This window comes from Streptomyces sp. NPDC003720 (assembly GCF_042875075.1).
Taxonomy (GTDB): Bacteria; Actinomycetota; Actinomycetes; order Streptomycetales; family Streptomycetaceae; genus Streptomyces.
This window is the reverse complement of record NZ_JBIANZ010000014.1, coordinates 57,418-114,639: the sequence shown is the minus strand read 5'-3', so window position 1 is coordinate 114,639 and position 57,222 is coordinate 57,418. Positions and strand designations below refer to the sequence as shown.

Sequence of the window (57,222 nt, the reverse complement as noted above, 5' to 3'; positions counted from 1 at the left end):
ACATCGGGGTCCCGCCGTGCGTGATCTCGCTGGTGATGACCCTCAAGCTGGTGCCGGAGAGCAAGGAGACGAGCGGGGGCCGGCCGAGCTGGCTCAGCGGCGTGCTGCTGACCGGCGGCATGATCGCCGTCGTGCACGGCCTGCTCAGCGGCATCGCCCACCCCTGGAGCGGGTTCAAGGTGCTCGGCCCCCTGGTCGGCGGCGTCCTCGCCCTCGCCGTCTTCGCGCTGCTGCAGCTGCGCAGCGCGACGCCGCTCATCCCGCTGCAGTTCTTCACCAGCCGCACCCGGCTCACCGGGTACGCGGGGCAGGCGTTCATGGCGGTCTCCACCTCGGCGATGTTCTTCCTCGTGGTGCTCTTCATGCAGCAGACCGCGCACTACTCGCCGCTGAAGAGCGGTCTGGCCTGGCTGCCGTACACCGTGCTGTTCATCCCCGGCCTGGTGCTCTCCACGAAGCTGATGTCGGTGGCCGGGTCGCGCGTCCTGCTGTCGGTGGGGCTGCTCGTCATCGGGGTCGGGATCTTCCTGTTCAGCCTGCTCGGCAGTGACGGCGACTTCCTCACCGGACTGCTGCCCGGAATGGGGCTCGCCGCGTTCGGATCCGGCCTCGCGGCCCCCGCGCTCCAGCTGTCCGCGCTCGACGGCGTCTCCCCGGAGAACGCGGGCCTCGGCTCGGGTGTGCTGACGTCACTGCAGCAGCTCAGCCAGTCGCTGGGTCTGTCGGTGATCATCACGATCGGGCTGAGCCACGCCCGTTCGCTCGCCGGTTCGGGCACGGCGGCCGCGAAGGCGGCCGAGGAGGGCCGGTCCCTCTCCTTCGTGATCGCCGGCGCGGTGCTCGTGGTGGGCGCGGTCATCTGCTACGTGATCACCAACCACACGATCAAGCCCGCCGCCGAGGCCGAGGGAGGCGCGACGGTGCCGAGCGCCGCCTAGGCCGTGTCCGCGAAGTCGCGTCTGCGTCGCGGCGTCCGGCACGCACTCTCGCCGCACCGGCCGAAAGCCCGAGTACACCCAGTACGAGGGCATCCGGCCGGCACTCCCCCAGCCTTCGGCCGGGGGGACCCCCAGAGCACGCACCGGACGCCGCGACGCCCGCCCTGCGGGCGAACGACGCGACTTTGCGGACACGACCTAGCTCCTCGCCCGCCGTGCGCAGTACCCGACGAGAGGGAGTCAACCCATGCGAAAGGCGCTCCACCAGCTCGCCGGGATGACGGCCGAGGAGCGTGCCGCGTTCCTCGGCCGTGCGCGGACGGCGGGTCCGGCCGGCACGGCCCCGGGCCCCGAGCCCGCGGCCGTGGACCCCGAGCCCGCGCCCTGGCCCGCCGGGCCGGGCCAGGCCCATCAGCTGTTCCTCGACCGGCTCTGGCCGGGGGACGGCGCTCCGTACGTGGTGCCCTTCGCGCTCCGGCTGACCGGGCCGCTGTCGGTGCCCGCGCTGCGGCGGGCCCTCCAGGACGTCACCGACCGGCACGAGGTGCTGTCCTGCCGTTTCCGGTTCGAGGACGGCAGGGCGATGGCCGTCCCCGGGTCGCCGCCCGAGCTGTCGGTCGTGACGGTGCCGGGCGCGACGGAGGACGACCGGCGGCGGGCCGCGCTCGCGTACGCCCGGGAACGGGCCCGGCTGCGGTTCGACCTGGAGAACGGCCCGGTGGTCCGCAGCGAGCTGATCGCGCTGGCGCCGCGGGACCACCTGCTGCTGTGGATCGTGCACCACATCGCCGCCGACGGCTGGTCGGTCGGGGTGCTCATGGAGGAACTGAGCGCGGCCTACCGGGCCCGGGCGGCCGGCCGGGAGCCCGCGCCGGCGCCGCTGACCGTGCGGTTCGCGGACTTCGCCGCCTGGCAGTGGCGCCGCCTCGAAGAGGCCGACGACCGGATCGAGGCGTGCCGGGCCCGGCTGGCCGGAGCCGCGCCGGCGTTCGTCCCGGCTGATCACGAGCGCCCCGCGGTGCAGACCTTCAACGGCCGCAGCATCCCGTTCCAGCTGCCCCCGGCGGTCGCCGCGGACCTGCGGGCCCTGGCCAGGCGGCGCGGTGGCACGCTGTTCCCGGTCATGCTGGCGGCCCTGCACGTGCTCGTCGCCCGGTACAGCGGGCTGGACGACGCGGTCCTCGGAGCGGTGGTGTCCGGGCGCGTGCGGCCGGGTACGGAGGCGCTGATCGGCCCGTTCGCCAACACGCTGCCGATACGGATCGACGCCTCCGGCGGACCGCGGTTCGGCGAGCTCGTCGACCGGGTCCAGGAGGCCATCCTGGCCGGAATGGCGGACCAGGACCTGCCGTTCGGATCGCTCGTCCAAAGGCTCGGCGGCGCCCGTGACACCAGCCGCAATCCGCTCTATCAGGTGCTGTTCAGCATGGGCAGCCTGCCGCTCGGCGACGCCGAGATACCCGTCACCCCCGAACTGGCCCTGCGCCCGGTGGCGTTCTCCAACGACACCGCGCGGCTGGATCTCGAACTCACCGTGGAGCAGTCGGGCGACGCCCTGGGCGGACGGCTCGACCACAACACCGATCTCTACGACGGGCCGACGGCCGAGCGGCTGCTCGAGCAGTACGGCACCCTGCTGGCCGGCATCGCGGCGGAGCCCGACCTGCCGATCGGCCGGTACTCGCTGGAACCCGAGGCCGCGCGGCTGACGGCGTTGCGGGCGGCCGCCGTGCCGGCGCGGCCGGCGATCGCGGCCACGTTCGGCGAGCTGTTCGCCCGCCAGGTCGCCCTGCGGCCGCACGCGCCCGCGGTGCGCTGCGACGGCGCCGCGCTCAGCTTCGCGGAGCTCGACGCGGCGTCGGACGCCGTCGCAGCGGCGGTCCGGGAGCGGGTGTCCGGCACCGAACCGGTCGTGGCCGTCGGCACGGGCCGGTCGATCGAGCTGCTGCCGGCCGTGCTCGGCGTCTGGAAGGCCGGCGGCGTGTACCTGCCGTTGGAGCTGGAGTACCCGGCGGAGCGGCTCGCCTTTCTGCTGGCCGACAGCGGCGCGCAGCTGATGCTGACCGCGGGGGCCGAACTGCCCGACCTCAGCGGTGCGGCGCCTTCGTCGCTGGACGTGCGCGGGCTCCCGTCCCGCACGTTCTCCCGGCACGAGGCGCCCGAGGACCCGGACCGGCTCGCCTACATCATGTACACGTCCGGTTCGACGGGACGCCCCAAGGGCGTCGCGGTCACGCACGGCAGCCTCGGGAACTTCCTCGCCGCGATGGCCGGCCTCGGCGTGATGGGCGCGGACGACGTGACCCTCGCGCTCGCCAGCCTCCCGTTCGACGGCTCGGTGATCGAGCTGTTCCTGCCGCCGGCCGTCGGCGCGACGGTGACCGTGTGCCAGCGCGCGGACGCCCGGGACGCGCAGCGGCTGGCGGCTCTCCTGCGGGGCGTGACCGTGCAGCACGGCACCCCGTCCACGTGGCGGATGCTGCTCGACGCCGGCGCCGACCTGTCGGGGCTGCGCTGCGCGCTGTCCGGGGGAGAGGCGCTGCCCCCCGAACTCGCCGACGAACTGCGCGCGGCCACGGGGCAGGTGTGGAATTTGTACGGTCCCGCGGAGACGACGGTCTACTCGCTGGTCCAGCGCTGGGACGGCGCCGCGGTACCGCTGATCGGCCCGCCGATCGCCGGGACGACCGTGCACGTCCTCGACGACGAGCTCCGACCGGTGCCGCCCGGTGTGCTGGGCGAGCTGTGCATCGGGGGCGCCGGCCTCGCCCGCGGCTACGTCAACGCGCCGGAGCTGACCGCCGAGCGTTTCGTACGGCATCCGGTGACCGGCGAGCGGCTGTACCGCACCGGCGACCTCTTCCGGCGGCACGCCGACGGATCGCTCACCTGCCACGGGCGCAAGGACCACCAGCTGAAGATCCGCGGCCACCGGGTCGAGCCGGACGAGATAGCGGTGGCGCTGGAGCGCGACGACCGGGTGCGCGAGGCCGTCGTCCTCGGCAGGGAGTTCGCCGGCGGCGACCGGCGGATCGTGGCGTTCGTCCGGCTCGCGGACGGCGTGACGACCAGTGAGTCCGAGCTGAAGGACGCGGTGCGGGCCTGGCTGCCCTCGTACATGGTGCCCGCCCGGATCGTCGCCGTGCCGGAGTTCCCCCACAACTCCAGCGGCAAGGTGGACCGGCGCGCACTGGCGCAGCGGGACCTGGCGGACACCGGTCTCGCCGAGGGCGCCGACGACGGGCCGGTCACCCCGACCCAGGAATGGCTTGCGGCGCTCTGGGCCGAACTGCTGGACCGCGAACGGGTCGGAGTCCACGAGGACTTCTTCGGCGCCGGGGGACACTCCCTCCTCGCGGTCACCATGCTGCACCGGGTCGCCACCGGCCGCGGCGCCACCGTCGGCCTCGGCGCCTTCCTCACCGCTCCGACCGTCGAAGCGCTGGCCGCGCTGATCGACGCCGACGACGCCACCGGCGAACTCGAACGCCAGGTCGACGCGATGAGCGACGACGAGGTGGCGACGCTGCTCGCAGAACTCGAACAGTCCGAACCGACCCAGGAGAGTCACACCACCATGGCGATCTCTCGCGAAGACGAGGCCTACCAGCGGTTCCTGCTCGTGGCGCACGGCCACACCCTGTTCAACGCCGTCGTCGCCGGCCTGGAGCTGGACGTGTTCGGGTACCTGTCCGCGCACCCGCGGGCCACGCTCGACGAACTCGCGGACCAGGCCGGCATCGCACCGCACAAGATGCGCATCCTGCTCGCCTCGCTGTGCGCGATCGACCTCCTGACCCGGACCGACGGCCGGTACGGCAACGCGCCGGTCGCGGAGCGGCTGCTCGCGCCGCGCGGCCCGGAGAGCTGGCGCAACATCTTCCTCTCCCGGCACCGCACCGACTACGCCGGAATGGCCCACACGACCCAGGCGCTGCGGTCGGGCACCAACGACGGGCTGAAGGTGCACGAGGGGGAGGGCGGATCGGTCTACGAACGGCTCGGCGCGGACCCGGAGACCGAGGCGATCCTGCACCAGTCGATCGCCGCCTTCGCCCACCAGGAGATGCACGGCCTGCTGCGGACCGCCGGCCTCGAGGGCACCGGCCACCTGCTCGACGTCGGCGGGGGCAGCGGCGCCAAGGCGGCCGCCATCGCCGGGCACCACCCGGGGATCACGGTCACGGTGTTCGACCTGCCGTCGGTGACGGAACTCGCCGCGCGCAAACTGCCGGCCGGCCTGGACGGCCGTGTGCGCTTCGCGCCGGGCGACATGTTCACCGACCCGTTCCCGTCCGGCATGGACGCCATCCTGTTCAGCAGCGTGCTCGACGTCTTCGACGCCCAGCGCGTGGAGACGCTGCTCGCCAAGGCCTACGACGCGCTCGGCCCCGGCGGCCGCGTGCTGATCTACTCCTGCAACACGGCGGCGGACGAGGCGGGCGGAGTCATCGCCACGTCGCTGTCCCTGTTCCTGAACGTGATCGCGACGGGCGAGGGGATGGCGTACCCGGTCGCCGACTACGAGCGGATGCTGCGCAAGGCCGGCTTCGACCGGGTCGGGGCCGTCGGGGGACTGCCCATGGAGCATGCCATGATCACGGCATTCAAGGACTGAACGACGTCACCGCATCCCCCCGGCCTCAGGTCTCGCGGGTGCGGGTGGCGTAGGAGGCGAGCTGGTCGGACAGCCGCGCCAGGGCGTCGCGGAGCTCGGCCGGGTGGTGCACGGTGAAGGGGCAGCCGAGCCCCGCCAGATAGCCGGCCATGGTGTCCAGCCGCTCGGCGCGGGTGTCCAGCAGGATCCCCTCGGCGGTCTGGACGAGGGTCGCCGCGGCCGGTGGGATGCGGCGGGCGGCCTGTTCCAGGGTGGTGTGCAGGAGCACCCGGACCTGGTGCCTGCCGGCGACCTCGCCGAGGGACGCGGTGACCTGCGCGGCCGGGTCGAACCCGGGCGGCGGCGCCGCGGCTTGCGGGTCCGCGGCCGGCTGGAGGGCGTGGATGCGGTCGATGCGGAACACCCGGATCGCGGCGCTGCGCGAGTCCAGACCCGTCACGTACCAGCGACCCGAGTGGAAGACCAGGCCGTACGGGTCCAGGTCGCGGTCGGAGGTCTCGCCGCGCCACGAGCGGTAGGTGATGCTGACCCGGTGACGATCGCGTGCCGCGGCGGCGAGACGCAGAGCGATCCGGGAGTCGGGCGCGGACACGGGCTCGGGGTGGGTGCCGTAGGCGAGCGTGTCGCGGAGGGCGGCGACCCGGTCCGCGACAGCGGCGGGCAGCACTCGGCTGATCTTGGCGAGGGCGCTCTGCGTGGGGCCCTCGGGCCGGCCGGGACAGCCGGCCAGCAGTCCCAGGATGACCGCGCCGGCCTCCCCGTCGGTGAGCGTCAGCGGCGGGAGCCGGAAGGCCGGCGGCAGCCAGTAGCCGCCGTAGCGGCCGCGATCGGCGGTGACCGGGATGCCGAGATCGGTGAGGTGGGCGGCGTAGCGGCGCACCGTCCGCTCGTCCACGCCGAGCCGCTGCGCCAGGTCGCGGCCGCTGATGCCGGGCCGGTCCTGCAGCAGCTCCAGCATGGCCAGGACACGCGTCGTGGGTCGCTCCTTCGGCACGGCTCTCTCTTCCCTCGCCGCCTATCCGGACGGATTCCGACCGGATTCAAGGCTACCTTCGGTCCGTCGGAAAGCGTGGCGAAGCGAGGAGATCGTAGATGTCGACATACGTGCTGGTTCCCGGGTTCTTCTTCGGCCCGTGGGTCTGGGAGGAGGTCGGCAGGCTGCTGGAGGACGCGGGCCACCAGGTCAGGGTCGTGTCGCTGACCGGGCAGGGCGAGCGGTCCGGCGAGGCGACGCCCGAGGTCGGCGTCAGCACCCATGTCGCCGACATCGTCGGCGCGATCGGCGACCTGGACGACGTGGTGCTGGTCCTGCACAGCGGCGCGACGACCGCGGGCACCGCGGCCGCCGACCTGATGCCGGAGCGGCTGCGGCGGATCGTCTACGTCGACACGGCCCCGTTCCCGGACGGCATGGCGCAGATCGAGTTCCTCCCGCCCGACGTACAGGCGGAGCAGCGGCGGCAGATCGAGACGGAGGGGCAGGGGTGGCTGCTGCCGGCCCGGCCGTTCGACGAGGACGACCAGCAGGGCGACCCGGTCGCCCTGGCCGAACTCTCCGCGCGGGACCTCGCGCTGATGCGCCGGCACGCGTCGGCGCAGCCCGCCGCCATGGTGCTGGGGCCCGCGCGCAGGCCCGCCGAGATCCCGGACACCCCGCGCACCCTGATCGCCTGCACCTTCCCGGTCGAGCAGGTGCAGGCCATGGTGGCGGCGGGCGTCCCGGCCTTCGCGATGCTGTCAGGTCCGGGCTGGACCATGACCGGGCTGCCCACCGGGCACTGGCCGATGCTGTCGCGGCCCAAGGAGCTGGCCGAGCTGCTGGCCGGGGTCTGACAGTCGCCCGGCCGCGGGCTCAGCCCGCCGTGGAGCTGAGCTTGAGCCCGGCCTCGCCCTCCCCGGCGGGGGGAAGCTGGATCGCCTTGGTCTCGCAGAAGGAGGCGAGCCCCCAGGAGCCGAGTTCGCGGCCGTTGCCCGAGCTCTTGTAACCGCCGAACGGCGCGCGCATGTTGAACGGGGCGCCGTTGACGTCCACCCGGCCGGTGCGCAGCCGCGCGGCGACCGCGACGGCGTGCTCGACGTCCTCGGACCACACCGCACCGGACAGTCCGTAGTCGGTGTCGTCGGCGATCCGGACCGCGTCGTCCTCGTCCCGGTACGGCAGCACCACCACGACCGGGCCGAAGACCTCCTCGACCACCGCCCGCGCCCGCGGCGGCAGGTCGGCGAGCACCGCCGGGGTCAGATAGCTGCCGCCGCCGGCCCCGGCGGGCACCTCGCCGCCCTTGACCAGGGTCGCGCCGCCGGCGATCGCGTCGTCCAGGATGCCGCGCACCCGCTCGACGGCGTCGTGGTGGATCAGCGGCCCGATCTGGGTGGCCGGGTCCCAGGGGTCGCCCACACGCAGGGCCCCGGCCGTCTCCGCCGCGATCGCCACGGCCTCGTCGTACCGGTGGGCCGGGACCAGCAGACGGCTCCAGGCGAAGCAGACCTGGCCGGTGTTGAAGTTCGCCTGTTCCACGGTCGCGGTCACCGCGGCGCGGAGGTCGGCGCCGGGCAGCACGATCGAGGCGCTCTTGCCGCCCAGCTCCAGGTTGACCCGCGCGGCCCGGGGCGCGGCCAGCTCGGACACCCGGCGTCCCGCGCGGATCGAGCCGGTCAGCGAGACGACGGCGATGTCCGGGTGGGCGGCCAGCGCCTCGCCGGCCTGCGGACCGGTCCCGCACACCAGATTGAAGACACCGGGCGGCAGATCGGTCCGCGCGATCAGCTCGGCCAGCAGGTAACTGCTCAGCGGGGCCAGCTCACTGGGCTTCAGCACCACGGTGCAGCCGGCCGCCAGCGCCGCCGGGATCTTCTGCAGGTTCAACGCCACCGGCGCGTTCCACGGGGTGATGCACCCGGTGGCCCCGGCCGCCTCGGAGCGGACCAGGGAGTTGCCGATCCGCTGCTCCCAGGCGTGCTCGCGGGCGGACTCGACGCAGGAGCGCAGCGCCCCGACGCCGAAGGAGACCTGGGCGTGCCGGGCCAGGGTCACCGGCATCCCGGTCTCCGCCGTCAGCACGCCGGCCACCGTGTCGGCGTGCTCGTCGAGCAGTTCGGCGAGCCGGTCGAGGTACCGCAGGCGTTCCTCGAGCGGTGTCCTCGACCAGGCGGGGAACGCCCGGGCGGCGGCGGCGACGGCGGCGTCCACATCGGCCCGGCCGCCGGCGGGCACCTCCGCGAGGGTGAGACCGGTCGCCGGATCGACGACCGGGAGGGCGTGGTCGGACTTCGTGGCGCGCCAGTCGCCGTCGATCCACTGGACCGAGCGTGACCGACGGGCCGCGGCGGGAATCGCGGCGCTCGTATGCTCCATGGGCGCAGCATCGGCCGCGCCGGTTATCAGCCGGTGACGTAACCCTGGGGTAACTGCGATTCCTACAGTCGGACCTTGTTGTCCGCCGTCACGTTCGAGGAGTCGCGATGACGACCACTGTCCCGGGGGACAGCACGATCCGCACGCCGGGCGGCGACGCCGCGGCCGCCGGCGAGCCGGCCGAACTGCCGCCGCTGGTACCGGATCCGGACGCCGCCGGTGAACCGTTCCCGCTGACGCCCACCCAGCAGGCGCTGTGGGTCGGCCGGGCGGACGCCGTGGAGCTGGGCAACGTCGGATGCTACGGATACTTCGAGTGGGAGCGGGCCGAACTGGACCTGCCCCGGTACCGCCGTGCCTGGGAGCGGCTGGTCGAGCACCACCCCGGACTGCGCACGGTGGTGCGACCGGACGGCACCCAGTTCGTGCTCGAGCGGCCCGGCCCGGTGCCGATCACGGTCGACGACCTGCGCGGTGACCCGGAGGCGGCCCGGCGCCTGGAGGAGAGCCGCGCCGAAGGCGGCCACCGCCGACTCGATCCCGGGACCTGGCCGATGTTCGACCTCCGGGTGGTGCTGCTGTCCGACCGGGTGCGCGTGCAGCTCGGCGTCGACCTGCAGTTGATGGACGCGAGCAGCCTCTTCCTCAATCTCTTCCCCGACCTGATCGCGCTGTACGAGGACCCCGACCGGGCGCTCGCCCCCCAGCGGCTCGCGTTCCGGGACTTCGCCCTGTGGCTGGACCGGGACGTGCGCGGGAGCAAGCGGTGGCAGGCCGACTGGAGTTACTGGCAGGAGCGCATCGACGGCCTGCCGCCCGCGCCCGACCTGCCCGCGGCGCGGTACACCGGAGAGGGACCCGGCCGGTTCGAGCGGTGCACGGTCCGCTACCCCGCGGAGGAGTTCGCGGTGCTGCGCCGGCGGGCCCTCGCCCACCGGCTCACCGAGACCGAACTGCTCGTCGGCGTGTTCGCCGAGGTGATCCGCGGCTGGACCTCCGACCCGGCGTTCACCCTCAACGTGCCGATCTTCCAGCGCTTCGACGTGCCCGGCATCGAGGACGTGATCGGCGACTACACCAACGCCGTCCTGCTCGGGGTCCGTCCGGCGGGGCGGACCGTGGCCGAGCGGATCACCGGCCTGGCCGGCCGGCTGCGCGACGACATCCGGCACGCGAGCGTGAACGGCGTGGACGTGCTGCGCGAACTGGCCCGGCGCCGCGGCCTCGCCGCCGCGTCCATGCCGGTCGTGGTCACCAGCCTGCTCGGGCTGCCGCTCGCCCGGTCCATCAGCGAGTTCGGCGCCGAGGTGCACTCGATCACCCAGACACCGCAGGTGTCGCTGGACTTCCAGATCCGTGAGGAGGACGGCGAGCTCCGGCTGGTGTGGGACTACCGGTCCGGCGCCTTCGCACCCGGTCTCGTCGAGGACGCGTTCGAGGCGTTCCGCGGCCTGATCGGGCGGCTGCTCGCGGACGAGCCGGGGCACGGCGTCTGGAACGCCCCGCACGTCGACATGCGCGGCAGGCGCGACCGGGCGGTCTGGAACGAGGTCAACGACACCGCCGAGCCCGTGCCCGCCGTGCTGCTGCAGGAGGGGTTCTTCGCCCAGGCGCGGCGGACGCCCGACGCGGAAGCCGTCGTGGCGCGCGACCGGCGGCTGACCTACGCGGAACTGGCCGAGCACGCCCACCGCATCGGCAACACGCTGCGCGAGAAGGGCGTCCGGCCCGGGGACCTGGTCGGCGTGGTGATGGAGAAGGGCTGGGAGCAGTACGCCGCCGTCTACGGCGTCCTGGCCGCCGGCGGCGCCTACCTGCCGCTCGACGCGGCGGCGCCGCGGGCGCGGATCGCCCGGCTGCTCGACTCGGCGCGGGTGGGTATCGTCCTCACCCAGTCCCGTCTGGCGGACTCGCTCGCCCCGCGGGCAGGGACGACCGTGCTGTGCGTCGACACCGACTTCGCGACCGCGTCCAGCGAGCCGCTCACCGCCGCCCAGGGGCCGGACGACCCCGCCTACGTCATCTACACGTCGGGATCCACCGGGGAGCCGAAGGGCGTCGTGGTCGCGCACCGCGGTGTGGCGAACCTGGTGCGGGACGTGCGGCAGCGGTTCGAGGTCACCTCGGCGGACCGCCTCCTGGCGATCTCCGGGCTGCACTTCGACGCGTCGGTCTACGACGTCTTCGGGCCGCTGGCCTGCGGGGGCGCGGTCGTCATCCCGCCGCCGTTCCAGCGCGCCGAACCGGACGTCTGGGTCGATCTGGTGCGCGACGAGCGGGTGACGATCTGGAACTCCGTGCCGGTGCTGATGGAACTGCTGGTCGGCGAGGCGGAGACCCGGACCGACCGGACGCTCGGCACCCTCCGGCTGGCGGTGCTGTCCGGTGACTGGATACCGCTGAACCTGCCCGACCGGGCGCGCGCCCAGGCGTCCGGGCTGCGGGTCGTCGGATCGGGCGGTCCCACCGAGACCATCTGCTGGTCGCTGTTCCACCCGATCGGCGCGGTGGATCCGGAATGGACGAGCATCCCCTACGGAAAGCCGATCGCCAACCAGCGGTACTACATCGTGGACCGGGACCTGCGGCCGCGCCCGACGTGGGCTCGCGGGGAGATGGCCGTGGCGAGCCCGCTGGGCCTGGCCATCGGCTACCTCGGCGACCCGGAGCGCACCCGGGCCAAGTTCGTCACGCTGCCGGAGACCGGCGAGCGCGCCTATCTGACCGGGGACTTCGGCCGCCTCCTGCCGGACGGTGACATCGAGATCCTCGGCCGGGAGGACTTCCAGGTCAAGGTCGCCGGGCAGCGGATCGAGCTCGGCGAGATCGAGGCGGTCCTGAACCGTTTCGACGGGGTGCGGACCGCGGTCGTGACGGCGCCGCGCAGCAGCGCCGCCGTGGTCCGGCTGCAGGCCTTCGTGGTGCCGGACGCCGGCGCGAACCCCAGCGCGGACGCGCTGCGGGCGTACCTGTCCGAGGAACTGCCCGCCGCCATGGTGCCCGCCGGCATCAGGCTTCTCCCCGAACTGCCGCTCACCGCCAACGGAAAGGTCGACCGCCTGGCGCTCGCGGATCTCGCGGCCGCCCCGGAACAGCCGGCCGAGCCCGAGCCGCCGAGCGATGCCGGGCTGCTGGCCGAGCTCGTCGCGGCCTGCGTCGGGGAGATCCTGGGACTCGCCGAGGTTCCGGCGACGGGCAACTTCTTCCGGCTGGGCGGCGACTCGCTGAGCGGCACCCGGCTGGCCGCCCGGCTGCAGGAGCTGCTCGGCGCCCCCGTGCCGGTCCGTACCGTGTTCGGCAATCCGGTGATCTCCGACCTCGCGTCGGTGATCGCCGCCGATCCGGCCGCCGGACCGCAGGCGCTGCGGGTGGCACAGCTGCTGCACACCCTGGAGGAGCCGGACGAAGCGCCGACCGGGACACCGGAGCCGGAGGAACCACCGGCCGCCGTCGCGGAGTTGGACGAGACACCGGCCGCCGTGGCGGAGCCGGAGGAACCACCGGCCGCTGTCGCGGAGTTGAACGAGGCACCGGCCCCCGTGACGGAGCCGGACGAAACGCCGGCCGCCGCGGCGGAGTCCGGTGAGGCGCCGGCCGCCGTGGCGGAGCCGGAGCGAACGCCGGCCGTGGTGTCGCCGTCGGGCACGCTCGCGGAGGACGACCCGGCGTTGGCGGGCCTGCTCGCCCGCGAGCACATCCGGCAGCAGGACACCCTGGTGCTGGTCGCCTCCTCCAGCGTGGCGCCGCCCTCGGTGCTGGCCTGCGCGGGCTCGTCGCTGGCCAACCTGACCACGGAGGGGTACCCGGGCCGCCGCTACCACGCGGGCGCCGAGATCGCCGACGAGATCGAGCGCCTCGCCGTCAGCCGGGCCTGCGCGCTCTTCCAGGCCCGGGCCGCGAACGTCCAGCCGCACTCGGGGTCCTCGGCCAACCTCGCGGTCCTCATGGGGCTGCTGGAGCCGGGCGACACCATCCTCGGACTCGACCTGGACTGCGGCGGGCACCTCTCGCACGGCTCGGCCGCCTCGGTCACCGGACGCTACTTCCGCTCGGTCTGCTACCGCACGGGCGCCGACGACCTGCTGGACTACGAGCGGATCGCCGCGCTGGCCGAGGAGCACCGGCCGAAGGTCGTCATCGCCGGCGCCAGCGCCTACCCGAGGACGATCGACTTCGCCCGGTTCCGGGAGATCGCCGACACGGTCGGCGCCTACCTGATCGCCGACATCTCGCACATCTCCGGACTGGTGGCCACCGGGCTGCACCCGAGCCCGATCGACCACGCGCACCTGACCACCACCAGCACCTACAAGCAGCTCTACGGCCCCCGGGGCGGCATGATCCTGCTCGGCCGGGACGCGGACACGCCCGGGCCGGACGGCCGGGCGCCGCTGCGGAAGCTGGTCGACGGCGCGGTGTTCCCGCTCGTGCAGGGCACGCCCGACCTCGGCAACGTGGCGGCCAAGGCGCGGGCCCTGCACGCGGCGGCCCAGCCCGGGTTCCGCACCCTGATGGAGCTGGTGCTGGAGAACGCCGCCGCGATCGGCGACCAGCTCGGGCGCCGCGCCCTGCGGGTGGTCACGGGCGGCACCGACACCCACATGGTCCTCGCCGACCTGCGGCCCGACGGGGTCACCGGCGCCGCCGTAGAGGAGGCTCTGGAGGCCTGCGGAATCCTGGTCAACCGGAACCGGGTGCCCGGCGACGACACGCCACCGCGAGTGACCGGCGGGATCAGGATCGGCACCAACACGCTGGCGGCGCGGGCCGTCCCGCCCGAGACGGCCGCCCTGTGCGCGGACCTGATCGCGGACGTGGTCGAGGAACTGCGCACCGCCGGCGCCGTGCACCCGGCGATGTCCGCCAAGATCCGGTCCGAGGTTGGCCGGATCTGCGCCGAGCACCCCGTCCCCGGATACGCGGATGACCTCGACCACTGACAGGGTGGGCCGCCGGACGTCCGACCGGCGGCCGCACAGGACCCGGCAACCCGGTTGCCGTGGAAGCGCTTCGGGAGGCCGCTCGTGAGCGTCGGGACCGTCACCACCTACGTGATGGGCGACATCGCCGTCATCCTGCTCGTCTCCTCGCTGCTCGGCGGGGTGGCCTCACGGTACGGCCAGCCGGCGGTCGTCGGGCAGATCCTGACCGGGGTGGTGCTCGGGCCGTCCCTGCTGGGCCGGCTCCCGGGGGATCCGGCCGGCAGGCTGTTCCCGCCGGAGGTCCTGCCGTATCTGAGCGTGCTCGCCCAGGTCGCCATCGTCACCTTCATGTTCGTGGTCGGCTACGAGCTCAACCTCCGGTCGCTGCGCACGAGCAGCAGGACGACGCTGTCGGTGGCGACCGCGGCCCTGCTCGTCCCGATGGCCCTGGGAGCGGGCACGGTCCTCCTCATGCCGTCCGCCTTCACCTCGGTGGGCGAACACGACGTCGGCTCGCGCTCCTTCGTGCTGTTCATGGCCGTCGCGGTGTCGATCACGGCACTGCCCGTGCTGGCGGCCATCGTGCGGGAGTCCGGGATCGCCGGCACCCGCGCGAGCCTGATCGCGCTGTCCGCCGCCGGCGTCATGGACGTGGCCGCCTGGACCGCGCTCGCCACCGCGATGCCGGGCGAGTCGCACGGCCGGCCGGCCTGGCTGACCGTCGTCCTGATCGCCTGTCTCGTGCTCGGCGGCGGCTTCCTCGTCCGTCCGCTGCTGCGCTGGTGGATCCACCGGCCCGGCGCCATGTTCACCCACCAGCTGCCCGTGGCGATCATCCTGGCGACGGGCTGCGCCTGGGCCACCTCCGAACTGGGCCTGCACGCGGTCTTCGGCGGATTCCTGGCCGGGCTGCTCATGCCGCGCCGCGACGACGTGCCCGACGCCGACGTCCTGCGGGCCATGGAGGGCGCCGCGGGACTGCTGCTGCCGCTGTTCTTCGTGGTGACCGGCCTGTCCCTGAACATCGGCTCGATCGACCGGTCCGGCATGCTCCTGCTCTGCCTGGTGCTGCTGATCTCGATGGCGGGCAAGCTGGTGCCCGGCTATCTGACGAGCCGGCTGAACGGCCTGGACAAGCGCGAGTCGGCCACCGTCGCGGCGCTGCTCGACACCCGCGGGCTCACCGAACTCATCGCGCTCAACGTCGGTTTGAGCGCCGGGATCATCCATGAGCGGCTCTTCGCCGTGCTGGTCCTGATGGCCCTGATCACGACCGCCACGACCAGCCCGCTGCTGACTCTCCTCGCCCCGCCCCGCCGCCCGGCCTCCACCCAGGGCGAAGCGGTCCCGTCCGCCGGCCGCAGCGAGACCTGATTTCCGTCCCGGAGTCGTTGCCAGTCGCCGTCCGCCTTACGACCTGGGAAATGGTCGAAGGCGGAAAATCCGGTTGCCTCTTTTGAACCTCACGGCCAACATTTTGTGATTGCATGCCGGAGGATCGGTCGGACGCGGGGAGACTGAAGAGGTTCTGGCGCGACCGAACAGCGACGTGATACCGGGGGAAGGCCCATGGCCTGTCGTTTGACGTGTCACTGCACGGCGGAAATGTCCGGATATTCCGAGCCCGATCGGCCGTGTGGACGCCGACTCTCCTTGTCGCTGACGGGCGAGCAGGTCATGGCGGGACTTCGGCAATGCCTGAAAGTCCGGAACTCGCCGCTCGCGGACGACGAACCGGCCCTGGAATGGGTGAAAGCCCAGGTATGGCAAATCTTAGAAAATACCGTACGGGCACTGCGTCCCGACATTCCAGAATCAGCCATTCCCTCGGACGAGGCGATTTCGGTCTCCCGCCTCGCGACGCGTGAACGGGCGTTCCTGGCGGAGGCGTCGGCCGTCGCGGGGGACGTTTTCGACGTCGCGCTGCCGATCCTGCTGGACGGATACGGCGACTGCCGCGGCGCCGAAGTGGCCAGTGCTCTGCACCGCGCTGTCCTGGGGCGCTTCGAGAACGCCTCCGCGGCCTGCCTCGAAGCGCTGCTGGAGAAGACCGAGAGCATGGCGGTGGCGAGCCGGCGCCGACTGGCCCACGACCTGCACGACCGCATAGCCCATGGCATCGGCGTGGGCATCCAGGGCATAGAACTGGCCGAACTCCGCCTTGCCCGCGGGACCGGCTCCGTCACGGACGGCCTCGCCCGGGCCGCCACCAGCCTGACCGAGGTGCTGGACATGGTGCGGGAACTCGCGAGCACCCTCAGGGAGTCGCTGGACGGCCGTTCGCTCGTCGACGCCCTGGACCACTATCTGTCCTCGGTCGCGCCGCCGGGCATCCGCTTCCGGGTCGTGGCGCACGGTGATCTCGCGACGGTTCCGCGGCACGTGGCCGAGGAGGTCCACCTCGTGCTGCGGGAGGCGGCACGCAATGTGCTGCTGCACGCCGAGGGAGCCACCTCGCTGCTGGTCACCGTCACCGTCACCGAGGGCGAACTGCGGGCCTGCGTCATCGACGACGGGCCCGGTCTGCCCGACGCCCAGGCCTTGGGGGCCGATTCCGGCGGACTGTCCTCGATCCGCGAGCGGACGCGGGAACTCGGCGGATCCGTCCGCGTCAGCACCGCACCCGGGCAGGGCGTGCACCTCGCCGTCAGCGTCCCCCTGCGCATGGCCGCGGCGTCATGACGACCTCACGGCCCGTCCGGGCCCTGCTGGTCGACGACCACGCCCTGTTCCGGGACGGCCTGCGCGAACTGCTGGTGGCCGACGGGCAGATCGAGGTCGTCGCCATGGGCGGAAACGGCGCCGAATGCGTCGAACTCGCGCTGCGGCACCGCCCCGACGTCATCCTGCTCGACGTCGAGATGCCGGGGCAGGACGCCTGGACCACTCTGGAACAGCTGCGCCGGCAGGTCCCGGAGAGCAAGGTCGTCATCCTGTCCATGCACGAGGGCTACACGCTGGTGCAGCGGCTTCTGGACGCCGGCGCCGCGGCGTACCTGACGAAGTCCGTCGTGCGACGCGAACTGGTGGCGGCCGTCTGCGCGACCGCGGCGGACGAGAGCGACTCCGTGACGGTCTCCCTCCCGCGCCGCGCCCTGCTCGCCCCGCAGGCCGCCGGGCCCGAGTCCCTCTCCGCGCGTGAGGCCGAGGTGCTCGACCTCGTCGCACAGGCGTACAGCAACGCCGAGATCGCCTGTGAGCTGTTCATCACCGAGAGCACGGTCAAGCGGCACCTGTCGAACATCTACGCCAAACTCGGCGCGACCTCGCGCCTCGACGCCGTGCGCCACGCGATGCGGACGGGGCTCAGCGGCGACTTCGGACGGCGCCCGCCGTCCGCGTGAGCGCCGTTCCCCGAACCGATCGCACGGTGTGCTTCACCGGGTGGACAACTCGCGCAGGCGCGGGCAGACGTTGGCCGAGAACCAGTCCAGCGTCGGGCGGAGTTCGCGCCAGGTCCGGGCCACCCACTCGGCGGCCGCCGGACGGCCGGCGGCGGCCCGGTCGCAGTCGCGGCCGATGTCCAGCGTCCGGTGCCGCAGGAGCCCCACGCGGGGATGGTCGGCCGGAACCCCGCGCGGCCTGGTCTGCAGCGTGACCCCGCCCAGGGTGAATCCGAGTTTCTCCAGGCCGTCCACGAGCGTCTGCAGTTCCTCGCCGCGGTCCTCGGTCACCACCGAGCGGTACGCGGTCGTCGCTTGTGGAGCGCGTGAGTAGAACCGCCCGGTGGCGTGCAGCCCCGAGGCGTCGAGGTGGAGCCAGAAGCCGAGGCCGGGCTCCAGGTCCACCAGCGCCCCCTGGTAGGTCTTGTACGGCGACTTGTCGTTGGACGCGCGGGTGTCCCGCTGGGGCCGCAGCATCCGGAGCTCGCCGAACTCCGGGGAGAGCTCGGCGACCAGGTCCGCCATGGGCTCGCGGACCGCCCGCTCGTAACGGTCGCGGTGCCGCTGCCAGAACGATTTCGAGTTGTCCAGGGCGAGCTCTCGGTAGAAGTCGAACGCCTCGTCCGGAATTCCGGTGAAGACCATGCATTCATCCTAGTTTCGTGACCGAGCGGAGGGGTTCGCGCCGTCGTCGGTCTCGTCGAACAACTCCTCGGAGTCGAGGGGCTGTTGCCCGCCAATCCAATCCGTCCCGGGTCGCTCGTGTCCACACACTCGGCCGACCGGGCCGGAACCGCTCCACGGCCGGTGCCGGCCCGCCCTCACGAGGGCGGGCCGGCACGGGCCTGGCGCGGATCGCCTCCGGTCAGCGATCGGGGGCGACGGGCCGTACGGCGGCGAAGTAGCCGGGGACGCGGATCGTGGTCCGGTCGGACTCGGGGTCGACGGCGTGCATCTGCGCGGGTCCGGTGGACAGCCGCCGCCAGTGGTCGCTGGGGAAGTGGCGGTCCAGGTCCGTCGGGCCGAAGCGGGTCGAGTGCCGCACTCCCGCGGCCTCGAGCGGCCGGACGAGGTCGGCGGCCCGGCCGCGGGCGCCGCCCACATGGCCGAGATAGCCGAACGAACTCGCCGCGTAGTCGGGTTCGATCAGGACCACGCTTCCCCGGCCACCGGTGAGCAGTGTCATGGCCGACGCCATCGCGGCACGTTCCTCGTCGCCGAGGACGTGCAGCACCGCGCGGACGAAGACGTTGGCCGGGCCGATCCGCGTCGCCAGCGCCTTGACGGCGTCCGTGTCCCCGGGATCGAGGACGTCGAACGACGGGTTGTCGAGCCCGGCGTTCTCCTCACGGGCCCGGGCGATCGCCGTGGGCGACACGTCGACCCCGACGACGGTGCGGAACCGGGTCGCGAGCGCCCTGGCGTACCGGCCGTTGCCGCAGCCCAGGTCGATGACCGGCAGCGCCGGATCGAGGTGCTGTGCCGTGGTGTCGAGGAGCCGGCGCATCTCCTCGGCGTCGTCGGCGTCCCACAGCACGTCTCCGCCGCGGCCGGTCGTGTTCACCGAGGCCCAGTACTGCTCCCAGGCCGTCCCGGTGCGCTTCGGGCCCGCCTCCGCCTCGGTCTGCGCCTCGGCGACGACGGCCGTGTGCCGGGCGACGCCGTAGCCGAAGTCGCCGGTCCGCCAGGCGTCGCGTGTGGTGAGCCGGCCCAGCAGGTCGAGGAAGGCGGTGAACATCTCGCCGACCAGACCGTCGGGGTAGACGGCCTGGATGTAGTCCCAGTTGAACCGCAGGCCTCCGTCGTCGGTCTCGAAGACCTGGAAGTCCAGGCTCACCTGGGGCGTCTGGGAGATCCCGTACACCGCCGAGCCGAACGAGGTCTCCCGCTGGTCCGGCGGGTAGCCGACCAGGCTGGTCATCACCACCGGCATCGCGGGCACCAGCGTTCCGCGCAAGCGGGTCAGGGCACGCAGGACCTGGATGCCGGTGAAGTGGCGGTGCTCCAGATCGGACCAGAGACGCTGCTGCAGGTTCTGCGCACGGTCCGCGAACGTCTGCCCGGACCCGGAGGCCTCCAGGAGCAGCGTCGTCGTCGTGTGCCCGATCACGTCGGTGATCTGGGGGTGCAGGGGGAGCCGGCTGAACAGCGGGAAGTTCAGGCAGAACGACGGTTCGGCGGACCAGGACCGCAGCACCTCGGCGTAGACGGCGGCGAGCACCCCGGAGCCGGTCACACCGTGCTCGCCGGCCAGGGCGCCGATCGCCGCCCAGTCCTCGGGGCCGAGGACGCCGCTGTGCCGTTCGATCCTGGCCGGCAGTACCGGCTGACTCTCCGGTCGTTCGGGCAGCCGCGGCGCGCCGGGCAGCGACGCCAGCCGGTCCTGCCAGTACCACTGGGAGCGCTGGTAGACGTCGCTCTTCTCGAGGTTCGCCGCGAGGCCGAGCACGTAGTCGCGGAACGTCAGCCGCAGCGGCGCGAGCGAGGAGCCCCGGCCCGCGTACAGCTCGCTCAGCTCGGGAACGATGACCTGGAAGTAGCTCCAGGCGTCGGCGACCAGGAAGTCGAGCACCAGGTGGATCCGGGTCCTGCCGCCGGGGAGCAGGGTGAGCCGCAGGTCGAACAGCGGCCACTTGGCCGCGTCGAGGATCGTGTGCGACAACTGCTCGCGCAGGTTTAGCAGTTCCCGCTCGGGGTCCGCCGCGTCCCGCAGGTCGTGGCGCCCGACGGCGAAGTCGGGAACCTCCGCGAGCACCCGCTGGGTGCCGTCGGCCAGCACGACGGTGCGCAGCGCGTCGTGGCGCTCGACCAGCGCCTGCCAGGCCCGCTCGAACGCGTCGAGGTCGAGGTCGTCCGACTCCCACTCGAAGTACCCGTGACAGCCGACGTTCCCGAGATCGACCATGCTGCCGCGGCCTATCCACATCGCCTGCTGGCCGGCGTTCAGCGGGAACGGATCGAAGCGCGCGGCCGGGTCCGGCTCGACGGGCGGCAGATCGGCGAAGGCGGCCGCGCCCGCCCGGCCCGCGTCGACGGCCGCCGACAGCTCGGCCGCGGTCGGGTTCGCGTACAGCTCCGTCATCGACAGCTCGACGTCGAACCGGCCGCGCAGCTCGTCGATGAGCCGGAAGGCCAGCAGCGAATGGCCGCCGAGATGGAAGAAGTTGTCGGTCATCGAGATCGTCCGGCCGTCGAAGATCTCGGCCCAGAGCCGGGCCATGGCGGCCTCGGTCTCGGTCCGGGCGGCGACGAAGTCGTCGTCACCGCGCCCCGCCGGGTCCGGTGCGGGCAGCGCACGCAGGTCCGTCTTGCCGTTCGGCAACCGGGGGATCTCCGGCAGCGCCGTCACCGTCGACGGCACCATGTAGTACGGCAGCCGTTCACTGAGCCGGGCCTTGAGCGCGGCGCCCTCCAGGCCGGCGCCGTCGACCGCGGTGACGTAGGCGGCCAACTGGCGGCCGCCCGCGCCCGTGTCGACGGCGGTGACCACCGCCTCGGCCACCTCGGGACAGCCGATCAGCGCGGACTCCACTTCGCCGAGCTCGACCCGGAAGCCCCGGATCTTCACCTGGGCGTCGCCCCTGCCGAGGATCTCGATGGCGCCGTCCGTCCGGTACCGGGCGAGATCGCCGGTCTCGTAGACGAGCCCGGACCCGGTCACCGGGTCCTGGCGGAACAGTTTCGCGGTCAGCTCGGGCCGGTTGTGGTACCCGGCCGACAGCCCGGCCCCGCCGATCAGCAGCCGCCCGGTCAGCCCCGGCGGCACCGGGCGGTCGAGCTCGTCGAGCACGTAGGCGCGGACGTTGGCGATCGGCCGTCCCGCGGGCACCGGATGCGCCGCCTTGACGTGCGAGGGGGTCGCCTGACTGGTCAGGTCGATGCCCGCGCCCAGGTCGAGGCAGGTCAGCGCGTTGGTGCTCTCGGTGGTGCCGTACGTCATGACGACGCGGAACGGGGTGTCCACGGGCGGCCAGCTGTGCACCCGCTCCGCGGTGGTGACCATGATGCGCAAGCCGGCGTCGGCGGGCCAGTCGAGCGCCCAGGCCGGTTCCGCGAGGGCGGCCACCAGCATGGTGTGGGTGACCCTCCGCGCGACCAGCCAGTCCCGCAGCTGCGCCGGGGACAGCGCGTGCCGCGCCGCGGGCACGCACACCGTGGCGCCGAGCGCGAGGTAGGGCATCCACTCCATGATCTGGACGCCGAACCCGGGCGCGGACAGCCAGGAGGCCCGGTCGCCGGGCCGTACGCCGTAGGCGCGGCCGGTCCAGTGCACCAGGTTCTCGATCGCGTGCAGGCGTTCGAGGACCGCCTTCGGCTCCCCGGTCGACCCCGAGGTGTAGATGAGGTGGCTGACGGGGTCGGGGTCCCCGGTGGGCGCCGGGGGTTCGGCGGGGGCGGCCGCGGTGGCCGCGATGTCGAGGACCGGCGGGCCGTCCGGGAGCCGGCCGGCCAGACCGTCACCGGTCAGGACCGCGGTGGCCGCGCTGTCCCGGAGCATGTACGCGATCCGTGCGTCGGGGTTGACCGGGTCGAGCGGGACGATCGCCGCGCCGGCCTTCAGGATGCCGAGAACGGCGAGCACGTAGTCGGCGCCGCGCGGGCAGAACAACCCCACGCGGTCCCCGGCCGCGACCCCGGCCCGCCGCAGTTCGCCGGCGATCTGGTCACCGCGCCGGTCCAGCTCGGCGAACGAGACGACGACGTCGCCGTGCTCCACCGCCGGAGCGTCCGGGCGGGCGCGCACCTGAGCCGCGATCAGGTCGAGGTATCCGGTCGGCGGCCAGTCGGCGGCGGTGCGGTTCCAGTCCTCGGTGACGAGCCGCCGGTCCGCGGCGGTCAGCAGGCCGACCGTCGCCAGCGGCGCGCCCGGGTCGGTCGCGGCCTGTTCGCCGAGCAGCCGCAGCTGCCCGGCCAGCCGTCCCAGCGTCGCCGGCTCCCACAGCCGCGCGTCCCCGGCCACGCCGACGACGCCGTCCGCCACCTCGACGGCGATGTCACCGGCGCCGCGATGCTCCTCGGGGCCGCCCGCCACGACCGCCACCGGGGCGGCCGGCGGGCGGGACGGCTGGAACGCCGGCCCGTCGAGCGCCTCCACCGCGGCCGAGATCAGTTCTCCGACCGGCGCCTCCTGGTCCACCGCCACCTCGTACCAGCCGCTCGCACCGGCCAGCCACACCCGGTCGTGTCCGCCGTGGCGGGCGAGGAGGGCGACCCACACCCCGGACCACCACCGGTGGTCCCGGCCGAGGTCGCCGCCCGCCGGCGCGACGTGCCAGGGGCCCCGCTGCTCGGGGCGGACGTGGGAGGAGGCCGGCCGGTCCGCGAGCAGCGCCGGGGGCGGTTCTACGGCAGGGGTGGGCATCATCGGTCGCCTTCCGGGCGGTCTTGGGTGGAGGGGAGGGCGTCCCAGGAGCGGTACGACCGGCGCGCGTAGACGAGCGGAGTCCCGGGCAGCAGGCAGGAGTCGGCGACCGTGCCGAAGATCATCGTGTGGTCGCCGATCTCGACGGTGTGGACGACGTCGCACTCCGCGTAGGCGCAGGCGTCCGCGGTGAGCAGCGGCAGCCCCGTCTCGGACATCCGCCAGTCGACCAGTGCGAACCGGTCGGGGACGGCGGTCGCGAACACCTGGGCCGTGCGTGCGGCCCCGCCGTGCAGCAGGTTCACCGCGAACCTCCCGTGCCGGAGGGCGGCGGTCCGCGTCGAACTGGCGGTGCGCAGGCACACCGCCAGCGTCGCCGGTTCCAGACACACGCTGGTCAGCGAGGAGCAGGTCATCCCGCGGGGGCCGCCGGCCGCCGGCGCGGTGACCACGGTGACACCGGTCGGGAGGGACCCCATCACCCGGCGGAACGCCTCCTCCGCCGTGACGTACGTTGCCGACGTGTTGGTCACACTGTCCGCCGCGGGGCCCATGCGGCGGTGTCCTGCGGCGAGTCGTCCCGGTGCAGCTGCCGCAGGTACTCGTGCGCGGAGGGCAGTTCGGAGACCAGCCGGCGCTGGCGGGCCTTGACGTCGGCGAAGGTCCGTTCTGCCGAGGTGACGGAGTCGGGCCGGTAGGAGAGGATCGGCAGCGCGTTCCGCGGCCGGACGCCGAGACCCGCGAAGACCGAGTAGTAGCTCCCGTTGGTCCAGAAGTTGCGGAACTCCGCCTCGAAGTTGCCGTAGTAGGTGCGTTCGTCGGTCGCCGGCGGGTTGATCGGGACGCCGGAGCGGAACATCTCGATCTTCTCCTTGATCTGGTCGGCCAGCGTGAGCTCCTTGGTGGCCTGCCAGAACGGCGTGTCCGTGCGCGGGGACAGCGAGTAGTGCGCCTGCAGGAAGTCCCGGGTGTCGTCGAACATGTCGACGATCTCGCGGTTGAAGCGGTCCCGCAGCACCGGGTCGACGTCGCGTTCCGGGAAGTGCTTGACGAGCTGGTACAGCGAGGCGGTGATGAAGTAGATGCCGGTCGACTCCAGCGGTTCGACGAAGCACGAGGACAGTCCGATGCTGACGCAGTTGCCCACCCACGCCCGGCGGTTGCGGCCGACCCGGAACTTGATGTGGTTGAGCGGGACCTTCTCCGGGTCCAGCCCCCACAGCCGGCAGAAGTCGCGGGTCGCCTCGTCCTTGTCGGCGAACGTGTCGCAGTACACGTAGCCCGTGCCGAACCGGCCGAGCATCGGGATCTTCCACGTCCACCCGGCGGGCATCGCGATCGACGAGGTGAAGGGCTCGATCCCGTCCGCCTCGTCGTCGTGGGGGACCTGGGTGGCGACCGCGCTGTTGTTCAGCAGGTGGTCGTTCATGTCGATGAAGGGCTCGCCGAGCGCCTTGTTGATCAGCAGACCGCGCAGGCCGCTGCAGTCGACGAAGAGGTCGCCCGCGACGACCTGGCCCGACTCCAGCGTGACCGACTCGATGGAGCCGTGCGGGTCGACCCGGACGTCGGAGACGGTGCCCTCGATGTGCCGTACGCCCTGCTTGGCGGTGGCGAAGTCGCGGAGGAACGCCGCCACGAGGGCGGCGTCGAAGTGCCAGGCGTAGTTCGTGCAGCGGGTGCCGTCCAGGAACCGCGGCGACCGCTTCGCGTCCATCAGCGGCGGTTCCACGAAGCTCGCGTAGTCGAACGCCTCGTCGGTCGTGCCGGACAGGTGCTTGCGAGTCCAGTAGTGCGACAGCGGCACGCCGTCGGGGGAGGGCAGCAGGCCGAACGGATGGTAGAAGTGGTCCGACCGGGTGCCGTCGTGCCGGCTGGCCGGCTCACCCGGCCCGGCGGTGCGCCAGTTGATGAACTTGACAGCCATCTTGAAACTGGCGTTGCACTTGGCCATCCACTCCTCTTCCGGCAGGCCGAGGTAGTCGAAGAAGACCCGCTGGAGGTTGGGCACGGTCGCTTCGCCGACGCCGATCCGCCCGATCGCCGGCGCCTCGACGACGGTGATGGCGGCCTGGCCGGACAGTGCCTTTCCGAGGTAGGACGCGGCCATCCAACCGGCGGTGCCGCCGCCGATGATGACGATGTTCCGAATGGGCTCCCCCATGCTGACCTCCATCAGATGGTTGTCTTCGCCGCATCGTCGGCGGTGGCGATTAATCGACGGTTACGCACGCCCGTTCAGCCGCAGCGGGAGCGCGCTGACTCCCCAGGTGAAGTTGGACGGCGTGAACGAAGGGGTGCCGGTGAGCTCCACACCGCCGACGCGCCCCGCCAGCCGGCCGAACAGGGCGCCGAGTTCGCAGCGCGCCATGCGCGCGCCGAGGCAGAGGTGCCTGCCGTGGCCGAACGCCAGGTGCCGGTTGGGGCTGCGGTCGACGAGGAACCGGTCCGGCTCGTCGAAGACCTCCTCGTCCCGGTTGGCGGAGGCGTTCCAGAGCGTGACCCGCTCGCCCGGCCGCAGCCGCTGCCCGGCGATCTCCGTCGGGCGCAGCACGGTGCGCATCGCGTGCACGCCCGGCGAGGTCCAGCGCAGCGCCTCCTCGACCGCCCCGGCCACTCCGGCGGCGCCGAGGGCGCGCAGCCGGTCCCACTGCTCGGGGAACTGCGCGAAGGCGAGCAGGCCTCCGGTCGCGACGTAGCGGGTGGTCTCGTTGGCGCCGGAGAGCACCCCGTTGCAGTTGAAGATGATCTCCTCGTCGGTCAGCGGGCGGTCGCCGTCGGCGTCCACCCTGCCCTGGGTCGCGACCCAGCTGACGAAGTCGTCACCCGGCCGCGCCCGTCGTGCCGCGAGCAGATCGGCGAAGTACAGGAAGATCTCGCCGTTGGCGTGCTTGCCCGACGCGTCGTCGAACGCCTCGGTGGTGACCGTGCCGATCCAGTCCCAGTCCGCCCGGGGGAGATCCATCAGGGCGCACACCACGTGGTTCGGCAGCCGCTTGGCCACCTCGATGAAGTCCAGCGGCCGGTCGAGGACGTCGTCGGTGACCAGCTCGTCCACCACCTGCCGCACGAGCCTGTCGACCCGGGGCATGCGGGAGGGTCCGAACCACTCCATCAGCGTCCGCTTGACCGCGGTGTGCTGCGGCGGATCGGAGACGATCAGCATCCGCTGGGCGACCGCCGCCACGGCGGCCGTGTCGCTGCCGATCCGCATCCCGAAGCGGGAGCCGAAATGCGTGGAGTCCGCGTACACGGCGGCGATGTCACGGTGCTTCGTGAGCACCCAGAACGGCGCAGGGCCGCCCGGGTGCCGGTACACCGGCGCGTTGGCGCGCAGCCAGGCCAGGGTGTCCCAGAAGTCGTTGCGTTCGAAGGGGCCGGGATCGACCAGGTCGATCACCGGCGGCGCCTGCGGGATCATGACGGTTCCTCCTCGGCGATGTCGGCCAGCACCCGGGAGAGCCGTCCGAGCACCGTGCCCGGATCGTCGCGGCTGATCCGGTGCCCGCCGGCGAAGTCGTGGCGGTGCAGCGGCCCGGTGGTCACATCGCGCCAGTCGTCCAGTTGGGCGGGGGTGACGGTCTCGTCGGCGACGGCGCCCCACGCGTACACCGGGCAGCGCAGCGGCTCCGTGCCCGGCACGTCGTGGAAGGTCTTCGACAACTCCGCGTCGCGGCGCAGCACTTCGGCGGCGATGTCGCGCAGTTCGGCGACGAGCTCCGGCGGCAGCTCCGAGCCCTCGACGCTCGCCGACGCCAGCCGTTCGACGTCGTCCTCGTGGAGTCCGCCCTGCCGCGCCCAGTGGACCGGCGCCCGGCAGACGCAGACCACGAGTGCGGCCGGGCCGACCGCCCGGGCCAGCTCGTAGGCGATCAGGCCGCCGAGGCTGTCCCCGAAGACGACCAGCGGCCGGTCGAGGAGCCCGGCGTCGGCCAGTTCGGCCTTCACGGCGCCGACCACCTCGGCGATGCTGGCGGGCGGCGGCTCGCCCCACCGGTCCTCCCGGCCGGGCAGCTGCACGGCGCACACCGTGGCGCTCGGGCCGAGCCGGACCTGCCAGTCCTGGAACTGGAGGGCGCTGGCGCCGGCCTGCGGCAGGCAGAGCAGGACGGGGGCGGCGGGTGAGGCGCCGTTCGGCCAGCTGCGGAGGTAGGTCATGACGCCGCCGTGGTCTGTGCCAGCCGGGCGCGGACGAGATCCGCGCAGCCTCGGATGGTGGGGTTGCTCAGCAGTTCGCGCATCGACAGGGACACCCCGGTCTCCTGACGCAGCGCGGTGATCATCCCGGCGGCCAGCAGGGAGTGCCCGCCCGAGGCGAAGAAGTCGGCGTCCACGTCGGTCACCGGTTGCTCCAGGGCGGTGTTCCAGACCCGTGTGACGGTGCTGAGCAACGCATCCGCTGGCTCGGGCAGTTGCCGCCCGGAGCCGGCGCCGTCGGCGGCCGCGTGCGCCGTGGCGAGCGCGGCCCGGTCGGTCTTGCCGTTCGGGGTGAGCGGCAGCGTCTCCAGGCGCCGGATGCCGCTCGGCACCTGGTGCGCGGGGAGCCGCGCGGCGAGGAGGTCCCGCAGCTCCCCGTCCCCGGGATAGCCCTCGGCGGGCACCACGGCGAGGCCGATGGTCCGGCCTCCCGGCAGCAGGTAGGCGACGGCCTGGGCCACACCGGGTCCGACGGCCCGGCGCTCGATCTCGGTCAGCTCCACACGGAACCCGCGCACCTTGACCTGCGTGTCGCTCCGGCCGCGGAACTCCAGCTGGCCGTCGGCCCGGCGCCGGACGAGGTCCCCGGTGCCGTAGACGCGGCCGAGCAGGGGGTCGGTCACGAAGTGCCGCGCCGTCAGCTCCGGTTCGTGCCGGTAGCCGAGCGCGACCCCGGGCCCGCCGATGTACAGCTCGCCCTCCTCGCCGTCGGGCACCGGGCGGCCCTCGGGGTCGAGCACGTGGACGGCGTAGCCGGGTATCGAGGTGCCGATCGTGGTCAGGTCGTCGCCGCGGGCGCTGTCCGCCCAGGTGGCCGCGATGGTGGCCTCGGTCGGCCCGTAGACGTTGAGCATCCGGCGACCGGTCGCGTGCCGCTTCGCCAGGTCCGGCGGGCACGGTTCGCCGGCCACCACGATGGCCTCCGCGCTGTCCACGCCTCCCTCGCAGGCGGCCAGCAGCGACGGCGTCAGGCACACCACCCTGGGCGTGAGCGCGGCGATCGCGGCCGCGGGTCCGTCGGCCGCCGACCGGGCGAGGTCCACGATGCCGAGCGCGTTCCCGTGCACCAGGTACAGCAGGGTGCACCACAGCCAGCCGTCGAACGCGGGCGACACGGCGACGATGCCGTTGCCGCCGCGCGGCATCCCGAGGGTCTCGATCGCGTCGACGAACGCCTCCAGGTTCCCGAAGGAGACGTCGACCCCCTTCGGCCGGCCGCTGCTGCCGGAGGTGTGGATCACGTAGGCCACGTCGTCGGGGGAGTACTTGGGCTCCGCCGCGACGGCGGCGGCTTCGGCGGGCTCCTCGAACAAGTCCGAGGCCGTCAGCACCGGAAGCCCGTTGCCGAGCACCTCCGGCGTCAGCTCGGCCGCGATGATCCACTCGGCGTCGGAGTTGGCCGTGACACTGCCGAGGTGGGCCGCGGGGTGCCGCTCGTCCAGGAGCACCGCGGTCGCGCCGAGCGCCCAGACGGAGAGGAGCGCGGTGAGCGCGTGCCGGTCACGGCCGGTGGCGAGCGCCACCACGGTGCCGTGCCCGATCCCGTGGGCGTGCAGCGTACGGCTCGCCGTGTCCACGGACACGGCGAGTTCGGCCCAGGTGAGAGCACCGTCGGCCGTGATGACCGCGGGCTCGTCGGGACGTTCGGCGGCGTGGCCGCGCACATGGGCCAGCAGGCGGGAGATCACGGCTGGAGGCGTGGTCGTCGAAGAGGTCGTGGGCATGCCCGAGTCCTTCCTTCACCGGTTGGGGACCGCACGGACCAGGTCCTGTCGTCGAATCCCCGTCGTCGCCCGGAGGGCGGTCCCGCGGCGGGAGCGCGTGCGTGGTCGCGTGGTGTCGCGGGGCGGGCGGGAACTTGACCACAGGGCCTAGGTCGTGTCCGCGAAGTCGCGTCGTTCGCCCGTGACGCAGGCGCGACTTCGCGGACACGGCCTAGAGGGCGACCGGCCGGCCGCGTCCGCTCAGGACCTGGTGCAGGGCCTGCCTGGTGTCGGCGGACGGTTCGACGCCTATGAGGCGCTGCAGCCGCCGCTCGCACAGCTGGTACCAGCGCATCGCCTGCTCCGGCTGGCCACGCAGGCCCGCGACCCTGATCAGGTCCTGGTAGGTCGGCTCGTGCAGGGCGTCGAGCTCCAGGGTGCGCTGACCGAGCGCGAAGACCGCGTCCGCGTCGCCGCGTTCCACCGCGGCGGAACGCAGGACGTCGAGGGCGCCCAGCGCCAGCGACCGGTAGTACTCCCGCGCCTCGGCGATCCAGTCCTCGTCCTGACCCGCCAGGAAGTCGCCGTGGTAGAGGGCGATCGCCCTCGTCAGGCTCTCCTCGGCCTGCTCCGCACGGCCGTGGGAGCGGTGCTGCATGCCGTCGTGGACCAGGTCCCGGAACTCCTCGATGTCGCACCAGGCGTCGTCCGCGTCGAGCAGGTACCCGCCGTCGCGGTGAAGCAGCCGGATCGGCGACCCGGCGTCCTCCGGGGTCTTGCTGGCGCCGAGCGTGCTGCGGGCTCCGCAGCAGGCCACCTTCAGCGAACTGGAGGAGGCGCGCCACTCGGCCTCCGGCCAGAGCGCGTCCCGCAGCTGGTCACGGGTCATCACCCGGTTCCGGTGCAGCATGAGGTACTGAAAGAAGCTGCGGGACTTGCCGGCCCTCCAGCGCTCGACCGGCATACCGCCGACCGAGGTCACGAACCGGCCGAAGAAACACACCGACAGGTACGCGGACGGCGTGTCGGGTACGTTCACGAGCATGGTCGCAACGGTCATCTTCCTCACAACCTCTCCCGGGCTGCCGCCCGGCGGATCGCCATAACCGGTCCCGAGCCTAGGTTCGGCCTCCGGTGGTGAGGAGGTGGTAGCGGCGGAGATACCACCTTCCCGGCCAGGTGGTACAACCTGGTCGTATCGAGGATGAGCCGGAAGGTGTAGCGCTCCGAGCCATGAAGACGTTGCCGGTGGTTTCACGGGGCCGGAAGACTTGTCGCCATGAACAGACCGACGGGTCCCGCACGCGAGGACTTCGCGAGCGACAACCACGCGTCGGCCCACCCCGCCGTCCTGGCCGCGATCGGCGCGGCCGCCCGCGGGCCGGCGCCGGCCTACGGAGGCGACCGCTGGACGGCGGCGGCCGAGGCGGGCCTGCGCGATCTGGCCGGGCCGGCGGCGGTCCCGCTGCTGCTCTTCAACGGCACGGCCGCGAACGTCCTCGGCCTTTCCGCCCTGCTCGGTCCGGGTGACGCGATCATCTGCGCCGACAACGCCCACTTCGCGGTCGACGAGTGCGGGGCGGTGGAGGCGATGCTGGGCAGGAAGCTGCTGCTCGCCCCGGCGCCGCACGGCAAGCTCGCCCCGGCGGCGATAGAGGACGTGCTGAAGCGGTGCACGGACGTACGGACGCCCCGTCCCTCGACCGTGGCCATCACCCAGGCCACCGAACTGGGCACCTGCTACTCACTGGAGGAGCTCGCGGCGCTGCGCGACCTCTGCGACCGCGAGGGGCTCCGCCTCTACCTGGACGGGGCACGGCTGGCCAACGCCGTGGCCCACCTGGGCTGCAAGGTGGACGACATCGCCCGCTTCGCCGACGCCCTCAGCTTCGGGTTCACCAAGAACGGGGCGCTCGGCGCCGACGCGCTGCTCCTCATGACGCCCGGCGTCGCCGAGCGGGCGCCTTATCTACGGCGTCAGCAGGCGCAGTTGGCGTCGAAGATGCGGTTTCTCGCGGCACAGGTCAGCGCGCTGCTCGACGGCGAGCTCTGGCTGGACAACGCGCGGAGCGCGAACGGCATGGCCGCCCGTCTCGCGGCGGACCTGGAAGGACTGCCCGGACTGCGGTTGACCCAGCCGGTGCAGTCCAACGCGGTCTTCGTGGAGCTGCCGCCCGCGGCGACGAACTCGCTGCGCGAGCGCTGGACCTGCTACCTCTCGCCGGACGGGGTGACCCGTCTCATGACGTCCTACGCAACCGGTCGGGCGGACGTGAGCGAGCTTGTCGCGGAAGTGTCGGCGAGCCTGACGTAGCAGCCGGTCGCCCGTCCGGGTGCCGCTCGGGCAGCATGCCCGCCGCCACGGCCCGCCGCAGTGCGTCGACCCGGGAGACCGCGCCGAGCTTGCGGTAGATGTTGGTGAGGTGGCGCTTGACCGTGCTCACGCTGATGAACAGCCGTCCGGCGAGCTCGGCGTTGCTCATGCCCTCGGCGAGCATGGCGAGCACTTCGAGCTCGCGGGCCGACATCGGACCGGACACCTTGGCCCCGGTCCAGTCGTCCGCGAACAGGGACCTCTGCGGCAGGTGGATGACGAGCTGGTCCGAGTCCGTCAGCACGCAGTCGATCGCCGTCCTGAGGGTCCGGTAGTCGACCGACTTGTGCAGGAAGCCGGACACTCCGACGGCTGTCAGCTCGCGGATCCGCGCGCCGTCGTCGTGCATGCTCAGGATGATCACCCTGGTGTTCGGGCTGTCCTCGAGGACGTCGATCAGCAGTTCGTGCGGATCGGGACCCGGCATCTCCGTGTCGATGATCAGTACGTCCGGCCGCAGCAGCCGGCACAGGAGGACCGCCTCGGCGCCGGTCGAGCCCTCGGCCTCGACGACGAACGTCGGAACCGACGCGAGGAGGGACACGAGACCGCTGCGGAACAGGTGGTGACTGTCCACCACGACGAGCCGGGTGCAGGCCTCGGACATCGGTGCCCGGACCAACTCGGCCGTCCTGCCGCTTGTCCCCCCGGAATCGGTGACGAACCTCAGCGCACTGGTGACTTCCTCCGTGGCGCGATGAATCCCCAATGTCGTGCCTTCCCCCGTCGGCGCAAGGCTTCCCCGTGTCGCCCAGCCCTGCTGGCGAAGGTAACCGCCCGGTTTGAGGATGACAAGGCAACGACGCCCCTTTGGTGACGCGGCCTCAACCCGGTGTGCGCACCGGCCCGCGTCCCGGGTGTGGGGGACCCGGGGGACACGCAGAGGCCTCCGCCGGATGGAGCACTTCGCCGACTGAGCGTCAGACGCACCGCTCGGACGAGGCCAGCCCGACGAACTCCGCCCACGCCTCACGCGACACGGTGAGGACGGCTCCGGCGACGGCCTTGGAGTCACGGACGTGCACGGCTGCGGTAGCGGCGGCGATCTCCACGCACTGCCCTCCTTCGGCTCCGCTGTAACTGCTCTTGAACCAGAGGAGACCAGTAGCGGCGGTCGAGGACTCAGCGTTGTTCATAGCGATCCCAGCAACCCTTCGACGAACGCCATCGATTCTCTCGGAGTGAGAGCTTGTGATCGGATAATCCCATAGCGCGCGGCGGTGACAGCAGCGCGTGCAGGGTCCGTCTCGAGTGCGCTCGTTCCCTGTGCTTCGGCGTACACGAACTGCTTGCCGTCCTGGCGGATGACGACGGTGAACGGCCCGTCCACACCTGCGCTCTCCTCGCTGCTGAGCGGCATGACTTGAAGCTGCACGCTGCGCTCTGCCCCGATGAGGAGAAGGTGCTCCAACTGCCCTCGCTGGACGTCCCTTCCTCCGTAGCGACGGCGTAACACCGATTCGTCCATCACGAAACTCAGCAACGGCGCGGGCTCCCTACCGAGAATGTCCTGCCGGGCCAGCCGCGCCGTCACGCGTTGCTCGATGGTGTCCTGCTTCAGCGGTGGACGACGCATGGTGAGCAGCGCCCGCATGTACTCCTCAGTCTGGAGGAGGCCGTTGACCACGAGAGTGTCGTAGGCGAGCAGTTCCATGGCCTCCTTCTCCAACGCCGCCATCCCCTGGAAGAACACCGGATACTGAGCCCGCTCCACCTGCTCCTTCCACAGGCACAGCAACCCGCCCGCCCCCAGCACCTCGTCCGCGCGCTCGATCGCCCGGGGTGACGGAATCCTCCGCCCCTGCTCGAACGCCGCGACCGTGGAAGCCGAGTAGCCGAGGCGCCGCCCGAACTCCTCGCGTTCCAAGCCCTCCCGCAGCCGCAGCGTCTTCAGTGTCTGCCCGAACGCGACCACGATCCCGCGCCCGGTCTCGTCCTCCGGACGCCGCCCGGCCCCGCCGTCGTTGTCCCAGCCGTCCCCGAGACTCACGACCGCCCCGGTCTCCGCCTCGGCGTCCTGGCGCTCAGCCATGTCCGTCATCACCGCCTCCTCGACCCAACGCCCCCGTAGGGAAAGCCGTTACGGCGCACAGCGCCTACGCACGCCGACACCGCGCGTACAGCAGCGCTCTGTCACCGCGTCACCGCTGGTCACGCTATGCGACCACCGGCACCGTGATCGGCATGACGGCCAAACCCAACACCTTCGAGATGCGCTTCACCTCCACACCTCGCGGAGCCCGCCTCGCCCGCCGCATGGCGGCCGTCCGGCTGGACGCGTGGGGGATCCCGTACGGCACCGACGCGCACGACGCGGTCGTACTGATCGTCGCGGAACTCACCGCGAACGCCGTGCGGCACGGACACGTCCCCGGCCGGGACTTCCACCTGCACCTCCATGCCCCGCTCCACGACCACGTCCTGCGTGTCGAGGTCACCGACACCCGCGGCGAACGCCTTCCTCGCCGCCCCACCGCTCCGAGGGGCGCGGCCGGCGCCGAGGAGGAAGCCGGCCGGGGGCTGCTCCTCGTATCGCAGCTCGCCGCCCGCTGGGACTGGCACCCGCGCCCGGACGGCCCGGGCAAGACCGTCTGGGCGGAGTACGCGCTCGCGTCGTCACCGACCCCGCCGAGCCCACGGAGCGCGCACTTCGGGCGGCGGTGACGCCGGCGGACGCGCGCGGGGCCTTGGCCCGGGCGGCGCGTGCGGAACCGGCGGCCTCGGCCGGCTCCTGGAGATCGAGTGCACCCCGTCGGCCAAGGGCGACCGCCGCTACCTCGTGCTGTCCGAGCCGCCGGGGGAGGCCTGGTCCGCTCAGGCCGTCCGGGACGTGTTCGCCGTCGACGTCATCCGGCGTACGGCGGCAGGCTGGGACGGAGACGAGGCGAAGGCGGCCCTGGGCGGCGAGCAGGGGTGCCCGGCGGCCAGGGCGTCAGCGCCGGTCCCCGATCACCGAGAACACCGCCCCCTCCGGGTCCGCCACCGTCGCGACCCGGCCGTGCGGGGTGTCGTGGGCCGCGGCGAGGACCCGCCCGCCCAGTTCGGTGACCTGAAGCAGCGTTTCCTCGGTGTCGGCGACCTGGAAGTAGGTCAGCCAGTGGGCGCCGCGGTCGCCGGGCAGGGCGTGGCCCAGGCCGCTCAGGGTGGCCACCGGGCGGCCGCCGGCGCGCAGGGTCACGTGGTCGGAGCCGGTGTCGGCCTGCGGTTCCTCCTCGTAGCCGAAGACCGTCTCGTAGAACTTGGCCACGGCGGTGGTCTCGAAGGTGAGCAGCTCGTGCCAGGCGGGGGTGCCGGGGACGCCGCCGATCGACGTGCCGAGGTGGGCCGCGCCCAGCCAGATGCCGAACACCGCCCCGGCGGGGTCGGCGGCGATGGCCATCCGCCCGGCCTCGGCCGCGTCCAGCGGGCCCACGGCCAACGTGCCGCCGCACAGGCGCACCTGGTCGGCCGTGGCGTCCACGTCCCGCGAGGCGAAGTACGGCGTCCAGGCGACCGGCAGCCGGCGGTCCGGCGGCAGATGGCCGATGCCCGCCACGTCGTGGCCGTCCAGGAGCGCCCGCACGTACGGGCCGAGCTGCTGCGGTCCCGGCCGGAACTCCCAGCCGAACAGGGTGCCGTAGAACCTCTCGGTCGCGGCCGGCCCGTGCACCATCAGGCTCACCCAGCAGGGTGTGCCGGGCGCGCGCCGTGCGTGCGGGCCGGCCGACTCCCGTGCCTCGGTCATCGATCACTCTCTCCCCGGCCCCCACGGGGCCGTGTCGCTTCCGCCTGCCGGAAGGGGTGTGCCGTCCACGCGCACATCCGCGCCGGTCCTCGCGCCCTCCGGGGTGCCGCACGCCGGGCCGCGCCGACCGCCCGGGGCACCGGGAGGGAATGTCCGCTGCGCCGCCGTGCGCCGCTTCCCGGCGACGGCCGGCGAGTGTCCGACAGTTGTACAGCCTGTGCCCGGTCCCGTACGCCGGGTGATCGGACCTGTCCGGCGGGAGAGTAGCCGGACCTGGACGCCGCGGCCACCCCTGACGTAAGGATGACGCCATGACAGCCATCATCAGCGCGACCGAACTGGCCCGAGAGATCGAGGGGGAGACGCCGCCCGTCCTGCTGGACGTCCGCTGGCGGCTCAGCCTCGCGAAGGCGGCGGGCGAACCGCCGTTCGACGGCCGGGCCGAGTACGCGGCGGGGCACATCCCCGGCGCGGTCTTCGTCGACCTGGACCGGGAGCTGGCCTCGGCCCCCGGGGAGCGCGGCCGCCATCCGCTGCCCGACCTCGCGGAGTTCGGCGCGGCCATGCGCCGCGCGGGAGTGTCGGCCGCCCGGCCGGTCGTCGTCTACGACGGCGGGGTGGGCTGGGCCGCCGCGCGCGCGTGGTGGCTGCTGCGCTGGACGGGTCACCCGGACGTGCGGTGCCTCGACGGCGGGTTGCCGGCCTGGGAGGGTCCGCTGTCCACCGGGACGCCCGCTCCCGCCGAGGGCGACTTCCGGCCCGTGCCGGACCCCGCCGGGCTGCTGGACGCGGACCAGGCGGCCGCCCTGGCCGGCTCGGGCGTGCTGCTCGACGCGCGCGCGGGGGAGCGGTACCGCGGTGAGGTGGAGCCCATCGACCGGGTCGGCGGGCACATCCCGGGCGCGGTGTCGGCGCCGACGACCGAGAACGTGGGCCCGGACGGCCGGTTCCTGCCCGCGGCGGACCTGCGGGACCGCTTCAAGGCCCTGGGGGTGTCCGGCGACGTTCCGGTGGGCGTCTACTGCGGCTCGGGCGTGTCGGCCGCCCAGGAGGTGCTGGCGCTCGCGGTCGCGGGCATTCCGGCGGCTCTGTACGTCGGTTCCTGGTCGGAGTGGTCCTCGGACCCGTCCCGCCCGGTGGCCGTGGGTCCGGATCCCCGCTAGGGCCGAAGAGGCGGGGGCACGCGCGTGTACTCCCGCCTCTCACCCGTCGTACGAGGATCCACACGGGCGTACGGCCCGTTTACTCCTGCTTCTTGCGCCGGGTCCCGAAGACGATCTCGTCCCAGCTCGGGACCGCGGCCCGGCGGCCGGGGCGGACGCCGTCGGCCTCGGCCTGGCGGTCGGTGGAGCCGATGAGCCGGTCCCGGTGGCTGCCCACCGAGCGCGGCATGAGGACGTCCGCGTAGGCGGACCCGGCCGACGCGGCGGGCGCCGGGGGCTCCTCCTCCTCGACCTCCTCGGGCGGCTCCTCCGAGACCTCCACCGGCCGTTCCGGGACCACCAGGTCGCCCCGGAAACTCGGCACCGCCTCCAGCAGGCTGGTCAGCGAGTCGCGTTCGCCGGTGGTCTCCTCGGCCGGCTCGGACGCCTGCGCGGGCAGGCTCGGCCGGTCCCGGTCGACCCGCTCCAGGGCGCGGTCCATGCCCCGGTCGCGCGGCAGCCGGGCGATGCGCGGGACGAACGGGAAGCTCGGCTCCGGCACGGCGAGGTCGTCGGACTCGCCGATGAGGGAGCGCGCCTCCTCGTCCACCGCCTGGACGAGCCGCCGGGGCGGGTCGTACGTCCAGCTCGCCGAGTGCGGTTCGCCCGCGACCCGGTAGACGAGCAGGACCTCCCAGGTGCCGTCGTCGCGGCGCCAGGAGTCCCACTGCACGGTGTCCTTGTCGGCGCCGCGCAGCAGCAGCCGCTCCTGGACGGCCTCGCCGAGCAGCGGACCGGAGTTCTCGCCGGGCCGGCGGACCGGGGTCTTGCGGGCGCGCTCGGCCATGAAGGCGCGCTCGGCCAGCACGGGTCCCTCGAAGCGCCGTACCCGGTCGACCGGGATGCCGGCGAGCTGGGCGACCTCTTCGGCGGTGGCGCCTGCTCGTATACGCGCCTGGATGTCACGCGGGCGGAGATGGCTCTCCACCTCGATCTCGATCTGGCCGAGACGGGGCCGGTCGCCGCGGACGGCGGCGCGCAGCCGCTCGTCGATCGGAAGCGTGTACTCCGTTGAGTCGGCAGCCTTGAGCACCAGCCGTGTGCCGTCATTGGAGACGGCCACGACACGCAGTTCGGGCATGGGGACCTCCCGGGTGGTGCCTGCCGACGTCACGTGCGTCGCTGCTTCCGCTAGTCGAGTGTGGCCTGCCCGGGTGCAGCCTGCCACAACCTTGCCGAGTTGCCCGGCGTGTCGGGCATGGGCCCTGGGCCGCCGTTATGGCACGGTTACCTGTTCGCAACGCTAAGTGACCAACTCCGTCACCCTGTGCAACTGGCCCCCTCCCGGCGGTCCTGCGAGGTCGCGGACAGCCTGGTGGGAGACCGGACCCAGGGCTCGCAACAGTACTCCATTTGGACCATGTGCGTGGATGGGCGCGCCGCCCAACTTCTCGCAAGGGGTGCTACTTGGCCGTTCGTCACCGGGTTGTGGCGATCTTGGAGGTGGCGAACCTCACGTAATCCCCGGAAACGGAACTAATCGCTACGCCCCCAGAACCCTCCGCAAGTAGTCGTTCTGGAACAGGCGTTCCGGGTCGAGCCGGTCGCGCAGCGCCGTGAACTCGGCGAAGCGCGGGTACACCCCGGAGAGGTACGCCGCGTCCCGCGTGTGCAGCTTCCCCCAGTGCGGCCGGCCCTCGTGCGCGGTGAAGATGCGCTCGGCGGCGGTGAAGTAGGCGTGGTACGGCGTGCCGCGGAACATGTGCACCGCGATGTACGCGGTGTCCCGGCCGGAGGCGGTGGACAGGGTGATGTCGTCGGCCGGGGCGGTGCGCACCTCGACCGGGAAGCTGACGCGCAGTCCGGAGCGGTCCACCATGGCCTTCAGCTCGCGCAGCGCGTCCACCAGGGCCGCGCGCGGGACGGCGTACTCCATCTCCAGGAAGCGCACCCGGCGCGGCGAGGTGAACACCTCGTACGGGATGTCCGTGTACGTCCGCGCGGACAGCGCCCTGCTGGAGATCCGCGCGATCGCCGGGACGGACGCCGGCGCCGCGCGCCCGACCCACTGGGCCACCTGGAAGACGCCGTTGGAGAGGAACTCGTCCTCGAACCAGCCGGACAGCCGCCCCACCGGCTGCTCCGGGCCCGCACTGCGGTTGTTGCGCTTGGTGTTGGTGTTCCCGGTGTGCGGAAACCAGTAGAACTCGAAGTGCTCGTTCTCCGCCCACAGTTGATCGAACTCGGCGGTCACCCGGTCGAAGGGCATCGGCTCCTCGCGCGCGGTGAGCAGGAACAGCGGCTCCACGGCGAAGGTGATCGCCGTGACGACGCCCAGGGCGCCCAGGCCTATGCGGGCGGCCGCGAAGACCTCCGGGTTCTCCTCCTGCGAGCAGGTGAGCACCGAGCCGTCGGCCGTCACCAGCTCAAGGCCCCTGATCTGGGCGGCGATCGAGCCCGACTCGCGGCCGGTGCCGTGGGTGCCGGTGCTGGTCGCGCCGGAGACCGTCTGCTCCATGATGTCGCCCATGTTGGTGAGCGACAGCCCCTCGCGCGCCAGCGCCGCGTTGAGCCTCTTGAGCGGCGTGCCCGCCTCCACCGTGACGGTCATGGCCTCCCGGTCGACGCCGCGTATGCCGGTCAGCAGCTGCGGACGGATCAGCACACCGTCCGTGGCGGCTATGGACGTGAAGGAGTGCCCGGTGCCGACCGCCTTCACCTTCAGGCCGTCCTCGGCCGCCCGGCGCACCTCCGCGGCCAGCTCCTCCACCGAGGCCGGCGCGACCTCGCGCGCGGGGCGGGCGGAGACGTTGCCGCCCCAGTTACGCCAGGTGCTGTTCCTCGCGCTCGACGTGGTGCTCAACGATGCCTCCCCGACCCGCGGCCGGCCTGCGGAGCCGGCGGTACCCGAGGAAACCGACCGTGACCGCGACGGCTCCGGACACGGCCGGAACCCCGTACCCGGCGCGCGCCCCGGCTGCGTCGATCACCCAGCCGGCGACGGAGGAGCCGAGCGCGACTCCGACCGCGAGGCCGGTGCTCACCCAGGTCATGCCCTCGGTGAGCTGCGCGCGAGGTACGTGCTCTTCGATGAGGGACATCGTCGTGATCATCGTCGGCGCGATGGCCAGCCCCGCAACGAACAGCGCCACGGCCAGAAGCGGCAGGTTTCCGACCAGTAGGAGGGGGATCATACTCACGGCCATGGCCGACACGCCCAGGAGCCAGCGGCGTTCCGGCGCCCCGGCGAACCGCATCAGACCGAAGACCACCCCGGCCGTGCAGGATCCGGCGGCGTACAGCGCGAGGACCACGCTCGCGGCGGCCTTGTGACCGCGCTCCTCGGCGAAGGCCACGGTGACCACGTCGACCGCCCCGAAGATCGTGCCGGTGGCCGCGAAGGTGGCCACCAGCACCTGGAGTCCCGGCGAGCGCAGCGGGCTGCCGCCCCCCTTGCGCTCCCGCGGGTGCGGCCGCGGCTCGGTGGCGTGCTGGGACGTCAGCCAGAAGACGCCGGCGGCCAGGAAGCACGCGGCCAGCAGGGGGCCCGCCTCCGGGAACCAGGCCGTGGACAGTCCGATGGAGATGATCGGCCCGAAGATGAAGCAGACCTCGTCCACCACCGACTCGAAGGAGTAGGCGGTGTGCAGCTTCGGCGTCCCCCGGTACAGCGCCGCCCAGCGGGCCCGGATCATCGCGCCCAGGCTCGGCACCGAGCCGATCCCGGCCGCGCAGACGAACAGCGTCCAGTCCGGTCCGCCGAGGGACGCGGTCAGCAGCAGCCCGGCGGCCGCCGTGAGCGCGACCAGGGTCGCCGGGCGCAGCACCCGGCGCTGCCCGTGCCGGTCCACCATCCGGGATATCCGCGGTCCGACGGCGGCGGCGGACAGCGCGATGGTGGCGGACAGCGCGCCGGCCAGGCCGTAGCGGCCGGTGAGCTGCGAGATCATCGTGACCACGCCGATGCCCATCATGGACAGCGGCATCCGGCCGACGAACCCCGCGGCGGAGAAGGCCTTCGTGCCGGGCTCGGCGAACAGGGCGCGGTAGGGGCTGGGCACGTGGACTCCGGGGCGGCTCGTAAGGCGCGAATGCGATTGGTACAGCTTACGAGTTAGGTCGCCCTAAGTGCACCCCCGAAACCGCTCGGGGACGCCACGGGGAGCAGCCGGATAATCATCGCGAAACCATCACGAACACGACTCTTCACCCCGCTGTTCCTCCGCCGTCGGTGCCGGGTGGCAGGATCGAGTCATGCCAGACGCGCTCGATCCCACCCCGTACGACGCCCTGCTCCTGCTCTCCTTCGGCGGCCCCGAAGGACCCGACGACGTGGTCCCGTTCCTGGAGAACGTCACGCGCGGGCGCGGCATCCCCAAGGAACGCCTGAAGGAGGTCGGGCAGCACTACTTCCTGTTCGGCGGGGTGAGCCCCATCAACGACCAGAACCGCGCCCTGCTGAAGGCGCTGCGCGAGGACTTCGCCGAGCACGGCCTCGACCTGCCGGTCTACTGGGGCAACCGCAACTGGGCGCCGTACCTGACCGACACCCTGCGCGAGATGGCCGCCGACGGCCGGCGCCGCGTCCTGGTGCTCGCCACCAGCGCCTACGCCTCCTACTCGGGCTGCCGCCAGTACCGCGAGAACCTGGCCGACGCCCTGGCCGCCCTCCAGGAGGAGGGCGTGCGGCCGCCGAAGGTCGACAAGCTGCGGCACTACTTCAACCACCCGGGCTTCGTCGAGCCCATGGTCGACGGAGTGCTGCGCTCCCTCGCGGACCTCCCCGACGACGTGCGCGACGGCGCCCACATCGCCTTCACCACGCACTCCATCCCCACCTCCGCCGCCGACACCTCCGGCCCGGCCGAGGCCCACGGAGAGGGCGGGGCCTACGTCGAGCAGCACCTGGACGTGGCCCAGCTGATCGCCGACGCCGTCCGCGAGCGCACCGGCGTCGACCACCCCTGGCGGCTCGTCTACCAGTCCCGCTCCGGCGCCCCGCACATCCCGTGGCTGGAGCCGGACATCTGCGACCACCTCGAGGAGCGGCACGCCGCCGGCGTCCCGGCCGTCGTCATGGCGCCCATCGGCTTCGTCTCCGACCACATGGAGGTCATGTACGACCTCGACACCGAGGCCACGGCCAGGGCCGGGGAGCTGGGCCTGCCGGTGCGCCGCTCGGCCACCGTGGGCGCCGACCCGCGGTTCGCGGCGGCCGTCCGCGAGCTGGTCCTGGAGCGGTCCGCGGCGGAGCGCGGGCAGCAGGTCACGCGGTGCGCCCTGGGCGCGCTCGGCCCCAGCCACGACCTGTGCCCCGTCGGCTGCTGCCCGGCCCGCGCCCCGAAGCCGGCCGCCGCCGGCGCCGACAGCCCCTTCGCATGAGGAGCCCCGTGACCGACGCCCTCCACCGGGAACTGCTCGAACTGGCCCAGGAGGCCGCCCGCCGGGCCGGTGAGCTGCTGCGCGACGGCCGGCCGGCCGATCTGGCCGTGGCCAGGACCAAGTCGAGCCCGATCGACGTCGTCACCGAGATGGACATCGCCGCCGAGAAGCTGATCACCGACCTGATCTCCGGCCGGCGGCCCGAGGACGGCTTCCTCGGCGAGGAGGGCGCCTCCGTCGAGGGCACCAGCGGCATCCGCTGGGTGATCGACCCGCTCGACGGCACGGTCAACTACCTCTACGGCCTGCCGACCTGGGCCGTGTCCGTCGCGGCCGAGCAGGACGGCGAGACCGTCGTCGGCGTGGTCGCGGCGCCGATGCGCGGCGAGACGTACCACGCGGTACGCGGCGGCGGGGCCTGGGCCACGGGCGCGTGGGAGGGCGAACAGGCGCTGGCCTGCCGCCCGGCGCCCCCGCTGGACCAGGCGCTGGTCTCCACCGGCTTCAACTACGTCGCCCACGTCCGCACCCACCAGGCCGAGGTGGCCGCCCGGCTCATCCCGCTGCTCCGGGACATCCGGCGCGGCGGCTCGGCCGCGGTCGACCTGTGCGACCTGGCCTGCGGCCGGCTCGACGGCTACTACGAGCGCGGGCTGCACGCCTGGGACGTGGCGGCGGGGGACCTGATCGCCCGGGAGGCGGGCGCGCTGACCGGTGGACGCCCCGGAGAGCGCCCCACGGGCGATCTGACGGTCGCGGGCACCCAGGGCCTCTTCGAGCCCCTCCAGCGGCTGCTGGAGGACTTCGGCGCCTGGCACGACTAGTCCGCCTCCGGGCGGGCAGGCGAGGCACAGGGTGCTGGACGAACGGGACCCCCGGCGCTGGATTCGCCGGGGGTCCCGTTCCTGCACTGCGGGCCTAACAGACGCGTGACGCGGCGACCTCCACACCGTGGTCGGCGGCGAGGCGGCGCAGGTCGTCGAGCTCAGCCTGCTCCACCTCGACAAGGAAGTCGTCGCCCTCGTCACGAGCCCGCGACAGGTCGGACTCGGTCGCCTTTATGCGCTGCAGAAGTCCTGCGGTGAATGCGTCCATGCTGCGCCCCCTCGTCCTGGGTCGTGGGTCGGGTGGCACGGGGGTGTGCCGTTCGGAGGAAAACGATCACGTCTGCCGCGGGTGCCCAGCGCAGCCCGGCCGGGCGGCGACGGTGCCGGACACCCACGCCAACTCTGCGGATGCGGAGACGGATCGCTGTGTACCGCATGGTGCTGCGGCACATGCAGAGCGTGATCGCGGGGTGTACATGCCGTCCTCCCCCCGCTCTCCGCGCGGGAAACCTCAACCGCCGGAGAAAATCTCGCCCGGCCGCCCCGCGACCCCGGTCCCTGCGGTCCCGGATCCCGCCGGGACCCCGTCTTACAGCCGACTTACGGCCGAAAAGGGCAGGATGGAGGTCACATCCCACGGACACCCCTGCCCGCGCGCGCCTCACCGCGCGCTACGCGGGTGGACACAGGAAGGACAGCGACGTGCGCGTACTCGTCGTCGAGGACGAGCAACTGCTCGCCGATGCGGTGGCCACCGGACTGCGCCGGGAGGCCATGGCCGTCGACGTCGTGTACGACGGTGCGGCCGCCCTGGAGCGCATCGGCGTCAACGACTACGACGTGGTCGTCCTCGACCGCGACCTCCCGCTCGTGCACGGCGACGACGTGTGCCGCAAGATCGTGGAGCTGGGCATGCCCACGCGCGTGCTCATGCTCACCGCCTCCGGCGACGTCAGCGACCGGGTCGAGGGCCTGGAGATCGGCGCCGACGACTACCTCCCCAAGCCGTTCGCGTTCAGCGAGCTGATCGCGCGCGTGCGGGCCCTCGGGCGCCGTACCAGCGTGCCGCTGCCGCCGGTCCTGGAGCGGGCCGGCATCAAGCTCGACCCCAACCGCCGCGAGGTCTTCCGCGACGGCAGGGAGGTCCAGCTCGCGCCCAAGGAGTTCGCGGTCCTGGAGGTCCTGATGCGCAGCGAGGGCGCGGTGGTCTCGGCCGAGCAGCTCCTGGAGAAGGCCTGGGACGAGAACACCGACCCGTTCACCAACGTCGTGCGCGTGACCGTCATGACGCTGCGCCGCAAGCTCGGCGAGCCGCCGGTGATCGTCACCGTCCCCGGCTCCGGCTACCGGATCTGATCCGCCGTGGCCACGACACCCGCGCCCCCGCAGGCGCCCCCGAAGCCCACCTGGGACCCCCGCAGGCCGCAGCCCCCCTTCCCGTGGCTGCGCCCGACCATCCGGATACGCCTCACCCTGCTGTACGGCGGCATGTTCCTGATCGCCGGCATCCTGCTGCTGTCGATCATCTACCTGCTGGCCGCGCAGGCCATCACCAACGGCAACGCCCCGCTGTTCAAGATCGTCAGCTTCCAGGAGCTGAAGGTCTCCAGCGACAACTGCCCCGCGATCACCAACCAGGTCCCGCTCGCCGACTTCAACGACGCGATCAGCCGGTGCGCCGACCACCAGCGCCAGGCGGCCCTGGACAACCTCCTCAGCCGCTCGCTGCTGGCCCTGCTGGGCCTGGCCGTGATCGCCTTCGCGTTCGGCTACGCGATGGCGGGCCGCGTGCTGTCCCCGCTCGGCCGGATCACCCGCACCGCGCGCCAGGTGGCCGGCTCGGACCTGTCCCGGCGGATCGAGCTGGACGGCCCGGACGACGAGCTGAAGGAGCTGGCGGACACCTTCGACGAGATGCTGGAGCGCCTGGAGCGGGCCTTCACCGCCCAGCAGCGCTTCGTCGGCAACGCCTCCCACGAGCTGCGCACCCCGCTCGCGATCAACCGCACGCTCCTCGAGGTGCACCTCTCCGACCCGAACGCGCCGGTGGAGCTGCAGCAGCTCGGCAAGACGCTGCTGGCCACCAACGAGCGCAGCGAGCAGCTCGTGGAGGGCCTGCTGCTGCTCGCCCGCAGCGACAACCAGATCGTCGAGCGCAAGCCGGTCGACCTGGCCGAGGTGGCCGGCCAGGCCGTCGACCAGGTGCACGCCGAGGCCGAGGCCAAGGGCGTCGCACTGCGCGGCGAGCGCAAGCCCGCGGTGGTGCAGGGCAACGGCGTCCTGCTGGAGCGGATCGCGCTGAACCTCCTCCAGAACGCGGTGCGCTACAACGTGGCCGAGAACGGCTGGGTCGAGGTGACCACCGAGGTGCAGCACGGGCAGGCTGTGCTGACCGTCTCGAACACCGGCCCGGTGGTGCCGGCGTACGAGATCGACAACCTCTTCGAGCCGTTCAGACGGCTGCGCACGGAGCGTACGGGCAGCGACAAGGGCGTGGGTCTCGGCCTGTCCATCGTCAGATCCGTGGCCCGGGCGCACGGCGGCCACATCGTGGCGACGCCGCGCGAGGGGGGAGGCCTGGTGATGCGGGTCACGCTGCCGGTGTGACCAGGATCCGACACACGCGGGGCCTGTTCGCTTCACGCGGAATTTCCAGGGCCCCGTCAGCGGTTGATCCTGTGTGATCGATCACATGGACGGATTTCCGGCCATGTACTCCGCGTGATCATGACACGGGGCGGAAAGCCGGGAAAATCCCAGTTTTCAGGGCTCTAGATCACGGGAAGTACACGGTGAGGCGCCTTTGAGGCGCGGCATTCGAACCGTGTACGGTCCTCACCGCCATCCAAGCCGATCACTCACGAGCGGCCGGCTTGGATGTCGATTGAGTAACAGACCTTGATGTGAGGCAAAATCTCCGCCTCAGGTCGGGCACAAGTCCGGCCTCTCACGCGTTACGTGCGCTGAAGACACCGCAGACACCCAGAGGGGGAGAGCGACATGGCAACCGATTACGACACTCCACGCAAGACCGACGACGACGTCGACTCGGACAGCCTTGAAGAGCTGAAGGCCCGCCGGAACGACAAGTCCACCTCCGCGGTGGACGTCGACGAGTTCGAGGCCGCCGAAGGCCTGGAACTGCCGGGCGCCGACCTCTCGAACGAGGAACTGGCCGTCCGCGTGCTGCCCAAGCAGCAGGACGAGTTCACCTGCATGAGCTGCTTCCTGGTGCACCACCGCAGCCAGCTGGCCCGCGAGAAGAACGGCCAGCCGATCTGCCGCGACTGCGACTGAGGACGGGTCGGCCGTGACTGGCTCGACCCCTCCGCGGAAGCGCCGCTTCTCCCTGCGGGGAGCGGACAAGGGGCCGCACGGCGGCCCGCACGGTGCGCGTGACGACGAGCGGGGCTCAGCCTCGGCGGGAGCCTCGCTCGAACCGGCGTCCGGCCGGGACGACCACCCGACGGCGCCGGAGCCGCAGCCCCTCGCCAGGCGACGGGCCGCGGTGGTCCGTGACAAGGCCCGGCACCTGGCCCAGGAAGGGGCCCGCAGGGGCGGCAGCCGAGCCCGCGCGGGGCTGGCGTACGCCGCGGACCGGATCCTCGAGATCGCCCCGCGTGTGCCCGTACGCGACCTCGCGACCCTGCGCCGCCAGTTCCCCGGCCTCGGCCCCGAGGAACTCGCCGACAAGCTGGTGGCGGGCGCGGCGGCCGGCACCTCCACGGTAGGCGCCGGTATCGGGGCGGCGGCGATGCTCCCGGTGCCACCGGCCATGCCGACCGAACTGGCGACCGAGATCACCGGGGTCGCCGCGATCGAGCTCAAGCTCATCGCCGAACTGCACGAGGTCTACGGCGTACGTCCGCCGGGAAACCTCCGGGCCCGCAGCACCGCCTACCTGTCCTCCTGGACGGGGGAGCGCGGCATCAAGGTGACCCAGCCGGCCACCATCGACGCGGCCCTCGGCGGCCGGATGAAGCGCGAACTGCGCCAGCAGATCATGAAGCGCACGCTCCGGGACCTGCCGAACCTGATGCCGTTCATGGTGGGCGCCGCGGTGGGCGCGGTCATGAACCGCCGGGACACCAGAAGACTCGCCGCACGGATCCGCGCGGACCTGCGCAAGGTCCAGGTGCCGTGGGACGAGCTGTCCGAGCTGCCGCCGCTAGACGAACCCGAGCACCCCATCCGGCTCGGCGAGCTGCCGGGGAAGCCCGGGGACTGACGGGCCCGGGGCGCTACGCCGCCGTCCCCCGGGCCGCCTCGATCGCGGCCGCCAGCCGCTCCGGCTCCCGCGTCGACAGGTACAGGTACGGCGTCGGGTCCTGCGGGTCCGTGACCTCCACCCGCAGCGCCGTGGGGATGTAGGCGCGCAGCAGCAGGAAGGCGCGGGTGTCGGCCTTGTACGTGCGCCAGGCGCGGGCCTCCTCGCGGTCGAGGACCTCCGAGTCGCCGAGCGCCGACACCGGTACCCGGGCCTCGCCGGCGATCAGCGAGTCGCCCACCACCCGGATCCGCGGGGAGCCGTACGCGCTGGCCATCACGGCCGCGACGGCCGTGCCCCCGACCAGGCCGCCGAGCAGCGGCACGGTCCCGAACGGCAGCAGGATCAGGGCGAACGAGACGCCCACGAGGAAGCTGATCAGCCACCACGAGCGGGGGGCGGTGAGGCGTTCTTCGTAAGGGGTGGCGGAGAGCTGCATGAAGCCAGCTTGGCACGGTGTCGGAACAACGCCGACGCGCGGGTAAGGTCTGCGCCTGTGAGTGGTAGTTCCGCGGCTCTTCAGCCCCCCGCCGACGCGGCGAAACCCGTACGGCACCCCGACGCCCCCGCGCCCGGCGAGCTCCTCGGCGCCCATTACGAACACTGCTTCGGGTGCGGCGGCGGGCAGCCGCACGGGCTGCACCTGGAGGCGCGCGCCGGTGAGGGCGTCTCGCTGACCGCCGAGTTCACCGTGCAGCCCGCCCATCAGGGCGCCCCGGGGCTCGCGCACGGCGGTCTGCTGGCCACCGCCCTCGACGAGACGCTCGGCTCGCTGAACTGGCTGCTGCGCACCATCGCGGTCACCGGACGGCTGGAGACCGACTTCGTGCGGCCGGTTCCGGTGGGCACCACGCTGCATCTGCAGGCCGAGGTGGTCGCCGTGGCGGGGCGGAAGATCTACTGCACCGCCACCGGGCGCATCGGCGGCCCCGAGGGGCCCGTCGCCGTCCGTGCCGACGCCCTGTTCATCGAGGTCAAGGTGGACCACTTCATCGACCACGGCCGCACGGAGGAGATCCGCGCCGCCATGGACGACCCGGACCAGGTCCGGCGGGCCCGCGCCTTCGAGGTGAACCCGTGAGCCGCCCCCCGCTGGACGTGCGGGTGCGCCGTGTCGACCCCGACGTACCGCTTCCCGCGTACGAGCACCCGGGCGACGCCGGGGCCGACCTGCGCACCACCGAGGCTCGCGAGCTGGCGCCCGGTGAGCGGGCGGTGCTGCCCACGGGTGTGTCGATCGCCCTGCCCGAGGGGTACGCGGCCTTCGTGCACCCGCGTTCCGGTCTCGCCGCCCGCTGCGGTGTCGCCCTGGTGAATGCCCCGGGGACGGTCGATGCCGGGTACCGTGGGGAGATCAAGGTGATCGTGGTGAATCTCGACCCGCGCGAGACGGTGCGGTTCGAGCGCTTCGACCGGATTGCCCAACTGGTCGTCCAGCAGGTCGAGAGGGTCCGCTTCCAGGAGGTGGCGGAACTTCCCGGCTCGGCGCGGGCCGAGGGGGGCTTCGGGTCCACCGGTGGCCATGCCGCGGTGGGCGACGAGAGCGGCACAAGCGGTCAGGCCGCCGTGCGTGGCCTGGCGGGTGGGAATCGATACGCTTCGGTCGTATCCGACCGGGAAGGACAGTGACGTGTTCGGACGTCGCAAGAAGAAGGGTGCCGCCGAGGACGCGGCCGGCGAGGCCGAGCAGGTCGTCGACAGCGTCGACACCGAGGCGGACGAGGAAGAGGCCGAGCGCGAGCGCGTCCGGCTGGAGCCCGAGCCCCGGCCCGACGGGCCGTGGGACAGCAGCGAGGTGCGCGACCCGGCCGAGGGGCGCGTCGACCTCGGCGGTCTGTTCGTGCCGGGCGTCGACGGCATGGAGCTGCGGGTGGAGGTCGCCGGTGACGCGATCGTCGCGGCGACCGTGGTGCTGCGCGACAGCGCCGTCCAGCTCCAGGCCTTCGCCGCGCCCAAGCGCGAGGGCATCTGGGGCGAGGTCCGCGAGGAGATCGCGGGCGGCATCACCCAGCAGGGCGGCATCGTCGACGAGGTCGAGGGCCCGCTCGGCTGGGAGCTGCGCGCCCAGGTGCCGGTCCAGCTGCCGGACGGCACCGGCGGCTTCCAGGTGGTCCGCTTCATCGGCGTGGACGGCCCGCGCTGGTTCCTGCGCGGTGTGATCTCCGGCCAGGGCGCGGTGCAGCCGCAGGCGGCCGGTCTGCTGGAGCAGATCTTCCGGGACACGGTCGTGGTCCGCGGCGAGGGCCCGATGGCGCCCCGCGACCCGATCGTCCTGAAGCTGCCCAACGACGCCCAGATGGTTCCCGAGGGCGTCCAGCAGGAGGAGGGCTCGCGCTTCTCCGGCGGCATGGGCCAGCTCCAGCGCGGACCCGAGATCACCGAGGTCCGGTAACAACAGGACGAAAAAGGGCCGTACCCCTCGGGGTGCGGCCCTTTCGCATGCGTGACCCCTTGACGGCCCAATGGTCTGTACCTACGGTCTCCCGGGCCAACGCCTGTTCATGAAGGCGCTCAACGTTCACGTCAATGAACGGAGTCACCGTGCGTCGTACCCCACTGCTCGCCGTCGTGGCCTCCCTGCTGACCGGTGTCCTGGCGGCGCCCGCAGCGCACTCCGCCCCCGCCGCCTTCGCCCACCCCGGAGTCACCGTCTCCCGGAGCCAGCTCGACTTCGCCCGCGCCCAGGTGCAGGCCGGCGCCCAACCCTGGAAGGGCGCGTACGACCGGATGCTGGCGAGCAAGTACGCCGACCTGAACCGCGTCCCCAAGCCGCGCGCCACCGTCGAGTGCGGCTCCTACTCCAACCCCAATAACGGCTGCACCGACGAGCGCGAGGACGCGATCGCCGCCTACACCGACGCCCTCGCCTGGTACGTCACCCGGGACGCGCGCTACGCCCGTAAGTCCATCGAGATCATGGACGCCTGGTCGGCCACCCTCACCGGCCACACCAACAGCAACGCGCCCCTGCAGACCGGCTGGGCGGGCTCCTCCTGGCCCAAGGCCGCCGAGATCATCAAGTACACGTACACCGGCGGCTGGGCCGGCCAGGACCGCTTCGCCGCCATGCTCCGCGACGTGTACCTGCCCGTGGTGATCAAGGGGTCCAACTCCAACGGCAACTGGGAGCTGTCGATGACGGAGGCCGCCGTCGGCATCTCCGTCTTCCTCGAGGACCGGGCGTCGTACGACACCGCGATGGCCCGGTTCCGCACCCGCGCGGCCGCCTACGTCTACCTCGCCTCCGACGGCGACCTGCCGAAGACCGTGCCCAGCCAGAACCTGAACACCCGCGACAAGATCGTCTCCTACTGGCAGGGCCAGTCCACCTTCGTCACCGGGCTCACCCAGGAGACCTGCCGGGACCTCACCCACACCGGGTACGGCATCTCCGCGATCTCCCACATCGCCGAGACCAGCCGGATCCAGGGGCAGGACCTCTACGGCACCGACGTCGGCGAGCGGCTGCGGCAGGCGCTCGGCTTCCAGGCCAGGTACCAGCTCGGCGCGGCCGTCCCCGACTGGCTGTGCGGCGGCTCCCTCAAGCTCGGCCTCGGCCCCGTCACGGAGGTCGGCTACAACGCCCTGCACAACCGGCGCGGCGTCGCCATGACCAACACCCAGGCCCTGACCCTGGCCAACCGCCCGGCCGGCACCGACAACCTCTTCGTCGCCTGGGAGACCCTCACCCACGGCGACAACCCGAACTGAAACCGTTGAACGGCCGGGCGCCCCGCGGTGATACTGGCGCCCGGCCCATGTGGGCACGGGGGAGCGACGGGGAGGCCGCATGAGCCGGGTGATCACCGAGACCATGGTGCGCGTCGAGGACGTGCACAAGTCCTACGGGCGCGGGGCCGCCGCCGTGCACGCCCTGCGCGGGGTCTCCCTGGAGGTCCCGCGCGGCGAGCTCGTCGCCCTCAAGGGCCGCTCGGGCTCCGGGAAGACCACCTTGCTGAACATCGTCGGCGGACTCGACACCCCCGACCGGGGCCGGGTCGAGGTCGACGGGCGGGACCTGGCCGGGCTCGGCGAGAAAGGCTTGCTGGAGCTGCGGCGGGACCGGATTGGCTTCGTCTTCCAGTCCTTCGGGCTCATCCCGATCCTGACCGCCGCCGAGAACGTCGGCGTACCGCTGCGGCTGCGCCGGGCCGAGCCGCGCGAGCGCGAGGAACGCGTCGAGCTGCTGCTCTCCCTCGTCGGACTCGCCGACCACGCGGCCCAGCGGCCCGGTGAGCTCTCCGGCGGCCAGCAGCAGCGGGTCGCCATCGCCCGCGCCCTCGCCAACCGCCCCGCCCTGCTCATCGCGGACGAGCCGACCGGCCAGCTCGACGCCGAGACCGGGCACGCCGTCATGGAACTGCTGCGGGCCGTCGTCCGCACCGAGCGGGCCACCGCCCTGGTCGCCACGCACGACGCGAACCTGCTGGACCTCGCCGACCGGGTGCTGGAACTGCGCGACGGGGAGATCACCGAGCACTGAGCCCCGGCCCCGGGCCGGCCCGTCAGGGTTGCGTCAAAGACCCCCCTCGACCCGCCTCTTGTCCCGTTCGTCCGAGTCGCGGGACGTAGGGTCGACGCTGCGTAGGCGGCAGACGGCGGAAGACAATGGGGCCATGGCACGCGGCAAGCTTCGGATCCACCTCGGCGCGGCACCGGGCGTGGGCAAGACCTACGCCATGCTGTCCGAGGCGCACCGCCGCGTCGAGCGGGGCACCGACTGCGTGGTGGCCTTCGTCGAGCACCACGACCGGCCGCGCACCGAGGTGATGCTGCACGGCCTGGAGCAGGTGCCGCGCGCGCGGCTGGAGCACCGGGGCGGCGCCTTCGAGGAGATGGACGTCGACGCGGTGCTGCGCCGCGCCCCCGCCGTCGCCCTCGTGGACGAACTCGCCCACACCAACGTCCCCGGCTCCCGCAACGCCAAGCGCTGGCAGGACGTCGAGGAGCTGCTCGCCGCCGGCATCGACGTCGTCACGACCGTCAACATCCAGCACCTGGAGTCCCTCGGCGACGTCGTGGAGTCGATCACGGGCGTGCGCCAGCGCGAGACGGTCCCGGACGAGATCGTGCGCCGGGCCGACCAGATCGAGCTGGTCGACATGTCCCCGCAGGCCCTGCGCCGGCGCATGGCGCACGGCAACATCTACCAGCCGGACAAGGTCGACGCGGCCCTGTCCAACTACTTCCGGCCCGGCAACCTGACCGCCCTGCGCGAGCTGGCCCTGCTGTGGGTGGCCGACCGGGTCGACGAGCACCTGAACGAGTACCGCAGCGAGCACCGCGTCTCCCGGATCTGGGGCTCCCGGGAGCGGATCGTGGTCGGGCTGACCGGCGGCCCCGAGGGGCGCACCCTCATCCGGCGGGCGGCACGGCTCGCCGAAAAAGGCGCCGGCGGCGAGGTGATGGCCGTCTACATCGCCCGCAGCGACGGCCTGACCGCGGCCTCCCCGAAGGAACTGGCCGTGCAGCGCACCCTGGTGGAAGACCTCGGCGGCACCTTCCACCACGTCGTCGGCGACGACATACCCGCCGCCCTCCTGGACTTCGCGCGCGGCGTCAACGCCACCCAGATCGTGCTCGGCTCCTCGCGCCGCAAGACCTGGCAGTACGTCTTCGGGCCCGGCGTCGGCGCCACCGTCGCCCGTGAGTCGGGCCCCGACCTCGACGTGCACATCGTCACCCACGAGGAGGTCGCCAAGGGCCGCGGACTGCCTGTCGCCCGGGGCGCCCGGCTCGGCCGGGCCCGCATCCTCTGGGGCTGGCTGGTCGGCCTGGGCGGCCCCGCCGTCCTCGCGCTGCTGCTCAGCACCGTCGACCTCGGCCTCGCCAACGACATGCTGCTGTTCCTGGCCGTCACCGTCGCGGCGGCCCTGCTCGGCGGCCTGCTGCCGGCCCTCGCCTCGGCGGCCCTCGGCTCCCTGCTGCTGAACTACTTCTACACCCCGCCCCTGCACCGCCTGACCATCGCCGACCCCAAGAACATCGTCGCCATCGCGATCTTCTTCGGGGTCGGCATGTCGGTCGCCTCCGTGGTCGACCTCGCCGCCCGGCGCACCCACCAGGCCGCCCGGCTGCGCGCCGAGTCGGAGATCCTCTCCTTCCTCGCGGGCAACGTGCTGCGCGGCGAGACCGGCCTGGAAGAACTGCTCGAACGGGTCCGGGAGACCTTCGCCATGGAGTCGGCCGCCCTGCTGGAGCGGGCCGGCGACGTCGAGCCGTGGACCTGCGCGGGCCGCGCAGGCCCCGGGCCGCAGTTGCGGCGCCCCGAGGACGCCGACGTCGACATGCCCGTCGGCGACCACATGGCCCTCGCGCTCACCGGCCGGGTGCTGCCCGCCGAGGACCGCCGGGTGCTCGCCGCCTTCGCCGCCCAGGCCGCAGTCGTACTGGACCGCAGCCGGCTCCAGGAGGAGGCCGACCGGGCCCGGGCGCTCGCCGAGGGCAACCGCATCCGCACCGCCCTGCTCGCCGCCGTCAGCCACGACCTGCGCACCCCGTTGGCCGGGATCAAGGCCGCCGTCTCCTCCCTGCGCTCCGAGGACGTCGACTGGTCCGAGGAGGACCGGGCGGAACTGCTCCAGGGCATCGAGGAGGGCGCCGACCGGCTCGACCACCTCGTGGGCAACCTGCTCGACATGTCCCGGCTGCAGACCGGCACCGTGGCCCCGCTCATCCGCGAGATCGACGTGGACGAGGTGGTCCCGATGGCCCTGGGCGGCGTGCCCGAGGACAGCGTGGAGCTCGACGTCCCCGAGACCCTGCCCATGGTCGCCGTCGACCCCGGGCTGCTGGAGCGCTCGGTGGCCAACCTGGTCGAGAACGCCGTCAAGTACAGTCCCCACGGCCGGCGCGTCCTGGTGTCCGCCAGCGCCATCGCGGACCGGGTCGAGGTGCGGGTGGTGGACCGCGGGCCCGGGGTGCCGGACGATGCCAAGGACCGCATATTCGAGCCCTTCCAGCGGTACGGGGACGCCCCGCGCGGCGCCGGGGTCGGCCTCGGCCTGGCGGTCGCCCGCGGCTTCGCCGAGGCGATGGGGGGCACCCTGAACGCCGAGGACACGCCGGGCGGCGGGCTCACCATGGTGCTGAGCCTCCGCGCGGCCCCCGAACCCCCCCTCCACCGCCAGGAGGACATCGCGGAACCCGAAAGGCAGGCCCTATGACGACCCGGGTGCTCGTGGTCGACGACGAGCCGCAGATCGTGCGCGCACTCGTGATCAACCTCAAGGCACGGCAGTACGAGGTCGACGCGGCCCACGACGGCAGGACCGCCCTGGAGCTCGCCGCCTCCCGCCACCCCGACGTGGTCGTGCTGGACCTGGGCCTGCCCGACATGGACGGCGTCGAGGTCATCCGGGGGCTGCGCGGCTGGACCCGGGTGCCGATCCTGGTGCTGTCCGCCCGGCACTCCTCCGACGAGAAGGTCCAGGCGCTGGACGCGGGCGCCGACGACTACGTCACCAAGCCCTTCGGCATGGACGAACTCCTGGCCCGGCTGCGCGCCGCGGTGCGCCGGGCCGAGCCGGCCGGACCCGGCGAGGACGACGTCACCACCGTGGAGACCGCGGGCTTCACCGTCGACCTGAGCGCGAAGAAGGTGAACCGGTCCGGCAAGGACGTCCGGCTCACCCCGACCGAGTGGCACCTGCTGGAGGTCCTGGTCCGCAACACCGGCCGCCTGGTCAGCCAGAAGCAGCTGCTGCAGGAGGTGTGGGGGCCCTCGTACGGCACGGAGTCCAACTATCTCCGGGTGTACATGGCGCAGCTCCGGCGCAAACTGGAGACGGACCCCTCGCACCCCGAGCACTTCATCACGGAGCCCGGGATGGGGTACCGGTTCGAGAAGTGACCGGCTGGGGGTCCGGGGGTCGGCCCCCGGGAAATGCGGCATCACGGAGCCCGGGATGGGGTACCGGTTCGAGAAGTGAGCTGGGCTACGGCGGCGTATGCGCACCCCGGTACGCTTCCTGTATGAGTGCTGTTCCTCGTTCCCAGAAGCCGGCCGGCCGGTTCCGGCGCATGCTCGACCGGCTCTCGACCTCCCAGGAGGACCTGGAGTCGGAGGAGCTGCGCGAGGACGCCGAGACGGCGGGATGCACCCGGATCGGTGACTGCCACGACCGGCAGATCGTCACCGTTACTGGTACCTTGCGCACGGTCACCCTGCGGCCACGCGCGGGAGTCCCGGCCCTGGAGGCCGAGCTGTTCGACGGCTCCGCCGCCCTGGACGTGGTGTGGCTCGGCAGGCGCTCCATCGTGGGGATAGAACCCGGACGCAAGCTGATCGCATCGGGCCGGATCTCGATGAGCCGGGGCCGCCGGGTGCTGTTCAATCCGAAGTACGAACTGCGACCCCTTGGACGGGAGTAGCCGGTGACGTCCCTCGACAAGCCGACCCAAGACGCCGATCAGACCCAGTCGGACGACGCACGCGCGGTCACCGAGGCCGCCCTGTTCGAGGCGTTCGGCGGTGTCCGCGGCATGGTCGAGACGGTGCTGCCCGGTCTCCTCTTCGTCGCGATCTTCACGATCAACAAGAACCTGCACTTCTCCGCGATCGCCGCGCTGGCCCTGTCCCTGGTGCTGGTGGTGGTCCGGCTGGCCCGCAAGGACACCGTCAAGCACGCCTTCAGCGGCGTCTTCGGCGTGGCGTTCGGCGTGGTCTTCGCGATGTTCACGGGCAACGCCAAGGACTTCTACCTCCCCGGCATGCTCTACACGCTGGGCCTGGCGCTGGCCTACATCATCACCACCCTCGCCGGTGTGCCGCTGATCGGCCTCATCCTCGGCCCGGTCTTCAAGGAGAACCTCTCCTGGCGGACCCGCAACCCCGGCCGCAAGAAGGCGTACGCCAAAGCGAGTTGGGCCTGGGGCCTGATCCTGCTCGCCAAGTGCGCGATCCTCTTCCCGCTGTACTGGTGGGCCGACACCGCCCAGCTCGGCTGGGTGCTGGTCGCCCTGAAGATCCCGCCGTTCCTGCTGGCCGTCTACCTGACCTGGGTGTTCCTGGCGAAGGCGCCCGCGCCGATCGACGTGTTCGCGGAGATGGAGGCGGAGGAGCAGGCCGAGAAGGAGCGCCGGGCCGCCCTGGCCGCCGAGGACGGCGAGCCCGCCGGCGGACGGCACCGCCGCGAGGCGTAGCGAGCCCCACGGGCTTCGCAGGACGAGAAGACGAGAATCCGTACGACGAGAAGGGGCGCCCTTGATGCCAGGGGCGCCCCTTCTTCCGCGTGCGGCCGCTCAGGCCTGCCGCGCGGTCAGTCCTCGCGCCGGACCGACAGCAGCTCCTCGAGCTGCTCCTCGCGGGCCTGCGCGGCCACGAAGAGGAGTTCGTCGCCGGGCTCCAGGGAGTCCTCCCGGGACGGGGTCAGCACCCGGGTGCCGCGGATGATCGTGACCAGGGAGGTGTCCTGCGGCCACTCCACGTCGCCGACCTGGGTGCCGGCCAGGGCCGACTCCTCGGGCAGGGTCAGCTCCACCAGGTTCGCGTCGCCGTGGCTGAAGCGCAGCAGCCGGACCAAATCGCCGACGCTCACCGCCTCCTCCACCAGGGCGGACATCAGGCGCGGGGTGGAGACGGCCACGTCCACGCCCCAGGCCTCGTTGAACAGCCACTCGTTCTTCGGGTTGTTCACGCGGGCGACGACGCGCGGCACGCCGTACTCCGTCTTGGCGAGCAGCGAGACGACCAGGTTGACCTTGTCGTCACCGGTCGCGGCGATCACCACGTTGCAGCGCTGCAGTGCCGCCTCGTCCAGGGAGGTGATCTCACAGGCGTCGGCCAGCAGCCACTCCGCCTGGGGCACCCGCTCCACCGAGATGGCGGTCGGGGCCTTGTCGATGAGCAGGACCTCGTGGCCGTTCTCGAGCAGCTCGCCCGCGATCGAGCGGCCGACGGCGCCGGCTCCGGCAATGGCGACCCTCATCAGTGACCGCTCTCCTCTTCCGGGCCCCCGGCGAACGCCGCCTCGACCTTCTCGACGTCGTCCGTCCGCATCATCACGTGCACCAGGTCGCCCTCCTGCAGCACCGTCTGCGACGTGGGCAGGATCGCCTCGCCCAGGCGGGTCAGGAACGCCACCCGGACGCCCGTCTCCTCCTGCAGCCTGCTGATCTTGTGGCCGACCCACTTGGCGGAGGCGTGCACCTCGGCGAGCTGGACGCCGCCGGTGGGGTCGCGCCACAGCGGCTCGGCGCCCGAGGGCAGCAGCCGGCGCAGCATCTGGTCGGCGGTCCAGCGGACCGTGGCCACGGTGGGGATGCCCAGGCGCTGGTAGACCTCGGCGCGGCGGGGGTCGTAGATACGGGCCGCCACGTTCTCCACGCCGAACATCTCGCGGGCCACGCGGGCGGAGATGATGTTGGAGTTGTCACCGCTGGAGACCGCGGCGAAGGCGCCGGCCTCCTCGATGCCCGCCTCGCGCAGGGTGTCCTGGTCGAAACCGACGCCGGTGACCCGGCGGCCCCCGAAGCCCGGGCCCAGCCGGCGGAAGGCGGTGGGGTCCTGGTCGATCACGGCGACCGTGTGCCCCTGTTGCTCCAGGGTCTGGGCCAGAGCGGAACCCACTCTTCCGCAGCCCATGATGACGATGTGCACGACCGTCCTTCCGGTGTCCAAAAGTTACTGCTCAGCATCAGGGTCTCAGACCGACGACCAAAGCTACACACGGGCGGACGGGGGCGGGCACCCCCGGTGCGGAGGTTTCGCGGAGCACCGCTGCCGGTCACCGCCGGGGATCCGCGGCGGCCCCCCTGCGGCGCGTGATGCTGCGCACGCTGCACAGGGTCAGGATTCCGAGGCCGACCAGGGCGACGGTGGCCCCGATCAGCTCTGCGGTCGCGGGCATGGGACCTCCGAGGTGCGGTGACGACCGGGATCTGCCATCTAGGCACGCGGGGCGCACGGACCACGGAATCCGCAGTTCGGAGCGCTTACGATTTCACTCGTGAGGCAGAACCGGGACGCCGGGTGGGCGGGTGCCTGTTCGAAGGCCTACGATCCTCTGTCGTGTCCAAACTGACCGA

General features: G+C 72.6%; 48 protein-coding genes (2 of these 48 cut by a window edge). 26 read left to right on the top strand and 22 right to left on the bottom strand.

What is annotated here, in order from left to right; genetic code table 11:
• Together ACFYU0_RS32265 and ACFYU0_RS32260 are read left to right on the top strand one after the other, a co-directional pair.
• Positions 1–938: the 3' portion of an MFS transporter gene (locus ACFYU0_RS32265; protein WP_389305795.1), read on the top strand. It extends 526 nt beyond the left edge of the window; the window shows 938 of its 1,464 coding nt (coding positions 527–1,464); its start codon lies off the left edge, out of view; the stop codon is at positions 936–938.
• A gap of 247 nt (positions 939–1,185) precedes the next feature.
• A complete protein-coding gene (locus ACFYU0_RS32260) occupies positions 1,186–5,556 on the top strand; it encodes an amino acid adenylation domain-containing protein (protein WP_389305793.1) in 4,371 nt (1,456 codons plus the stop codon).
• 25 nt (positions 5,557–5,581) lie between these two features.
• Here the strand turns inward: ACFYU0_RS32260 and ACFYU0_RS32255 are convergent, their stop codons facing one another.
• A complete protein-coding gene (locus ACFYU0_RS32255) occupies positions 5,582–6,550 on the bottom strand; it encodes a WYL domain-containing protein (RefSeq protein ID WP_351672910.1) in 969 nt (322 codons plus the stop codon).
• 98 nt (positions 6,551–6,648) lie between these two features.
• Here ACFYU0_RS32255 and ACFYU0_RS32250 point away from each other — a divergent pair, with 98 nt between their 5' ends.
• On the top strand, positions 6,649–7,389 hold the full coding sequence (locus ACFYU0_RS32250) for an alpha/beta fold hydrolase (RefSeq protein ID WP_389305790.1): 741 nt from the start codon (positions 6,649–6,651) through the stop codon (positions 7,387–7,389).
• Positions 7,390–7,408: 19 nt separating this feature from the next.
• Here ACFYU0_RS32250 and ACFYU0_RS32245 read toward each other — a convergent pair whose 3' ends face one another.
• Positions 7,409–8,911 carry an aldehyde dehydrogenase family protein gene (locus tag ACFYU0_RS32245; protein ID WP_351672914.1) on the bottom strand — a complete coding sequence of 501 codons (1,503 nt, stop codon included), beginning with the start codon at positions 8,909–8,911 and terminating at the stop codon, positions 7,409–7,411.
• Between the two features lie 107 nt (positions 8,912–9,018).
• On the opposite strand from ACFYU0_RS32245, the gene ACFYU0_RS32240 reads away from it, so the two are divergent.
• From ACFYU0_RS32240 to ACFYU0_RS32225, 4 genes are all read left to right on the top strand, one after another.
• On the top strand, positions 9,019–13,851 hold the full coding sequence (locus ACFYU0_RS32240; RefSeq protein WP_389305788.1) for a serine hydroxymethyltransferase: 4,833 nt from the start codon (positions 9,019–9,021) through the stop codon (positions 13,849–13,851).
• A gap of 84 nt (positions 13,852–13,935) precedes the next feature.
• The gene (locus ACFYU0_RS32235; RefSeq protein ID WP_389305786.1) at positions 13,936–15,207 is read left to right on the top strand and encodes a cation:proton antiporter; all 1,272 of its coding nucleotides are present in this window, start codon (positions 13,936–13,938) and stop codon (positions 15,205–15,207) included.
• 375 nt (positions 15,208–15,582) lie between these two features.
• Entirely contained in the window at positions 15,583–16,515 is a 933-nt protein-coding gene (locus tag ACFYU0_RS32230) for a sensor histidine kinase (protein ID WP_389305784.1), read from the top strand.
• Positions 16,512–17,177, top strand: a complete 666-nt coding sequence (locus ACFYU0_RS32225) for a response regulator (RefSeq protein ID WP_389305782.1) — start codon at positions 16,512–16,514, stop codon at positions 17,175–17,177. The genes ACFYU0_RS32230 and ACFYU0_RS32225 overlap by 4 nt, the downstream gene beginning before the upstream one ends.
• Positions 17,178–17,210: 33 nt before the next feature.
• Here ACFYU0_RS32225 and ACFYU0_RS32220 read toward each other — a convergent pair whose 3' ends face one another.
• The 8 genes from ACFYU0_RS32220 to ACFYU0_RS32185 all read right to left on the bottom strand — a co-directional run bounded on the left by ACFYU0_RS32220 (position 17,211) and on the right by ACFYU0_RS32185 (position 29,538).
• Positions 17,211–17,861 carry a DUF2461 domain-containing protein gene (locus ACFYU0_RS32220; protein ID WP_389305780.1) on the bottom strand — a complete coding sequence of 217 codons (651 nt, stop codon included), beginning with the start codon at positions 17,859–17,861 and terminating at the stop codon, positions 17,211–17,213.
• A 220-nt stretch (positions 17,862–18,081) separates the two neighbouring features.
• The gene (locus ACFYU0_RS32215) at positions 18,082–22,581 is read right to left on the bottom strand and encodes an amino acid adenylation domain-containing protein (protein WP_389305778.1); all 4,500 of its coding nucleotides are present in this window, start codon (positions 22,579–22,581) and stop codon (positions 18,082–18,084) included.
• Positions 22,578–23,111 (bottom strand): flavin reductase family protein, encoded by a 534-nt coding sequence (locus tag ACFYU0_RS32210; RefSeq protein ID WP_351672928.1) that lies wholly within the window; start codon positions 23,109–23,111, stop codon positions 22,578–22,580. The genes ACFYU0_RS32215 and ACFYU0_RS32210 overlap by 4 nt, the downstream gene beginning before the upstream one ends.
• Positions 23,108–24,742 (bottom strand): tryptophan halogenase family protein, encoded by a 1,635-nt coding sequence (locus ACFYU0_RS32205; RefSeq protein WP_389305776.1) that lies wholly within the window; start codon positions 24,740–24,742, stop codon positions 23,108–23,110. Before ACFYU0_RS32205 ends, ACFYU0_RS32210 begins: the two co-directional genes overlap by 4 nt.
• Before the next feature lie 60 nt (positions 24,743–24,802).
• Positions 24,803–25,999 carry a cytochrome P450 gene (locus ACFYU0_RS32200; RefSeq protein WP_389305774.1) on the bottom strand — a complete coding sequence of 399 codons (1,197 nt, stop codon included), beginning with the start codon at positions 25,997–25,999 and terminating at the stop codon, positions 24,803–24,805.
• Positions 25,996–26,736, bottom strand: a complete 741-nt coding sequence (locus ACFYU0_RS32195; RefSeq protein ID WP_389305772.1) for a thioesterase II family protein — start codon at positions 26,734–26,736, stop codon at positions 25,996–25,998. The genes ACFYU0_RS32200 and ACFYU0_RS32195 overlap by 4 nt, the downstream gene beginning before the upstream one ends.
• Positions 26,733–28,499 (bottom strand): AMP-binding protein, encoded by a 1,767-nt coding sequence (locus ACFYU0_RS32190; RefSeq protein WP_389305770.1) that lies wholly within the window; start codon positions 28,497–28,499, stop codon positions 26,733–26,735. Before ACFYU0_RS32190 ends, ACFYU0_RS32195 begins: the two co-directional genes overlap by 4 nt.
• A 211-nt stretch (positions 28,500–28,710) precedes the next feature.
• The gene (locus ACFYU0_RS32185) at positions 28,711–29,538 is read right to left on the bottom strand and encodes a BTAD domain-containing putative transcriptional regulator (protein WP_351672938.1); all 828 of its coding nucleotides are present in this window, start codon (positions 29,536–29,538) and stop codon (positions 28,711–28,713) included.
• A 219-nt stretch (positions 29,539–29,757) separates the two neighbouring features.
• On the opposite strand from ACFYU0_RS32185, the gene ACFYU0_RS32180 reads away from it, so the two are divergent.
• A complete protein-coding gene (locus ACFYU0_RS32180) occupies positions 29,758–30,792 on the top strand; it encodes a threonine aldolase family protein (protein WP_389305768.1) in 1,035 nt (344 codons plus the stop codon).
• Here ACFYU0_RS32180 and ACFYU0_RS32175 read toward each other — a convergent pair.
• The 3 genes from ACFYU0_RS32175 to ACFYU0_RS32165 all read right to left on the bottom strand — a co-directional run bounded on the left by ACFYU0_RS32175 (position 30,719) and on the right by ACFYU0_RS32165 (position 32,884).
• Positions 30,719–31,474 carry a LuxR C-terminal-related transcriptional regulator gene (locus tag ACFYU0_RS32175; RefSeq protein WP_389305766.1) on the bottom strand — a complete coding sequence of 252 codons (756 nt, stop codon included), beginning with the start codon at positions 31,472–31,474 and terminating at the stop codon, positions 30,719–30,721. The genes ACFYU0_RS32180 and ACFYU0_RS32175 overlap by 74 nt on opposite strands.
• Before the next feature lie 298 nt (positions 31,475–31,772).
• Positions 31,773–31,988, bottom strand: a complete 216-nt coding sequence (locus ACFYU0_RS32170; RefSeq protein ID WP_389305764.1) for a DUF397 domain-containing protein — start codon at positions 31,986–31,988, stop codon at positions 31,773–31,775.
• Positions 31,985–32,884, bottom strand: coding sequence for a helix-turn-helix domain-containing protein (locus ACFYU0_RS32165; RefSeq protein ID WP_389305877.1), 900 nt, complete (start codon positions 32,882–32,884; stop codon positions 31,985–31,987). Before ACFYU0_RS32165 ends, ACFYU0_RS32170 begins: the two co-directional genes overlap by 4 nt.
• A gap of 152 nt (positions 32,885–33,036) precedes the next feature.
• Between ACFYU0_RS32165 and ACFYU0_RS32160 the strand changes: the two genes are divergently transcribed.
• Positions 33,037–33,516 (top strand): ATP-binding protein, encoded by a 480-nt coding sequence (locus ACFYU0_RS32160; protein ID WP_351672948.1) that lies wholly within the window; start codon positions 33,037–33,039, stop codon positions 33,514–33,516.
• A 268-nt stretch (positions 33,517–33,784) separates the two neighbouring features.
• Here the strand turns inward: ACFYU0_RS32160 and ACFYU0_RS32155 are convergent, their stop codons facing one another.
• Complete coding sequence (locus tag ACFYU0_RS32155) at positions 33,785–34,576, bottom strand: VOC family protein (RefSeq protein ID WP_389305762.1); 792 nt, start codon at positions 34,574–34,576, stop codon at positions 33,785–33,787.
• 311 nt (positions 34,577–34,887) lie between these two features.
• Between ACFYU0_RS32155 and ACFYU0_RS32150 the strand changes: the two genes are divergently transcribed.
• Positions 34,888–35,739, top strand: coding sequence for a sulfurtransferase (locus tag ACFYU0_RS32150; RefSeq protein WP_389305760.1), 852 nt, complete (start codon positions 34,888–34,890; stop codon positions 35,737–35,739).
• 79 nt (positions 35,740–35,818) lie between these two features.
• Here ACFYU0_RS32150 and sepH read toward each other — a convergent pair whose 3' ends face one another.
• From sepH to ACFYU0_RS32135, 3 genes are all read right to left on the bottom strand, one after another.
• Entirely contained in the window at positions 35,819–36,859 is a 1,041-nt protein-coding gene (gene sepH, locus ACFYU0_RS32145; RefSeq protein ID WP_351666522.1) for a septation protein SepH, read from the bottom strand.
• A gap of 402 nt (positions 36,860–37,261) precedes the next feature.
• Positions 37,262–38,581 (bottom strand): D-arabinono-1,4-lactone oxidase, encoded by a 1,320-nt coding sequence (locus ACFYU0_RS32140; RefSeq protein WP_389305757.1) that lies wholly within the window; start codon positions 38,579–38,581, stop codon positions 37,262–37,264.
• Positions 38,541–39,779: an MFS transporter gene (locus ACFYU0_RS32135; RefSeq protein ID WP_351666526.1), complete on the bottom strand. Its 1,239-nt coding sequence runs from the start codon at positions 39,777–39,779 to the stop codon at positions 38,541–38,543. The genes ACFYU0_RS32140 and ACFYU0_RS32135 overlap by 41 nt, the downstream gene beginning before the upstream one ends.
• Positions 39,780–39,972: 193 nt before the next feature.
• Here ACFYU0_RS32135 and ACFYU0_RS32130 point away from each other — a divergent pair, with 193 nt between their 5' ends.
• Together ACFYU0_RS32130 and ACFYU0_RS32125 are read left to right on the top strand one after the other, a co-directional pair.
• Positions 39,973–41,100 (top strand): ferrochelatase, encoded by a 1,128-nt coding sequence (locus ACFYU0_RS32130; RefSeq protein ID WP_389305755.1) that lies wholly within the window; start codon positions 39,973–39,975, stop codon positions 41,098–41,100.
• 8 nt (positions 41,101–41,108) lie between these two features.
• The gene (locus tag ACFYU0_RS32125) at positions 41,109–41,924 is read left to right on the top strand and encodes an inositol monophosphatase family protein (RefSeq protein WP_389305753.1); all 816 of its coding nucleotides are present in this window, start codon (positions 41,109–41,111) and stop codon (positions 41,922–41,924) included.
• A 94-nt stretch (positions 41,925–42,018) separates the two neighbouring features.
• Here the strand turns inward: ACFYU0_RS32125 and ACFYU0_RS32120 are convergent, their stop codons facing one another.
• Positions 42,019–42,195, bottom strand: a complete 177-nt coding sequence (locus tag ACFYU0_RS32120) for a hypothetical protein (protein ID WP_351666531.1) — start codon at positions 42,193–42,195, stop codon at positions 42,019–42,021.
• 434 nt (positions 42,196–42,629) lie between these two features.
• Between ACFYU0_RS32120 and ACFYU0_RS32115 the strand changes: the two genes are divergently transcribed.
• The 4 genes from ACFYU0_RS32115 (at position 42,630) to ACFYU0_RS32100 (ending at position 46,155) form a co-directional block, all read left to right on the top strand.
• Entirely contained in the window at positions 42,630–43,283 is a 654-nt protein-coding gene (locus ACFYU0_RS32115; protein ID WP_010353034.1) for a response regulator transcription factor, read from the top strand.
• Between the two features lie 6 nt (positions 43,284–43,289).
• Positions 43,290–44,534, top strand: a complete 1,245-nt coding sequence (locus ACFYU0_RS32110; protein WP_389305751.1) for a sensor histidine kinase — start codon at positions 43,290–43,292, stop codon at positions 44,532–44,534.
• A 393-nt stretch (positions 44,535–44,927) separates the two neighbouring features.
• Positions 44,928–45,224 (top strand): DUF4193 domain-containing protein, encoded by a 297-nt coding sequence (locus ACFYU0_RS32105; protein ID WP_005481602.1) that lies wholly within the window; start codon positions 44,928–44,930, stop codon positions 45,222–45,224.
• A 13-nt stretch (positions 45,225–45,237) separates the two neighbouring features.
• Positions 45,238–46,155, top strand: coding sequence for a hypothetical protein (locus tag ACFYU0_RS32100; RefSeq protein WP_389305749.1), 918 nt, complete (start codon positions 45,238–45,240; stop codon positions 46,153–46,155).
• 13 nt (positions 46,156–46,168) lie between these two features.
• Here ACFYU0_RS32100 and ACFYU0_RS32095 read toward each other — a convergent pair whose 3' ends face one another.
• Complete coding sequence (locus tag ACFYU0_RS32095) at positions 46,169–46,633, bottom strand: DUF3093 domain-containing protein (protein ID WP_351666537.1); 465 nt, start codon at positions 46,631–46,633, stop codon at positions 46,169–46,171.
• Between the two features lie 57 nt (positions 46,634–46,690).
• Between ACFYU0_RS32095 and ACFYU0_RS32090 the strand changes: the two genes are divergently transcribed.
• The 9 genes from ACFYU0_RS32090 to ACFYU0_RS32050 all read left to right on the top strand — a co-directional run bounded on the left by ACFYU0_RS32090 (position 46,691) and on the right by ACFYU0_RS32050 (position 55,338).
• Positions 46,691–47,275, top strand: coding sequence for a PaaI family thioesterase (locus tag ACFYU0_RS32090; RefSeq protein ID WP_389305747.1), 585 nt, complete (start codon positions 46,691–46,693; stop codon positions 47,273–47,275).
• Positions 47,272–47,823 (top strand): dUTP diphosphatase, encoded by a 552-nt coding sequence (gene dut, locus ACFYU0_RS32085; protein WP_351666540.1) that lies wholly within the window; start codon positions 47,272–47,274, stop codon positions 47,821–47,823. The genes ACFYU0_RS32090 and dut overlap by 4 nt, the downstream gene beginning before the upstream one ends.
• Before the next feature lies 1 nt (position 47,824).
• On the top strand, positions 47,825–48,586 hold the full coding sequence (locus ACFYU0_RS32080) for a DUF3710 domain-containing protein (protein WP_199212324.1): 762 nt from the start codon (positions 47,825–47,827) through the stop codon (positions 48,584–48,586).
• 134 nt (positions 48,587–48,720) lie between these two features.
• Complete coding sequence (locus tag ACFYU0_RS32075; protein WP_389305744.1) at positions 48,721–49,905, top strand: alginate lyase family protein; 1,185 nt, start codon at positions 48,721–48,723, stop codon at positions 49,903–49,905.
• Positions 49,906–49,984: 79 nt separating this feature from the next.
• A complete protein-coding gene (locus tag ACFYU0_RS32070) occupies positions 49,985–50,677 on the top strand; it encodes an ABC transporter ATP-binding protein (RefSeq protein WP_351666545.1) in 693 nt (230 codons plus the stop codon).
• Positions 50,678–50,810: 133 nt separating this feature from the next.
• The gene (locus ACFYU0_RS32065; RefSeq protein ID WP_389305741.1) at positions 50,811–53,360 is read left to right on the top strand and encodes an ATP-binding protein; all 2,550 of its coding nucleotides are present in this window, start codon (positions 50,811–50,813) and stop codon (positions 53,358–53,360) included.
• Entirely contained in the window at positions 53,357–54,046 is a 690-nt protein-coding gene (locus tag ACFYU0_RS32060) for a response regulator (RefSeq protein WP_351666549.1), read from the top strand. The genes ACFYU0_RS32065 and ACFYU0_RS32060 overlap by 4 nt, the downstream gene beginning before the upstream one ends.
• A gap of 122 nt (positions 54,047–54,168) precedes the next feature.
• Positions 54,169–54,567, top strand: a complete 399-nt coding sequence (locus ACFYU0_RS32055) for an OB-fold nucleic acid binding domain-containing protein (RefSeq protein ID WP_351666551.1) — start codon at positions 54,169–54,171, stop codon at positions 54,565–54,567.
• A gap of 3 nt (positions 54,568–54,570) precedes the next feature.
• Complete coding sequence (locus tag ACFYU0_RS32050) at positions 54,571–55,338, top strand: DUF3159 domain-containing protein (protein ID WP_351666553.1); 768 nt, start codon at positions 54,571–54,573, stop codon at positions 55,336–55,338.
• Between the two features lie 116 nt (positions 55,339–55,454).
• Here ACFYU0_RS32050 and ACFYU0_RS32045 read toward each other — a convergent pair whose 3' ends face one another.
• The 3 genes from ACFYU0_RS32045 to ACFYU0_RS32035 all read right to left on the bottom strand — a co-directional run bounded on the left by ACFYU0_RS32045 (position 55,455) and on the right by ACFYU0_RS32035 (position 57,044).
• Positions 55,455–56,123, bottom strand: coding sequence for an NAD-binding protein (locus ACFYU0_RS32045; protein ID WP_199212330.1), 669 nt, complete (start codon positions 56,121–56,123; stop codon positions 55,455–55,457).
• On the bottom strand, positions 56,123–56,794 hold the full coding sequence (locus ACFYU0_RS32040) for a TrkA family potassium uptake protein (RefSeq protein WP_351666555.1): 672 nt from the start codon (positions 56,792–56,794) through the stop codon (positions 56,123–56,125). Before ACFYU0_RS32040 ends, ACFYU0_RS32045 begins: the two co-directional genes overlap by 1 nt.
• A 127-nt stretch (positions 56,795–56,921) precedes the next feature.
• Positions 56,922–57,044 (bottom strand): hypothetical protein, encoded by a 123-nt coding sequence (locus tag ACFYU0_RS32035; protein WP_351666557.1) that lies wholly within the window; start codon positions 57,042–57,044, stop codon positions 56,922–56,924.
• Positions 57,045–57,205: 161 nt separating this feature from the next.
• Here ACFYU0_RS32035 and ACFYU0_RS32030 point away from each other — a divergent pair, with 161 nt between their 5' ends.
• Positions 57,206–57,222, top strand: partial view of an APC family permease gene (locus ACFYU0_RS32030; protein WP_351666559.1) — the start only. Its footprint extends 2,032 nt past the window's final position; only the first 17 of its 2,049 coding nucleotides appear in the window; it begins with the start codon at positions 57,206–57,208; the stop codon falls past the right edge of the window.

What these genes read in the sequence shown, in the direction of transcription:
- ACFYU0_RS32260 (WP_389305793.1), top strand. Translation starts at nt 1,186, where the DNA reads ATGCGAAAGGCGCTCCACCAGCTCGCCGGGATGACGGCCGAGGAGCGT.
- ACFYU0_RS32250 (WP_389305790.1), top strand. Translation starts at nt 6,649, where the DNA reads ATGTCGACATACGTGCTGGTTCCCGGGTTCTTCTTCGGCCCGTGGGTC.
- ACFYU0_RS32245 (WP_351672914.1), bottom strand. Translation starts at nt 8,911, where the DNA reads ATGGAGCATACGAGCGCCGCGATTCCCGCCGCGGCCCGTCGGTCACGC.
- ACFYU0_RS32240 (WP_389305788.1), top strand. Translation starts at nt 9,019, where the DNA reads ATGACGACCACTGTCCCGGGGGACAGCACGATCCGCACGCCGGGCGGC.
- ACFYU0_RS32225 (WP_389305782.1), top strand. Translation starts at nt 16,512, where the DNA reads ATGACGACCTCACGGCCCGTCCGGGCCCTGCTGGTCGACGACCACGCC.
- ACFYU0_RS32220 (WP_389305780.1), bottom strand. Translation starts at nt 17,861, where the DNA reads ATGGTCTTCACCGGAATTCCGGACGAGGCGTTCGACTTCTACCGAGAG.
- ACFYU0_RS32215 (WP_389305778.1), bottom strand. Translation starts at nt 22,581, where the DNA reads ATGATGCCCACCCCTGCCGTAGAACCGCCCCCGGCGCTGCTCGCGGAC.
- ACFYU0_RS32205 (WP_389305776.1), bottom strand. Translation starts at nt 24,742, where the DNA reads ATGGGGGAGCCCATTCGGAACATCGTCATCATCGGCGGCGGCACCGCC.
- ACFYU0_RS32200 (WP_389305774.1), bottom strand. Translation starts at nt 25,999, where the DNA reads ATGATCCCGCAGGCGCCGCCGGTGATCGACCTGGTCGATCCCGGCCCC.
- ACFYU0_RS32195 (WP_389305772.1), bottom strand. Translation starts at nt 26,736, where the DNA reads ATGACCTACCTCCGCAGCTGGCCGAACGGCGCCTCACCCGCCGCCCCC.
- ACFYU0_RS32190 (WP_389305770.1), bottom strand. Translation starts at nt 28,499, where the DNA reads ATGCCCACGACCTCTTCGACGACCACGCCTCCAGCCGTGATCTCCCGC.
- ACFYU0_RS32185 (WP_351672938.1), bottom strand. Translation starts at nt 29,538, where the DNA reads ATGACCGTTGCGACCATGCTCGTGAACGTACCCGACACGCCGTCCGCG.
- ACFYU0_RS32180 (WP_389305768.1), top strand. Translation starts at nt 29,758, where the DNA reads ATGAACAGACCGACGGGTCCCGCACGCGAGGACTTCGCGAGCGACAAC.
- ACFYU0_RS32170 (WP_389305764.1), bottom strand. Translation starts at nt 31,988, where the DNA reads ATGAACAACGCTGAGTCCTCGACCGCCGCTACTGGTCTCCTCTGGTTC.
- ACFYU0_RS32165 (WP_389305877.1), bottom strand. Translation starts at nt 32,884, where the DNA reads ATGGCTGAGCGCCAGGACGCCGAGGCGGAGACCGGGGCGGTCGTGAGT.
- ACFYU0_RS32160 (WP_351672948.1), top strand. Translation starts at nt 33,037, where the DNA reads ATGACGGCCAAACCCAACACCTTCGAGATGCGCTTCACCTCCACACCT.
- ACFYU0_RS32155 (WP_389305762.1), bottom strand. Translation starts at nt 34,576, where the DNA reads ATGACCGAGGCACGGGAGTCGGCCGGCCCGCACGCACGGCGCGCGCCC.
- ACFYU0_RS32150 (WP_389305760.1), top strand. Translation starts at nt 34,888, where the DNA reads ATGACAGCCATCATCAGCGCGACCGAACTGGCCCGAGAGATCGAGGGG.
- sepH (WP_351666522.1), bottom strand. Translation starts at nt 36,859, where the DNA reads ATGCCCGAACTGCGTGTCGTGGCCGTCTCCAATGACGGCACACGGCTG.
- ACFYU0_RS32130 (WP_389305755.1), top strand. Translation starts at nt 39,973, where the DNA reads ATGCCAGACGCGCTCGATCCCACCCCGTACGACGCCCTGCTCCTGCTC.
- ACFYU0_RS32120 (WP_351666531.1), bottom strand. Translation starts at nt 42,195, where the DNA reads ATGGACGCATTCACCGCAGGACTTCTGCAGCGCATAAAGGCGACCGAG.
- ACFYU0_RS32105 (WP_005481602.1), top strand. Translation starts at nt 44,928, where the DNA reads ATGGCAACCGATTACGACACTCCACGCAAGACCGACGACGACGTCGAC.
- ACFYU0_RS32095 (WP_351666537.1), bottom strand. Translation starts at nt 46,633, where the DNA reads ATGCAGCTCTCCGCCACCCCTTACGAAGAACGCCTCACCGCCCCCCGC.
- ACFYU0_RS32075 (WP_389305744.1), top strand. Translation starts at nt 48,721, where the DNA reads ATGAACGGAGTCACCGTGCGTCGTACCCCACTGCTCGCCGTCGTGGCC.
- ACFYU0_RS32070 (WP_351666545.1), top strand. Translation starts at nt 49,985, where the DNA reads ATGAGCCGGGTGATCACCGAGACCATGGTGCGCGTCGAGGACGTGCAC.
- ACFYU0_RS32065 (WP_389305741.1), top strand. Translation starts at nt 50,811, where the DNA reads ATGGCACGCGGCAAGCTTCGGATCCACCTCGGCGCGGCACCGGGCGTG.
- ACFYU0_RS32060 (WP_351666549.1), top strand. Translation starts at nt 53,357, where the DNA reads ATGACGACCCGGGTGCTCGTGGTCGACGACGAGCCGCAGATCGTGCGC.
- ACFYU0_RS32055 (WP_351666551.1), top strand. Translation starts at nt 54,169, where the DNA reads ATGAGTGCTGTTCCTCGTTCCCAGAAGCCGGCCGGCCGGTTCCGGCGC.
- ACFYU0_RS32045 (WP_199212330.1), bottom strand. Translation starts at nt 56,123, where the DNA reads ATGAGGGTCGCCATTGCCGGAGCCGGCGCCGTCGGCCGCTCGATCGCG.
- ACFYU0_RS32035 (WP_351666557.1), bottom strand. Translation starts at nt 57,044, where the DNA reads ATGCCCGCGACCGCAGAGCTGATCGGGGCCACCGTCGCCCTGGTCGGC.